The sequence below is a fragment of the Actinoplanes sp. NPDC049598 genome (assembly GCF_040675435.1).
GTDB lineage: Bacteria > Actinomycetota > Actinomycetes > Mycobacteriales > Micromonosporaceae > Actinoplanes.
Window position 1 is genome coordinate 289,803 of the sequence record NZ_JBFAOX010000001.1, and the last position, 55,555, is coordinate 345,357.

General features: G+C 72.5%; 56 protein-coding genes, 1 tRNA gene and 1 riboswitch (2 of these 58 only partly in view). Of the genes, 33 read left to right on the top strand and 24 right to left on the bottom strand.

Going from position 1 to position 55,555, the window contains the following annotated elements; all coding sequences use genetic code 11:
- The 3 genes in view from AB0J66_RS01465 to AB0J66_RS01475 are tightly spaced (at most 41 nt apart) and all read right to left on the bottom strand, a layout consistent with a single transcriptional unit that may run on beyond the window.
- Positions 1-2,925: the 5' portion of a hypothetical protein gene (locus AB0J66_RS01465; protein ID WP_364654712.1), read on the bottom strand. 447 nt of this gene lie to the left of the window's left edge; the window shows 2,925 of its 3,372 coding nt (coding positions 1-2,925); it begins with the start codon at positions 2,923-2,925; the stop codon falls past the left edge of the window.
- A 41-nt stretch (positions 2,926-2,966) separates the two neighbouring features.
- On the bottom strand, positions 2,967-3,446 hold the full coding sequence (locus tag AB0J66_RS01470; protein WP_364654713.1) for a hypothetical protein: 480 nt from the start codon (positions 3,444-3,446) through the stop codon (positions 2,967-2,969).
- Positions 3,443-4,099, bottom strand: a complete 657-nt coding sequence (locus AB0J66_RS01475; protein ID WP_364654714.1) for a GntR family transcriptional regulator — start codon at positions 4,097-4,099, stop codon at positions 3,443-3,445. Before AB0J66_RS01475 ends, AB0J66_RS01470 begins: the two co-directional genes overlap by 4 nt.
- Positions 4,100-4,222: 123 nt before the next feature.
- Here AB0J66_RS01475 and AB0J66_RS01480 point away from each other — a divergent pair, with 123 nt between their 5' ends.
- From AB0J66_RS01480 to AB0J66_RS01535, 12 genes are all read left to right on the top strand, one after another.
- Positions 4,223-5,263 carry a sugar ABC transporter substrate-binding protein gene (locus tag AB0J66_RS01480; RefSeq protein ID WP_364654716.1) on the top strand — a complete coding sequence of 347 codons (1,041 nt, stop codon included), beginning with the start codon at positions 4,223-4,225 and terminating at the stop codon, positions 5,261-5,263.
- 9 nt (positions 5,264-5,272) lie between these two features.
- Complete coding sequence (locus AB0J66_RS01485; RefSeq protein WP_364654718.1) at positions 5,273-6,358, top strand: mandelate racemase/muconate lactonizing enzyme family protein; 1,086 nt, start codon at positions 5,273-5,275, stop codon at positions 6,356-6,358.
- Positions 6,355-7,407, top strand: coding sequence for an ABC transporter permease (locus AB0J66_RS01490; protein WP_364654719.1), 1,053 nt, complete (start codon positions 6,355-6,357; stop codon positions 7,405-7,407). Before AB0J66_RS01485 ends, AB0J66_RS01490 begins: the two co-directional genes overlap by 4 nt.
- Positions 7,404-8,414, top strand: coding sequence for an ABC transporter permease (locus tag AB0J66_RS01495; RefSeq protein WP_364654721.1), 1,011 nt, complete (start codon positions 7,404-7,406; stop codon positions 8,412-8,414). Before AB0J66_RS01490 ends, AB0J66_RS01495 begins: the two co-directional genes overlap by 4 nt.
- Entirely contained in the window at positions 8,414-9,937 is a 1,524-nt protein-coding gene (locus AB0J66_RS01500; RefSeq protein WP_364654723.1) for a sugar ABC transporter ATP-binding protein, read from the top strand. The genes AB0J66_RS01495 and AB0J66_RS01500 overlap by 1 nt, the downstream gene beginning before the upstream one ends.
- Entirely contained in the window at positions 9,934-10,872 is a 939-nt protein-coding gene (locus AB0J66_RS01505; protein ID WP_364654724.1) for an aldo/keto reductase, read from the top strand. Before AB0J66_RS01500 ends, AB0J66_RS01505 begins: the two co-directional genes overlap by 4 nt.
- On the top strand, positions 10,869-11,690 hold the full coding sequence (locus AB0J66_RS01510; RefSeq protein ID WP_364654726.1) for an amidohydrolase family protein: 822 nt from the start codon (positions 10,869-10,871) through the stop codon (positions 11,688-11,690). Before AB0J66_RS01505 ends, AB0J66_RS01510 begins: the two co-directional genes overlap by 4 nt.
- Positions 11,687-12,958, top strand: a complete 1,272-nt coding sequence (locus tag AB0J66_RS01515) for an enolase C-terminal domain-like protein (RefSeq protein WP_364654727.1) — start codon at positions 11,687-11,689, stop codon at positions 12,956-12,958. Before AB0J66_RS01510 ends, AB0J66_RS01515 begins: the two co-directional genes overlap by 4 nt.
- The gene (locus tag AB0J66_RS01520) at positions 12,949-14,424 is read left to right on the top strand and encodes an aldehyde ferredoxin oxidoreductase N-terminal domain-containing protein (RefSeq protein WP_364654728.1); all 1,476 of its coding nucleotides are present in this window, start codon (positions 12,949-12,951) and stop codon (positions 14,422-14,424) included. Before AB0J66_RS01515 ends, AB0J66_RS01520 begins: the two co-directional genes overlap by 10 nt.
- A 217-nt stretch (positions 14,425-14,641) precedes the next feature.
- A tRNA-Thr gene (locus tag AB0J66_RS01525) sits at positions 14,642-14,715 on the top strand.
- Positions 14,716-14,717: 2 nt separating this feature from the next.
- Positions 14,718-14,969 (top strand): hypothetical protein, encoded by a 252-nt coding sequence (locus AB0J66_RS01530; RefSeq protein WP_364654730.1) that lies wholly within the window; start codon positions 14,718-14,720, stop codon positions 14,967-14,969.
- A gap of 213 nt (positions 14,970-15,182) precedes the next feature.
- Entirely contained in the window at positions 15,183-15,923 is a 741-nt protein-coding gene (locus AB0J66_RS01535) for a hypothetical protein (protein WP_364654731.1), read from the top strand.
- 638 nt (positions 15,924-16,561) lie between these two features.
- On the opposite strand, the gene AB0J66_RS01540 is transcribed toward AB0J66_RS01535, so the two are convergent.
- Positions 16,562-17,230: an NUDIX domain-containing protein gene (locus tag AB0J66_RS01540; RefSeq protein ID WP_364654733.1), complete on the bottom strand. Its 669-nt coding sequence runs from the start codon at positions 17,228-17,230 to the stop codon at positions 16,562-16,564.
- Positions 17,231-17,457: 227 nt separating this feature from the next.
- On the opposite strand from AB0J66_RS01540, the gene AB0J66_RS01545 reads away from it, so the two are divergent.
- Entirely contained in the window at positions 17,458-18,201 is a 744-nt protein-coding gene (locus tag AB0J66_RS01545) for an SDR family oxidoreductase (RefSeq protein ID WP_364654734.1), read from the top strand.
- On the opposite strand, the gene AB0J66_RS01550 is transcribed toward AB0J66_RS01545, so the two are convergent.
- Positions 18,191-18,592: a VOC family protein gene (locus AB0J66_RS01550; RefSeq protein ID WP_364654735.1), complete on the bottom strand. Its 402-nt coding sequence runs from the start codon at positions 18,590-18,592 to the stop codon at positions 18,191-18,193. The two genes, AB0J66_RS01545 and AB0J66_RS01550, sit on opposite strands and share 11 nt — an antisense overlap.
- Positions 18,592-18,882, bottom strand: a complete 291-nt coding sequence (locus tag AB0J66_RS01555) for a metalloregulator ArsR/SmtB family transcription factor (RefSeq protein ID WP_364654736.1) — start codon at positions 18,880-18,882, stop codon at positions 18,592-18,594. The genes AB0J66_RS01550 and AB0J66_RS01555 overlap by 1 nt, the downstream gene beginning before the upstream one ends.
- Before the next feature lie 76 nt (positions 18,883-18,958).
- Here AB0J66_RS01555 and AB0J66_RS01560 point away from each other — a divergent pair, with 76 nt between their 5' ends.
- Both AB0J66_RS01560 and AB0J66_RS01565 read left to right on the top strand, forming a co-directional pair.
- The gene (locus tag AB0J66_RS01560) at positions 18,959-19,090 is read left to right on the top strand and encodes a hypothetical protein (RefSeq protein ID WP_364654738.1); all 132 of its coding nucleotides are present in this window, start codon (positions 18,959-18,961) and stop codon (positions 19,088-19,090) included.
- A gap of 174 nt (positions 19,091-19,264) precedes the next feature.
- Positions 19,265-20,899: a discoidin domain-containing protein gene (locus tag AB0J66_RS01565; RefSeq protein WP_364654739.1), complete on the top strand. Its 1,635-nt coding sequence runs from the start codon at positions 19,265-19,267 to the stop codon at positions 20,897-20,899.
- Here the strand turns inward: AB0J66_RS01565 and AB0J66_RS01570 are convergent.
- The 4 genes from AB0J66_RS01570 to AB0J66_RS01585 are packed head-to-tail and all read right to left on the bottom strand — an operon-like array spanning position 20,887 to position 23,189.
- Positions 20,887-21,213, bottom strand: coding sequence for a metalloregulator ArsR/SmtB family transcription factor (locus AB0J66_RS01570; RefSeq protein WP_364654740.1), 327 nt, complete (start codon positions 21,211-21,213; stop codon positions 20,887-20,889). The genes AB0J66_RS01565 and AB0J66_RS01570 overlap by 13 nt on opposite strands.
- Positions 21,206-21,619: an SRPBCC domain-containing protein gene (locus AB0J66_RS01575; protein ID WP_364654741.1), complete on the bottom strand. Its 414-nt coding sequence runs from the start codon at positions 21,617-21,619 to the stop codon at positions 21,206-21,208. Before AB0J66_RS01575 ends, AB0J66_RS01570 begins: the two co-directional genes overlap by 8 nt.
- 33 nt (positions 21,620-21,652) lie before the next feature.
- Positions 21,653-22,687 carry a hypothetical protein gene (locus AB0J66_RS01580; RefSeq protein WP_364654742.1) on the bottom strand — a complete coding sequence of 345 codons (1,035 nt, stop codon included), beginning with the start codon at positions 22,685-22,687 and terminating at the stop codon, positions 21,653-21,655.
- Positions 22,659-23,189 carry a SigE family RNA polymerase sigma factor gene (locus tag AB0J66_RS01585; RefSeq protein ID WP_364654744.1) on the bottom strand — a complete coding sequence of 177 codons (531 nt, stop codon included), beginning with the start codon at positions 23,187-23,189 and terminating at the stop codon, positions 22,659-22,661. Before AB0J66_RS01585 ends, AB0J66_RS01580 begins: the two co-directional genes overlap by 29 nt.
- Before the next feature lie 58 nt (positions 23,190-23,247).
- Between AB0J66_RS01585 and AB0J66_RS01590 the strand changes: the two genes are divergently transcribed.
- The 3 genes from AB0J66_RS01590 (at position 23,248) to AB0J66_RS01600 (ending at position 25,691) form a co-directional block, all read left to right on the top strand.
- Positions 23,248-23,850, top strand: a complete 603-nt coding sequence (locus AB0J66_RS01590; protein ID WP_364654745.1) for a class I SAM-dependent methyltransferase — start codon at positions 23,248-23,250, stop codon at positions 23,848-23,850.
- Positions 23,847-24,188, top strand: coding sequence for an antibiotic biosynthesis monooxygenase family protein (locus tag AB0J66_RS01595; RefSeq protein ID WP_364654746.1), 342 nt, complete (start codon positions 23,847-23,849; stop codon positions 24,186-24,188). Before AB0J66_RS01590 ends, AB0J66_RS01595 begins: the two co-directional genes overlap by 4 nt.
- Before the next feature lie 63 nt (positions 24,189-24,251).
- Positions 24,252-25,691, top strand: coding sequence for an alpha/beta fold hydrolase (locus AB0J66_RS01600; RefSeq protein WP_364654748.1), 1,440 nt, complete (start codon positions 24,252-24,254; stop codon positions 25,689-25,691).
- Positions 25,692-25,696: 5 nt separating this feature from the next.
- Here the strand turns inward: AB0J66_RS01600 and AB0J66_RS01605 are convergent, their stop codons facing one another.
- Positions 25,697-26,962, bottom strand: a complete 1,266-nt coding sequence (locus tag AB0J66_RS01605) for a caspase family protein (protein WP_364654750.1) — start codon at positions 26,960-26,962, stop codon at positions 25,697-25,699.
- Positions 26,959-27,312, bottom strand: a complete 354-nt coding sequence (locus AB0J66_RS01610; RefSeq protein ID WP_364654752.1) for a hypothetical protein — start codon at positions 27,310-27,312, stop codon at positions 26,959-26,961. Before AB0J66_RS01610 ends, AB0J66_RS01605 begins: the two co-directional genes overlap by 4 nt.
- Before the next feature lie 135 nt (positions 27,313-27,447).
- Between AB0J66_RS01610 and def the strand changes: the two genes are divergently transcribed.
- The 7 genes from def (at position 27,448) to AB0J66_RS01645 (ending at position 34,876) form a co-directional block, all read left to right on the top strand.
- A complete protein-coding gene (def, locus tag AB0J66_RS01615) occupies positions 27,448-27,984 on the top strand; it encodes a peptide deformylase (RefSeq protein ID WP_364654754.1) in 537 nt (178 codons plus the stop codon).
- Positions 27,985-28,077: 93 nt separating this feature from the next.
- Positions 28,078-28,584, top strand: coding sequence for a sigma-70 family RNA polymerase sigma factor (locus AB0J66_RS01620; protein ID WP_364654756.1), 507 nt, complete (start codon positions 28,078-28,080; stop codon positions 28,582-28,584).
- Positions 28,581-29,378 carry an ATP-binding cassette domain-containing protein gene (locus AB0J66_RS01625; protein WP_364654757.1) on the top strand — a complete coding sequence of 266 codons (798 nt, stop codon included), beginning with the start codon at positions 28,581-28,583 and terminating at the stop codon, positions 29,376-29,378. The genes AB0J66_RS01620 and AB0J66_RS01625 overlap by 4 nt, the downstream gene beginning before the upstream one ends.
- Positions 29,375-30,211: a PfkB family carbohydrate kinase gene (locus AB0J66_RS01630; RefSeq protein ID WP_364654759.1), complete on the top strand. Its 837-nt coding sequence runs from the start codon at positions 29,375-29,377 to the stop codon at positions 30,209-30,211. The genes AB0J66_RS01625 and AB0J66_RS01630 overlap by 4 nt, the downstream gene beginning before the upstream one ends.
- 81 nt (positions 30,212-30,292) lie before the next feature.
- Positions 30,293-31,633: an NAD(P)/FAD-dependent oxidoreductase gene (locus AB0J66_RS01635; RefSeq protein ID WP_364654760.1), complete on the top strand. Its 1,341-nt coding sequence runs from the start codon at positions 30,293-30,295 to the stop codon at positions 31,631-31,633.
- Between the two features lies 1 nt (position 31,634).
- Positions 31,635-34,337 (top strand): BREX system ATP-binding domain-containing protein, encoded by a 2,703-nt coding sequence (locus AB0J66_RS01640; protein WP_364654762.1) that lies wholly within the window; start codon positions 31,635-31,637, stop codon positions 34,335-34,337.
- Between the two features lie 92 nt (positions 34,338-34,429).
- Positions 34,430-34,876: a glyoxalase gene (locus AB0J66_RS01645; protein ID WP_364654764.1), complete on the top strand. Its 447-nt coding sequence runs from the start codon at positions 34,430-34,432 to the stop codon at positions 34,874-34,876.
- A gap of 4 nt (positions 34,877-34,880) precedes the next feature.
- Here the strand turns inward: AB0J66_RS01645 and AB0J66_RS01650 are convergent, their stop codons facing one another.
- From AB0J66_RS01650 to AB0J66_RS01660, 3 genes are all read right to left on the bottom strand, one after another.
- On the bottom strand, positions 34,881-35,660 hold the full coding sequence (locus AB0J66_RS01650) for a DUF3152 domain-containing protein (protein WP_364654766.1): 780 nt from the start codon (positions 35,658-35,660) through the stop codon (positions 34,881-34,883).
- Positions 35,661-35,812: 152 nt separating this feature from the next.
- A complete protein-coding gene (locus tag AB0J66_RS01655; protein WP_364654767.1) occupies positions 35,813-37,390 on the bottom strand; it encodes a tannase/feruloyl esterase family alpha/beta hydrolase in 1,578 nt (525 codons plus the stop codon).
- An 89-nt stretch (positions 37,391-37,479) separates the two neighbouring features.
- Positions 37,480-40,194 carry an AAA family ATPase gene (locus AB0J66_RS01660; protein ID WP_364654768.1) on the bottom strand — a complete coding sequence of 905 codons (2,715 nt, stop codon included), beginning with the start codon at positions 40,192-40,194 and terminating at the stop codon, positions 37,480-37,482.
- A 105-nt stretch (positions 40,195-40,299) separates the two neighbouring features.
- Here AB0J66_RS01660 and AB0J66_RS01665 point away from each other — a divergent pair, with 105 nt between their 5' ends.
- Positions 40,300-41,028, top strand: coding sequence for an SDR family NAD(P)-dependent oxidoreductase (locus AB0J66_RS01665; RefSeq protein WP_364654769.1), 729 nt, complete (start codon positions 40,300-40,302; stop codon positions 41,026-41,028).
- On the opposite strand, the gene AB0J66_RS01670 is transcribed toward AB0J66_RS01665, so the two are convergent.
- Both AB0J66_RS01670 and AB0J66_RS01675 read right to left on the bottom strand, forming a co-directional pair.
- Positions 41,012-41,203, bottom strand: a complete 192-nt coding sequence (locus AB0J66_RS01670) for a hypothetical protein (protein ID WP_364654771.1) — start codon at positions 41,201-41,203, stop codon at positions 41,012-41,014. The two genes, AB0J66_RS01665 and AB0J66_RS01670, sit on opposite strands and share 17 nt — an antisense overlap.
- Before the next feature lie 36 nt (positions 41,204-41,239).
- Positions 41,240-41,830: a response regulator transcription factor gene (locus tag AB0J66_RS01675; protein WP_364654773.1), complete on the bottom strand. Its 591-nt coding sequence runs from the start codon at positions 41,828-41,830 to the stop codon at positions 41,240-41,242.
- Positions 41,831-42,056: 226 nt separating this feature from the next.
- Here AB0J66_RS01675 and AB0J66_RS01680 point away from each other — a divergent pair, with 226 nt between their 5' ends.
- Together AB0J66_RS01680 and AB0J66_RS01685 are read left to right on the top strand one after the other, a co-directional pair.
- Positions 42,057-42,323, top strand: a complete 267-nt coding sequence (locus AB0J66_RS01680) for a hypothetical protein (RefSeq protein ID WP_364654774.1) — start codon at positions 42,057-42,059, stop codon at positions 42,321-42,323.
- Positions 42,320-42,517: a hypothetical protein gene (locus AB0J66_RS01685; protein ID WP_364654776.1), complete on the top strand. Its 198-nt coding sequence runs from the start codon at positions 42,320-42,322 to the stop codon at positions 42,515-42,517. The genes AB0J66_RS01680 and AB0J66_RS01685 overlap by 4 nt, the downstream gene beginning before the upstream one ends.
- Here the strand turns inward: AB0J66_RS01685 and AB0J66_RS01690 are convergent.
- Positions 42,505-42,804 carry a hypothetical protein gene (locus AB0J66_RS01690; RefSeq protein ID WP_364654778.1) on the bottom strand — a complete coding sequence of 100 codons (300 nt, stop codon included), beginning with the start codon at positions 42,802-42,804 and terminating at the stop codon, positions 42,505-42,507. The two genes, AB0J66_RS01685 and AB0J66_RS01690, sit on opposite strands and share 13 nt — an antisense overlap.
- A gap of 104 nt (positions 42,805-42,908) precedes the next feature.
- Here AB0J66_RS01690 and AB0J66_RS01695 point away from each other — a divergent pair, with 104 nt between their 5' ends.
- The 3 genes from AB0J66_RS01695 to AB0J66_RS01705 all read left to right on the top strand — a co-directional run bounded on the left by AB0J66_RS01695 (position 42,909) and on the right by AB0J66_RS01705 (position 45,683).
- Positions 42,909-44,057 carry a VCBS repeat-containing protein gene (locus tag AB0J66_RS01695; protein WP_364654779.1) on the top strand — a complete coding sequence of 383 codons (1,149 nt, stop codon included), beginning with the start codon at positions 42,909-42,911 and terminating at the stop codon, positions 44,055-44,057.
- Positions 44,058-44,120: 63 nt separating this feature from the next.
- Positions 44,121-44,196: riboswitch (S-adenosyl-L-homocysteine riboswitch) on the top strand.
- A 9-nt stretch (positions 44,197-44,205) separates the two neighbouring features.
- Positions 44,206-45,255: an adenosine deaminase gene (locus tag AB0J66_RS01700; protein WP_364654781.1), complete on the top strand. Its 1,050-nt coding sequence runs from the start codon at positions 44,206-44,208 to the stop codon at positions 45,253-45,255.
- A gap of 23 nt (positions 45,256-45,278) precedes the next feature.
- On the top strand, positions 45,279-45,683 hold the full coding sequence (locus AB0J66_RS01705; RefSeq protein ID WP_364654783.1) for a GNAT family N-acetyltransferase: 405 nt from the start codon (positions 45,279-45,281) through the stop codon (positions 45,681-45,683).
- A 36-nt stretch (positions 45,684-45,719) separates the two neighbouring features.
- On the opposite strand, the gene AB0J66_RS01710 is transcribed toward AB0J66_RS01705, so the two are convergent.
- The 3 genes from AB0J66_RS01710 to AB0J66_RS01720 form a co-directional block, all read right to left on the bottom strand.
- Positions 45,720-48,116: a M64 family metallopeptidase gene (locus AB0J66_RS01710; protein ID WP_364654785.1), complete on the bottom strand. Its 2,397-nt coding sequence runs from the start codon at positions 48,114-48,116 to the stop codon at positions 45,720-45,722.
- Between the two features lie 92 nt (positions 48,117-48,208).
- A complete protein-coding gene (locus AB0J66_RS01715; protein ID WP_364654787.1) occupies positions 48,209-49,564 on the bottom strand; it encodes a tryptophan 7-halogenase in 1,356 nt (451 codons plus the stop codon).
- Positions 49,565-49,579: 15 nt separating this feature from the next.
- A complete protein-coding gene (locus AB0J66_RS01720; RefSeq protein WP_364654788.1) occupies positions 49,580-51,553 on the bottom strand; it encodes an ATP-binding protein in 1,974 nt (657 codons plus the stop codon).
- A 69-nt stretch (positions 51,554-51,622) separates the two neighbouring features.
- Between AB0J66_RS01720 and AB0J66_RS01725 the strand changes: the two genes are divergently transcribed.
- Both AB0J66_RS01725 and AB0J66_RS01730 read left to right on the top strand, forming a co-directional pair.
- Positions 51,623-52,531, top strand: coding sequence for an endonuclease/exonuclease/phosphatase family protein (locus tag AB0J66_RS01725; RefSeq protein ID WP_364654790.1), 909 nt, complete (start codon positions 51,623-51,625; stop codon positions 52,529-52,531).
- A 190-nt stretch (positions 52,532-52,721) separates the two neighbouring features.
- Complete coding sequence (locus AB0J66_RS01730) at positions 52,722-53,297, top strand: Ltp family lipoprotein (RefSeq protein WP_364654791.1); 576 nt, start codon at positions 52,722-52,724, stop codon at positions 53,295-53,297.
- Between the two features lies 1 nt (position 53,298).
- Here AB0J66_RS01730 and AB0J66_RS01735 read toward each other — a convergent pair whose 3' ends face one another.
- The 3 genes in view from AB0J66_RS01735 to AB0J66_RS01745 are tightly spaced (at most 32 nt apart) and all read right to left on the bottom strand, a layout consistent with a single transcriptional unit that may run on beyond the window.
- The gene (locus tag AB0J66_RS01735) at positions 53,299-53,820 is read right to left on the bottom strand and encodes a DUF4262 domain-containing protein (RefSeq protein WP_364654792.1); all 522 of its coding nucleotides are present in this window, start codon (positions 53,818-53,820) and stop codon (positions 53,299-53,301) included.
- A 32-nt stretch (positions 53,821-53,852) separates the two neighbouring features.
- Positions 53,853-54,479, bottom strand: coding sequence for a DUF4190 domain-containing protein (locus AB0J66_RS01740; protein ID WP_364654794.1), 627 nt, complete (start codon positions 54,477-54,479; stop codon positions 53,853-53,855).
- A 9-nt stretch (positions 54,480-54,488) separates the two neighbouring features.
- On the bottom strand, positions 54,489-55,555 hold the 3' portion of the coding sequence (locus AB0J66_RS01745; RefSeq protein WP_364654796.1) for an iron ABC transporter permease. It continues 1,021 nt past the right edge of the window; only the last 1,067 of its 2,088 coding nucleotides appear in the window; its start codon lies off the right edge, out of view — the gene reads right to left on this strand; the stop codon is at positions 54,489-54,491.

Sequence of the window (55,555 nt, forward strand, 5' to 3'; positions counted from 1 at the left end):
GTACGCGTGGCGCAGGCCGCCCGCCTCGACGACCCAGCCGAGCGTGGCATGCAGGATGTCTTCGAAGCCCGGTGAGCCGCGGAACCGCAGCTTCTCGTACCAGGTCCGCGGCATCGCGCGATATCCGGTGAGCCGTGACTCGGCGGCCCGTTCCGCGCGCCGCCGCAGGAGTTCCAGGGTCTCCTGCGGCCGGGCCGCCGACAGACCGGCCAGGAACGCCTGTATCTCGTACGAGTCGATCGCCGCCAGATCGGTCACTTCGCCGGCGATCCGGGCCAGCTCCTCGCCGCTGACGTCGTCGTACGAGAGGTATCCGTCATCGCCGAAGGCGGATAGCACCTCCTTGGCCATCGTGCGGGATGAGTCGAGCGGAACCGACAGCACCAGCGCGGCGGCGGCCGTCCGGTCATGCTCGGCGATCCGGCGTGCCCCCTGAAGCGCCAGTATCCGGGTCGTCTCGTCCGGGGTGCTCAGCAGCCGGGTCAGCGTTCGCAGCTCGCGCGGGTCGACGGGTCCTTCCCGCCATCGACCGAGGCCGTCGGCGGTCAGCCGGGTCAGGGTGAGGTTGTCGCGGCTCAGCAGGGTGTCCACCGCCACCCAGCCCGCGTCCGGGTCGCTGGTCAGCAGCTCCGGCACCGTGGCCGGAGCCAGGACCGCGAGCGGGCTGTCCGGCCGGCCGGCCACCGAAGCCAGCAGCGCCCGCGCCAGGGTGGGCCGGCCGCGCATCAGGGCGCGAGTGAAGTTGTCCGGCTGGGCCTGACGACCGGCCACCCCGGTCTCCTGCTCGGCCTCTACAGCGGCGGCGAGCAGACTCAGCAGCTCATTCTCCGGGTACGCGGCGACGGCCCGCTCCGCCAGCGAGGCCAGCCGCCGCGGCCAGACCCGCTTTGCTCTGCGGTGGTCCACGTCGTCCAGCAGCCGACCCCAACCGTCGTGCAGGGCGCGGGCCACCTCGTCCTCGAGGGAGCCGGGAAGCGCGGCGAGGGCCGCCTTGGCCGCTGCTCGTGTCGCTCCGTGGGCGTACCGGGCATGCCAGAACACGCTTTGGCGGATGGCCACCGCGACGATGGGATCGACTCTGTGCTTCTCGAGCAGGCCGCGCAGCCGGTCGAGGGTCCGCACGAACTCCGGCGTCCACACGTCCGGCTGGTCGGTTGATCCGCTGGGATAGTTCAGGGCCTCCGAGAGGGCTTCCGCGGCCCGTGCGGCCTGCCATCGTTCCGGTGACGCCAGCCCTCGCATCACCAGATCGATGACCCGGCGGCGGATCGGTGACACGACGGCCGGGTCCACTCGATAGGTCCGCACGACGAGGGTGAGACCGTTCCACTCCGTGTCCGTGCCCTCGGCGGCCAGCATCGGGGCCAGCACCTCCAGGGGCGAGACGGGCGGCCCGGTGGTCGTCCAGCGAGCGGCCGTGTCGACAAAGCGCTCGTTGATCACCAGGGATTTTCCGGGTCTGAAGGCCGCGATCGTCCGCAGCACCTCGACCGGGTGATCCGGCTCCCGCCGGTCCGCTCTGGGCAGGCGTCGGGCCAGCTCCCACAACAGGTCCACCGCCGCCGGCAGATGATCGGGGTTGTCGGCCACCTTGGCCAGCACGGGCGGCAGCAGGGTCGCGGCGCCCGGCCCGGCGACCTGGCAGATCCGCAGAAGCGAGGCCGGGTCATGGAAGACGACCTCGCGCAGGCGCCGGAGAGTCCGAGCCCGGAAGTCCGGCCCGGCCGTCTCGAAGCGGGCGACCAGCGCCGCCCACACCCCGTTCACCAGCGAGGGCAGCGGTGGGCTGGTCGCGTGTCGCACGTGCCAGTCCACCCGGCTCGCGTTGAGCACGAGGTGCAGCAGCGGATCGCCTTCGACGGCCCCGACGACCCGTTCGAGATAGCCGGATCGGGTCCCGGATCGGATGTCGGCGATGGCGCCGGCCAGGATCGTGTCGCCGAGCAGGTCGGGCACGATGCGCAGGGCCGTACCGCGGCGCAGGACGACCCCGGTGTCCTCCAAGTCCCGCAGCTCGTTGAGGACCTGATCGAACGGGAGACCCGTGACAGCCTCGGCCGCGCTCTGGAATTCCGGCTCGTCGACCCGGAAGGGCTGCAGGGCGGCGAACACCTGGAGCACGTCCCGCCGCCGGCCAGGCGCGGCGATCGCCGTGGCGAAGGCGTTCATGATCTCGTCGCGCAGGGTCTCGTCAGTGGCCACCCGCGAGGGATCGAGCGCACCCTGGCGTACGAGGCCACCGCCGACGACGATGACCAGCGGACAGTCCCGCCCGATCACCGCCAGTCGGCCTCGGGTGTGCTCGTGGTCGTGTTCGGCGCCAAGGACCTCGGCCGCGAGCGTGGTCGCGTCCGGAATTGTCAGGTCCTCGAGCTCCCACTGAGGCAGCTCGGTCCGGTGCACTCCGGCCTGCCGCAGCTCGTTCAGCAGGTTGGGCAGCCCGTAGGGACGGATGGCGAGCAGGATCCTCGCGGTCGGCCGATCGCGGCGGACGGCACTGACCATGGCCGCCACGCTCGGTGACTCATGTGCGTCATCCAAAATCAGCAACAGGGGCTCGGCAGCCGGGAGCACCTCGATGTCCTCCGGCTGCACGGCGGCGGTCCGGTCCAGGAAGAGCACGGTGAATCCGTGGCTCGCCGTCGCGCTTTCGGCGAACGCACGCAGGAGTCGCGACTTGCCGATGCCACCCCGTCCGACAAGCAGGGCAACACTCCGCTCGTCGGTGGTCAGCCACTCCACCAAATCGCCGAGTTCCCGCTGCCGGCCGACCAGGGCCCAGTCGTGTGAGTAGAGGCCGGTGCCGGTCTGCGGAGCGAAGAAACGATCCGTCTCCAGCCAGATGCTCCGTCGGCCACCTCCGGTCGTGATGGTCCCGTAGTTGTCGCCGCCGATTGCTACCGCCCCGGCGCCGGACGCCTCCACGTGAAGGGCCTTCGGGGCGGCGGCCCGACGTCGCCTGAAGATCATCGTTCGGGCCGAGGTTCCGGACCGGTGACGCGCGTGGTGATCGGCCCGGCGGTGTCGCCGCCGACAGCGACGGATCCGGATCCGCTCGCTGTGATGCCTGGTCCGCCGGCCGGAGGCGGCGTCCCGGCGTCGGCGCCGGACACCTCCGTGCGGATTGCGCCGCCCGCATCGCCACCCACGCCGACAGAACCGGGTCCGGAGGCGGACACCGCTGGGCCGACATGACCCTGTGCTCTGGTCTGCCAGGCCAGGAGCAGCCCGGCGAGACTCATCAGGCTGGAGAGGCAGACGCCCACGATCGAGATCCACTTCTCGGCTCGGTCGAGTCCCTCACCGGTCAGCACCCTGATCAGTACGACCACACCGGCGACTCCGGCGACGACGAGAAGGGCCGCGAGAGCGGTCTTCCAGCTGACCTTCATGGTTCCCATCATGGCAATGCTGTCGATGACGCGTGGGGCGCCGCGCGGCGTCACTCCTGGAAGGCGACCAGGTGGCGTTCGCGGGCGCGGGTCAGGTGCAGGCGCATGGCGGCCTCGGCGGCGTCGGGGTCGGTGGCGTTGATGGCGGTGGCTATCTGCTGGTGCTCGTCGTTGGTGACGGCGGTCTGGGCGTACGGGAAGTAGCGGCGGTGCAGGTGCAGGTGGGCGTGGAGGCGGGCGATGCTCTCGCGGAGCAGGGGGCTGCCGGAGGCGGCGGCGATCAGGTCGTGCAGGTGGGCGTCGAGGGCGGTGAAGGCCGCGTGCCACTGGCGGTCGTCGCCGCCCTCTATGGTGCGGACCGACTCGGTGAGCAGCTCCGAGCGCTGGGCCGTGGTGGCGCGGGAGGCGGCCCAGCGGGCGGCGGCGCACTCCAGCAGCAGGCGCATGTCGAACATGTCGTTGAACTCGGCCCGGGTCAGCAGCGGGCTGACCGTGTAGCCGGCGAGCGGGCGTTTGCGGACCAGCCCCTCGGACTCCAGGCGGGCCAGGGCCTCGCGGACGGGCGTGGGGGAGACCTCGAGGTCGCGGGCCAGCCCGTCGATGTTGACCCGGTCGCCGGGTTTCATGACGTGTTCGAGCACGGCCGAGCGGAGCGTGTCGTAGACGTCGTCGCCCAGGGTGGAGCGCTTGAGCCTTGGCAGCGTCATGGAACCACTCTCCCCTGAGGCGTTTCCGCTTCATTTCACACCGATGTCTTGACGGCGCTTGATGTGACCCGGTACACATCCAGGAAAGATCCTATAGGATCGACGAACTGGAGAGGAAGCCGGATGAAGCTCGCACGGCGTCTCGGCACCGGGGTCGCTCTGGCCGCGATCATCGTGTCCGCCGGATGCACGAAGAAGAGCGACAACGAGCAAGCGACCACGGGCAAGGGCCCCGGCCAGGTGAAGATCGCCCTGGTGCCGGGCGGCGCCCACCCCTACTTTCAGCCCTGGAAGACCACCGCGGCCGAGGCCAAGAGCGAGTTCAAGCTGGCCGACGTCACCTTCAACGAGACCTCGGGCTGGGACCAGACCAAGCAGAACGATGTGGTCAAGTCCCTAGCCGCCCAGGGCTACAACGCGTTCGGCATCTTCGGGGTGGCCCCGGAGAACATCAACTCCACCTTCGAGGATCTCAAGCGTCAGGGCTTCGCGGTCGGCTCGCTCGCCTCGTGCCCGGCCGGCGACGTCGACCAGGCCGACTTCTGCCTCTCCACCGACGTCCAGGAGGCCGCCTACAAGGCCGCGAAGGCCGCCATCGACGCCATGGGCGGCAAGGGCAACCTGGTCCACCTGACCGGCAACAAGGTCGACTCGAACACGCAGCGCCGCATCGCCGGCGTCGAGAAGGCGGTCGGCGAGGCCGGCGGCCAGGTCAAGATCCTGCAGGTCGTGACCGACATCGACACCGATCTGCAGACCGCGCAGAAGGCGGTGGCCGACCTGCTCGCGGCCAAGGGCTCGCAGATCAACGCGATCGTCAACACCGCGTACAACCCGGCGGTGGCCGCGGCCGAGGGCGTCAAACAGGCCAAGCTGCCGATCAAGGTGATCGCCATCGACGACGACAAGACGATCCTGGACGGCATCAAGGACGGCTCGGTCGCCGGCACCGTTCTGCAGAACCCGGTCGGCCAGGCCCTCGTAGGGTCCTACGCGCTGATGAAGCTCTCCGGCGGCTGCACGATGAAGGAGCCCGGCGTGATCGTCGACTCCGGCTCCTTCGTGGTCACCAAGGACCAGGCCGAGACGTATGAGAACGACCGGCAGGCCAAGACGGACGAGCTCCGCAAGGCGTTCGACGACCAGTACCTGGTCTGCAACTAAGGAGCTCCCGTGCCCGTCATCACCCACGCCGAGGCGTACCTGATCGACGTACCCGTCGAGACGCTGCGCACCGACGCCCTCCAGACGTTCCTGGCGCAGGAGACGGTGTTCGTCGAGATCCGCACGGACGACGGCGGCGAAGGCACCGGCTACACGTACACGATCGGCACCGGGGGCACCGCCGTGCTCGCCCTGCTGCGCGACTACCTGTTGCCCCGGCTCCCCGGGCAGGACCCGCGGCGGGTGGAAGCGGTGTGGCGGGATCTGTTCCTGCACACCAAGGCGACCACGGTCGGCGCCATCACGTCCCTGGCGCTGGCCGCGGTCGACACGGCGCTGTGGGATCTGCGGGGCAAGACGGCCGGGCTGCCGCTCTGGGTCCTGGCCGGCGGGGCCAAGGACCGGATCCCGTTGTACGACACCGAGGGCGGCTGGCTCCAGCTCACCACCGAGGAGCTGGTCGCCGGCGCGCTCAAAAGTAGGGAGGCCGGCTGGCCGGGTATCAAGATGAAGGTCGGCCGGTCACCGTTCTCGGACGCGGAACGAGTCCGAAATGTCCGAGAGGCAGTCGGCCCGGACTTCGACATCATGCTCGACGCGAATCAATCGCTGACCACGCCGGACGCGATCCGGCGGGCGAAGCTTCTCGAGCCCTACGACCCGTACTGGTTCGAGGAGCCGCTGCCGGCCGAGGACGTCGCGGGCCACGAGGCGCTCTCGGCGAACACGTCGATCCCGATTGCCGTGGGCGAGTCGATGTACGCCCCGGGGCAGTTCGCCGAGTACATCCGGCGCGGCGCGGCCGGCGTGGTCCAGGTCGACGTGGCCCGCATCGGCGGCATCACCCCGTGGCTGAAGGTGGCCCACCTGGCCGAGGCGGCCAACGTCGCGGTCTGCCCGCACTTCCTGATGGAGCTGCACGTGAGCCTGTGCTGCGCGGTGCCCAACAGCCGGTACCTCGAGCACATCCCGCAGCTGCGGGCCATCACCCACGAGGAGATCGCCGTCGAGAACGGGCAGGCGCTCGCTCCCACGGCGCCCGGGCTCGGCATCGCCTGGGACCGCGACGCGATCGACGACCGGAGGAAGTCGTGACGACGCTGGCGCCCCCGCCGACCCGGGAGGCGGCGGCCAAGGTCCGCACGATGCCGATCTGGGCCAACCCCCGCCTCGGCCTGGTCGTGCTCTTGGTGGCGCTGATCATCTTGTTCACGTCGATGCGCCCGGCCTTCCTGGACACCCAGCTGACGCTCGTGCCGCTGCAGGCCGACATCAGCGTCTACGCCGTGGTCGGTCTGGCCCAGCTCATGGTCCTGTCGCTCGGCCACATGAACGTGGCCGTCGGCCGGATGGCGGCCACCAGCGCCTTCGCCATGGGCCTGGTCCACGACAAGCTCGGCTTCGGCCTCGTCCTCAGCCTGGCCGCCGGGCTGCTGGTCGGCGCCGCGCTCGGCGCGCTGGCCGGACTGATCATCTCCCGGACCGGCGTCAACTCGTTCGTGGTCACCCTGGCCATGGACTTCGCGCTGGTCGGTCTCATCACGATCCTCTACACCAGCGTCACCGACGGCGTCGCCTTCCCGTCGATGCCGGCCGGCATGGAGGCGCTGCGCTTCGACACGTTCGCCGACTACTGCCTGGGCGACGTCTGCGGCCCGCGGATCCCCTTGGTGGTCCCGTTCGCCGTCGCGGCTGCGCTGCTCGTCGGCCTGCACTTCCGCTGGGGCCGCAACGGCCGGGAGATGCTGATGACCGGCTCCAACCTCCGCGCCGCCCAGCTCTCCGGCATCCCCACCGGCACCCGGATCGTCCAGGCCCACGCGCTCAGCGGCCTGGTCGCCGGGCTCGCCGGCTTCCTGCTGGCAGCCAACAACGGCGCCTTCTCGGCCGGCATCGGCGACGGCTTCCTACTTCCGTCTTTCCTGGCCCCGGTGCTCGGCGGCACGCTGCTGGCCGGCGGCGCCGTCAGCGTGCTCGGCACGGTCCTCGGGGCCACCCTGACCCAGGTCATCTACAAGGGCCTGAACCTGTTGCAGTTCCAGCTCGACCGGCTCCAGCTCTACATCGGACTGGTGCTGCTGGCCGCGCTGTCGCTCGACCGTCTCCGCCACGTTCTCGCCGAGCGCCGAGGGGCAAAGCCATGATCAAACGCCTGGCCCGTACGCCCGAGGTCACGCTGGCCGCCCTGGCCGTGCTCGGCTTCGTCGCGCTCGCCATCGCCACCGGGGGCAATCTGCTGTCGGCGGGGACGCTCAGCGCGTTCTTCCGGTTCCTGGCCGTGCCGATCGTCATCGGGCTGTCCCAGATGGTCGTGCTGGCGGTCGGCCAGATGAACCTGTCGGTCGGCGCGCTCACCGGGCTGTGCGCGATGGTGTCGGCCTGGCTGATGCTCGAGGCCGGCCTGCCCGCGCTGCTGGCGGTGCCCGCGGCGCTGCTGCTCGGCCTCGTCGTCGGCCTGGCCAACGGCGCCCTGGTCGTGCTGACCCGGATCAACGGCTTCATCGTCACGCTGGCCACGATGACCATCATTCAGGGCCTGCGGTACGGGGTGAACGGCCCCGACACGTACCAGGGCTACTCCGAGGGCCTGCGGGCGTACGGCCGGGCCTCGGTCCTGGGTCTGCCCCTGGTCTTCCTGACCGCGCTGGCGGTGGCCGTGCTCGTCGGGCTCCACTTCGCCCGCACGGTCAGCGGCCGCCGGCTGCTCGCCAGCGGTGGGAGCCCGTTCGCGGCCCGGCTCTCCGGCATCTCCAACGACCGCTCGCTGATCGTCGCCCACGGCCTGTCCGGGCTGCTGGCCGGTGTCGCCGCCGTGCTGACGGTGGCCGCGTCGGGGTCGGTCAACGCGACGATCGGCGACGACCTGCTGCTGCCCAGCTTCGCCGCCCCGATCATCGGCGGGGTGGCCCTGGCCGGTGGCATGGTGAGTGTGACCGGCACCGTGCTGGCCGCGTTCCTGGTCAGGCTCGTCGACGTCATGCAGGCCCAGTTCGGCATCAACCCGCGCTGGGTCGACCTCATCATCGGCGCCGTCGTGCTGGGCGCGGTGCTGCTCGGCACCGTCCGCGAGAAGCTCACCACGGGCCGGGCGGCCGCAGCTCGGCCCCCGTCGCCGCCGCCCTCGCCGCGGCTCTCGGAAAGGCCGGCCTGATGCTCCACGCGGACAAATTGGTCAAGACGTTTCCCGGCGTCCGCGCTCTGGACGGGGCGACGCTCAGGCTCGAACCTGGAACGATCCATGCGCTGCTCGGCGAGAACGGCGCCGGCAAGAGCACCCTCGTCAAGCTGCTCACCGGCGTCTACCGGCCGGACGGCGGGCGGATCGTGCTCGACGGGTCGGAACAGCACTTCGGCAACCCGATGGACGCCCAGCGGGCCGGAATCGGCGTGGTGCACCAGGAACGCAACCTGATCCCCTTGTTCTCGGTGGCCGAGAACATCTCGCTGCACCACCTGCCGAGCACCGGCGGATGGGTGGATCGGGCTCAGATGCGTACCGAGGCCCGCCGGGTCCTGCAGTTGCTGGAAGTCGACCTCGACGTGGACGCGCCGATCTCGCGGCTGTCGGTGGCGCAGGCGCAGCTGGTGGAGATCGCCAAGGCGCTCAGCCTGGACAGCAAGGTCCTGCTGCTGGACGAGCCGACCGCGTCGCTGACCGGCGACGAGGCCGACCGGCTCTACACGGTCGTCCGGCGGCTGCGGGACTCGGGACATGCCGTCGTGCTGGTCAGCCACAAGCTCGAGGAGGTCTTCGCGGTCGCCGACACCGTGACCGTGCTGCGCGACGGCCGCAGCGTGACCGAGGCGGCGCACCTGCGTGATTTCACCCAGAGCGAGGTCGTCGATCTCATGGTCGGCCGGGCGTACGAGTCGGTCTCGTTGCCGCCCCGGACGCTCGATCCGGACGCGCCGCCCGCCTTGCGGCTGGCCGGTGTGTCCACTGCGCTGGGCCACTCGGACATCTCGCTCGCGGTGCGGCCGGGGGAGATCCTCGGGCTGTACGGGCTCGTCGGGGCCGGCCGCAGCGAGCTGGCCAAGGCGATTCTCGGGCTGGAACGGGTCACCGGCGGCACGGTCGAGGTGCACGGCCGACCGGCGCGGATCGGGTCGGTCGGCGAGGCCCTGCGCCGCTACCGGCTCGGCTACGTCACCGAGGACCGCAAGGACGAAGGCTTGTTCCTGGAGCAGCCGATCGCGCGGAACATCGCGGTCACCGTGTGGCGGCGGCTCGCCAAAGCCGGTCTGGTGAGCGATCGGAGCGAGCGGCGCCTCACCGACGCGTACGTCTCGAAGCTCGGCATCCGGATCGCCTCGCCGCAGCAGCCGGCCGGGCAGCTCTCCGGTGGCAACCAGCAGAAGGTCAGTCTGGCCAAGTGGCTGGCGGCCGACTGCGACATCCTCATCGTGGACGAGCCGACCGTCGGCATCGACGTGCGCACCAAGGCCGCGTTCCACGAGCTCATCGCGGGCCTGGCCGCGGACGGGCTGGCCCTGCTGCTCATCTCCTCCGACCTGCCCGAGACGGTGGCCCTGGCCGACCGGATCGCCGTGATGAGCGATCTGCGGATCGTCGGGGAACTGGCCAACGACCACGACTACGCGCGGATGAGCCGGCAGATCATCCGGCTGATCCATGCGGAGACGCATCTCGAAGGAGGCGTGAGCGCGGCATGAACCCGATCGAACGGGCCCGCGTCGGGGACACCTGGGTGACCCGGCTCGGGCTGGGGTTGGCCCCCATCGGCGGGCTCTACTCCCCGGTGAGCGAGGAGCAGGCGTACGCGACGGTGGAGCGCGGCTGGGAGCTGGGGATCCGCTACTTCGACGTGGCCCCCCTCTACGGCAACGGGCTGACCGAGACGCGGGCCGGGCGGGTGCTGTCGGGCAAACAGCGCTCGGACTTCGTCCTGTCGACCAAGGTCGGGCGGTTGCTGCGGCCGGGGGACGGCGAGGAGCAGGGCATCTGGGCCGAGGCCACCGACGTCTCACCGGTGTTCGACTTCAGCGCCGGGGGCGTCCGCAAGTCGTACGACGAGAGCCTGACCCGTCTCGGCCTGGACCGAGCCGACATCCTGCACCTGCACGACCCGGACGAGCACTGGGCCGAGGCCTCGGGGCAGGCGCTGCCCGAGCTCGTCCGGATGCGGGCCGAGGGGCGGATCGGCGCGGTGTCGGCCGGCATGAACCAGGCCGCGATGCTCGCCGACTTCGTCCGGACCGGGTCGATGGACGCGGTGCTGCTGGCCGGGCGGTACACCCTGCTGGACCGCAGCGGGGCCGACGAGCTGCTGCCGCTCTGCCTCGCCCACGGCGTCTCGGTCATCGCGGCCGGCGTCTTCAACTCGGGGCTGCTGGCCTCGCCCTCGCCCTCGGCCACCTTCAACTACGCGCCGGTCACCGAGGACGTGCTCGCGCGGGCGCTGGAGATGCAGGAGATCTGCGCGGGCTACCGCGTGCCGCTGCGGGCGGCGGCCCTGCAGTTCCCGTTCCGGCATCCGGCCATCACGTGCGTGCTGGTCGGGGTCCGGTCGCCGGAGGAGGTCGAGGACGCGGTCAAGATGGCGACCCGGCCGATCCCGGAGGAGCTGTGGAAGGAGCTGGACGCGTGATCGTCGACGCGCACCACCACCTCTGGACGGCCGACTACGCGTGGCTGCAGGACCCGTCGCTGGCCCGGATCCGGCGCGACTACACGGTGGCCGACCTGCGGGCCGCCCTGGCCACCGCGGGCGTCGACCGGACCGTGCTGGTCGAGGGCGGCCGGGGCGACGACGCCGAGACCACTTCGTTCCTGGCGACCGCCGCGGAAACCCCGGAAATCGCCGGGGTGGTCGGGTGGGCCTCGCTCGCCTCGCCGGAGCTCGCCTCCACCATCGCCGGGCACCGGGACGGGCCCGGCGGGCATCTTCTGGTCGGCATCCGCGATCAGGTTCAGGGCCGCGGGCCTGCACACCTCGACGGGCTGCACGCCGGCCTGGCCACGGTCGCCGCGGCCGGGCTGGTCAACGAGCTGGTGGTCAGCGCCGACCAGCTGCCGTCGGTCGCCCGGGCCGCCGCGGCCTTCCCCTCCGCGGTCTTCGTCCTCGACCACCTGGGCAAGCCGCCCATCGCGGCCGGCTCGCTGGCCTCCTGGCGGTCGCTGATCGCGCCGGTGGCCGCCCGGCCCAACGTCGTCGCCAAGCTGTCCGGTCTGGTCACCGAGGCCGCCTGGGCGACCTGGACGACCGGGGATCTGAAGCCGTACGTGGAGACGGCGGTCTCGCTGTTCGGCCCCGACCGGCTGATGTTCGGCTCGGACTGGCCGGTCTGCGAGCTCGCGGCCACGTACGCCGAGGTGAAGGACGCCTTGGTGGAAACACTCGGCGGGGTTCCGGAGGACGTCTTCGGGGGCACCGCCGTACGCACCTATCAGTTGGAGCTACATTGAAGATCGTCGCCATCGAGACGTACGACGTGCGTTTCCCGACCTCGCGCGAGTTGGACGGCTCGGACGCGATGAACCCCGACCCCGACTACTCGGCCGCGTACGTGGTGCTGCGGACCGACTCCGGGGCCGAAGGATACGGGTTCACCTTCACCATCGGGCGGGGCAACGAGGTGGTCCGGGCGGCGATCGACGCCCTCGCCCCGTTCGTCGTCGGGCAGGACGCGGGCGACCTCGGTGAGTTCTCGCGCCGGCTCACACACGACTCGCAGATCCGGTGGCTCGGGCCGGAGAAGGGCGTCACCAGCCTGGCCACGGCCGCGCTGGTCAACGCGGCCTGGGATCTGGCGGCGCGGGCGGCCGGTCTTCCGCTGTGGCGCTATCTCGCCTCGCTGACGCCGGCGCAGATCGTCGAGATGGTCGACTGGCGGTACCTCAGCGACGCGCTGACACCGGGCGAGGCCCTGTCCATCCTGGAGGCCGGGCGCGCCGGGCGGGACGAGCGGATCGCGTACCTGGAACGGCACGGCTACCCCGCCTACACGACGTCGCCGGGCTGGCTCGGTTACGACGACGAGAAGCTGGCCCGGCTGGCCCGGGAGGCCGTCGCCGACGGCTACCGGCAGATCAAGCTCAAGGTGGGTGCGTCCCTCGACGACGACGTACGCCGGATGAGGCTCGCCCGCTCCGTGGTGGGCGACGGCATCCGGATCGCGGTGGACGCGAACCAGCGGTGGGACGTGGGCTCGGCGATCTCCTGGCTGGACGCGCTCAAGCCGTACAAGCCGTGGTGGATCGAGGAACCGACCAGCCCCGACGACATCCTCGGCCACGCGGCGATCCGGCGCGGCGCCGGCGTCCCCGTGGCGACCGGCGAGCACGTGCAGAACCGCATAATCTTCAAGCAGCTGCTCCAGGCCGACGCGGTCGACTTCGTCCAGATCGACGCCTGCCGGGTCGCGGGCGTCAACGAGAACCTCGCGATCCTGTTGCTGGCGGCCAAATTCGGCAAGCCGGTCTGCCCACATGCCGGCGGGGTGGGACTGTGCGAGGTCGTGCAGCACCTGTCGATGTTCGACTACGTGGCCGTGTCGGGCAGCCTCGACAACCGCGTCATCGAGTACGTCGACCACCTCCACGAGCACTTCGAGACCCCGGTCGTCATCCGCGACGGCGCCTACCAGGCCCCGTCGGCGCCCGGCTTCTCCGCCCGCATGCTGCCTTCGTCGGTCGCCCGCTTCTCCTTCCCGGACGGACCTGAGTGGGTCTGATCTCCGTCTCGCTCTCCGGCGGAACGCCCCCGGTCGTTCCGCCGGTGGAGGGCGACCATGACGGGCCGGTCGCTGCGTTGCGGCATCTGCTCGGGTCGCTGGACGATCCGCCGGTGGCTCTCGTCGCTGGGACGGTCGGCGGGTCCGGGGCGGTCGGCACCGCGCGGTGCGCGGCGGTGGGCATCTCGCCGCTGTCGGGCGGGGTCGCCGAGACCCGGGCCGAGGGGCCTTTCGCGGCGGGGCTGCGGGCCGCGGGGGTCACCGGGATCGTTCTGTACGGGCGCGCGCCGGCGCCGTCGGTGGTCGTCATCCACGATGGGGCGGCCCGGATTGAACCGGCGGGTGACGTGTGGGGCTTGGAGACGGGCCCCGCGACCTCCCGTCTGCTCGAGCGATACGGAACGTCGGCGGCCGTGGCGGTGATCGGGCCGGCGGGGGAGCGCGGCGTCCCGTACGCCTCGGTTGTCACCTGCCGTCACCACCCGCTGCCGCGACTGGGCTTCGGCGCCGTCCTCGGCGCCCGCAACGTCAAAGCGGTCGTCTGTGTCGGTTCGTCAACGCCACGGGTTTCCTCGCCCGCGGCGGTGGCCGCCATCGGCGCCGCCTATGCGCGTGACGCCGCCACCAACCCGCTGTCGGCCTGGCAGCACGGCCTCCCCGGCTTCGGGGTCTGGTCCGGCGAGCCCGGCTACGCCCCGGTCGACGACTTCACCGACACCACCCGCGGCTTCACCGCCCCGCCACCACCCGGCCCGGCCACCGTCGCCGCCTGCCCCGGCTGCCCCACCGACTGCATCAAGGTCCACGCCGGCGCCGGCCTGCACCAGGAGGCCCTCGCGGCCCTCGGCGGCGACTGGTCCAAGCTACGTGGCCACGAGCAGCAGGGCACCGACCCGGTCTCCGCCACCGGAACCCAGACCGTCAACGGCGTCGCCGTCCCGCCCTTCGACCCCCGCGTCCAGCCCAACCTGGGCCTGGCCTACGCCGTCGCCCCGATCGGCCCCCGCTACGACATCATCGAACACGACCTCGACTTCGACCCCACCGACGGCCTGCCCCTGGCCTACCCCGAAATGCAGCGCCTCGGCGTCACCGTCCCCCGCCCCCGAGGCGAACTCGACGTCTGGCGAACCGCCCAGCTCATGCGCCTCTGGAGCGGCCTGGACGCCCTCAGCGTCTGCCTCTTCGCCGCCACCCCCACCCGCCCGCTGACCCTCACCACGGTCGAGAACCTGGTCGAAGCCGTCACCGGCCACCGCCCCGACGTCCTCGCCCTGGGCGCCACCCGCCTGCGCCTGCAACACGAGGTCAACCAGCGCCTGGGGGTACGCCCCGGCCACCTGCCCGACCTCTTCTTCACCGCCCCAATCCAATCCGGCAAATACGCGGGCGCCGTCCTGGACCGCCCGTCCTTTGAGGCCGCCGCTTCCGCGCTGCGCAAGGAGCTCCAGATCCCCGAACACTGACCCGGTCCGCCCTTGCGGGCCTGCCGCCCTTGCGGGCCTGCCGCCCTTGCGGGCCTGCCGCCCTTGCGGGGCCCGTGCGACCCGCACTGCCTGGGGCTGCCTCCCACGGGCGGCCAACGCGGGTGTTTTGTCCGGTAGGCGGCTTTGACGTGGCGGCTTCGGCGTCGGGTTGTAAATGGGAGGCGTCGCGCGTGGACGGTGTTCTATGGTCGGCGGACGGTGTGTAGCTCAGCCAGGGAGAGCACCGGGCCAGTGACCCGGGAGACGCGGGGGCGGTTCCTGCCACGCCGACGATGAAGAACACATTTGCGGTCCGACACGCGGCCACCGCGTTCGTGGCGATCAGGCTGCGCACGCCGCTGGCCGGCATGCCCACGTGGGTGATCCGGCGCGGCTTCGCGACCGGCCACCCCGCAGCCCCCGGCACCTCCATGGTGTTCGCCCACCACGGCCGCGGCCGCCCCACCCGCATGCCCCGCCCGGTGCCGTCCCGCCGCTACCCCCGCAGCGGCACAACCGGCATCCCCCGCTGGGCCGCCGGCTGACGCGCCCTGCCCCGGCCGGGCTGCTCGGGTGACACCCACCGCCCCGCGCCGGGCCGCCCGGGTGACACCCACCGCCCCGCGCCGGGTTGCCGGGTGACACCAACCGCTCCAGGCTGGGCCGCCGGGGGAACGCCCGGCGTTGCATGCTGGGTCGCGGGGTGACGGCCGTCTCCCGGGGCTCGGGCGGGTAGGTTCGCGCGGGATGCTGGTGCGATGACGCCGTTCGCCCTGCTCTTCGTGTCGTTTCTGGTCACCTTTGTCGCGACCCGGACGATCACGCGGATGATCCGGGCCGGCGTCGGGCCGTTCCGCAACAACGTTGCCGGGGGCGTCCACATCCACCATGCCGTTCCCGGCATCATTCTGACCCTGACCGGCGCCTACCTCTCGGTGGCGGTCGCCGGGCGGCACCCGTGGGCCGACATTGCGGGCGTGCTGATCGGGGCCGGCTCTTCGTTGATCCTCGACGAATTCGCCCTGATCCTGCATTTGCAGGACGTGTACTGGTCACCCGAGGGTCAGCTCTCCGTGCGCCTGGTCGCCCTCACGCTGAGCGTCCTCGGCCTCGTGCTGCTGGGCCTGAACCCGCTCACCTCCGACACCGGCCTCGGCGCCGGCCACCTCGCGGTCGCCCTGGCCGCCCTCCTGCACATCGGCACCCTGCTCATCTGCGTCCGCAAGGGCAAATACTCGACGGCTGTCCTGGGCGTCTTCCTCCCTCCCATCGCCTGGATCGGCGCCGTCCGCCTGGCCCGCCCCACCTCGTCCTGGGCCCGTAAGCGCTACGACCCCAACCGCCTGTCCCGCGCCCAGTCCCGAGCCGACGGCCTGGACGCCCGCTTCGGCCACTGGGGCCTGACCATCGCCGACCTGGTCGCCGGCCGCCCTTCGGCCCCCAACCCGCCCCCGCCCACAGCCGCCCAGCCAGCCGACCCACCCACGCCCAGCCCGTAGGCGACCGAGATCGCCCCGGCGGTTCCGCACCCACTCCGCTCCGGGCTGGGCGACATCCGACAGCCGGGTCCGGCCCATTGGCTGGTCGACCTGAATTCGGTCCGGTGGCGGGGTCGCTTCGGTCCCCTGTGGTCGCGGGGCAGCCGGCGGACAAGATCGCGGCCTGCCTGCCTGCCTGCCGCCTGCCGCTCAGGCCTGCCGCCCGGACCTGTCGTCCGCTCGCTGGCCGTGCGCTGCAGGCTGCCGCTGCCCGCCTGCCGCGTGCCGTCTCGCGCCCGCCCTGCCGTTGCCCGTCTGCTCGCCGTGGGGTGCCCGCCTCCCGTCCGGGTCTCCGGTTCGGCGCGGGTGTGTTGTGGGCGGTGAGGCAGCGGGTGTGGCGAAGTGGTGGGCCGTCGGCGCGGGTCGAGAAGAGTAAGGCGGCGGAGGGGCGAATGCGGTGGCGCGGCGGAGGGGGCGAGGGCAGTAGGGCGGCGGGGTGGGGCAAGAGCGGTGGGGCATTGGTTAGTCGGGAGAGGTGGGGCGGCGGATGGGTTGAGTGGGTCGGACGGCAGGGCGGGTGGGTCGAGGGCGGTTGGCGGCAAAGTCCGGCGAGGCTGGTGGACCGGTGTTCGGAGGGCTCGGGGGAGGCCGGGCGGGGATTACGGTGTCAGCAGGGCTGAGAGGGGCTCCCTGACGTCGGCGGGGTGCAGGTTCAAAGGGGCGAACTGGGCTGGGGTGGCCCAGAGGAGCTCGAAAGAGTTGTCGGCGTTGGCTACGGCGGCCTCCTCGCCGGAAAGGCGGGGTGTGCCGGTGGGGGCGGTCATCAGGAAGTAGTAGGCGGGGCGGCCGTTGTGGCGGCCGGTCCAGAGCTGGCGGTGGGGGGTTGCCGTCAGGGTGGTTTCCTCGTGGAGTTCGCGGGTGGCGGCTTCGGCGGGGGTCTCGCCGGGTTCGATGTGGCCGCCGGGGAGGACCGCGTAGTGGTGGCCCGGGCAGGGGTGGCCGGTGCGGCCGGCGTCTTCGCACATGGGGCAGTCGTCTTGGAGACGGAGGAAGCGTTTGATCAGCAGGACGCGGCTGCCGTCGACGACTACCGCGGCTGCGCGCGGGACTCGGCCGGTGGTGAGGCGCAGGGTGATCCGGTGGTCCTCGATCTTCGTGATCTCCACCATGACGGCGTCGTCCACCGAGCCTGCGGGATGTCGGGCATCGGGGCGCGGGATGACGCCCTCCAGGCCGTCGGCGACCCGCACGAAGACGCCGGTGGGGGTCACTCGGGTGATGCGGCCCGGGACGATCGCGCCGGGGCGGATGTGGTCGGTGTCCGTCATGGAGCAAGCTTCTCGTGAGCGATGCCGAGGGCGCCAGATACTTAAGTAGGGTGACCAGACGACACACGCGAAAGGCGCGCTGCGGCCGCGAGCAGCGGCCTGGGTCGCGCTGAGCCCTGGGGGCGGTCACGGCCGGGGAATGCCGCAGAAGCGCGGGGCCGAGACGGCGTACTTCTGGTCCGATCTCCGCCAGACGAAGCGCCGGGTGGTGGGTCAGGGTGGGCGGCATGGAGAACGCACTCGACGGGAAAGTGGCGCTCGTGACCGGTGGCGGGCGGGGGATCGGCGCGGCGGTGGCCGTGAGGCTGGCCGAAGCGGGAGCCGATGTGGCCGTGACATATCAGCGGGATCGGGGTAGCGCCGACGGGGTGGTGGAGCGCGTCAAGGCCGTGGGCCGGCGGGCGGTGGCGGTCCGGGCTGACAGCGCGGACGTCGAGGCGGTGGTGGCGGCGGTGGAACGGACGGCGGGGGAGCTGGGGCGGCTCGACATCCTGGTCAACAACGCCGGGGCGTTTCGGATCGGGCCGTTGGCGGAGCTCGGCGCGGACGACCTGGAGCAGACGGTTGCGGTCAACATCCGGGCGCCGTTTCTGGCCTGTCAGGCGGCGGCGCGGCATCTGCCGGCGGGTGGGCGGATCATCAACATCGGGAGCAACGTGGCGGAGCGGGTGGTCTTTCCGGGCTTTTCGCTGTACGCGATGAGCAAGACCGCGCTGATCGGGCTGACCAAGGCGCTGGGCCGGGAGCTCGGCGGCCGGGCGATCACCGTCAACCTGGTGAACCCCGGCCCCACCGACACCGATCTGAACCCGGCCGACGGGCCCAACGCCAGCGTTGTCAACGCTTTTACGGCGGTCGGCCACTACGCGCGGCCGGCCGACGTGGCCGCGGCCGTGGTGTTCCTCGCCGGCCCGGAAGCCCGCTACATCACCGGAGCGACGGTCAATGTGGACGGTGGTTTCACTGCTTGACCTTTCCGGGCTTGTGCAGGATCTGGATGAGGTTGCCGCAGGTGTCGTCGAGGACGGCCATCGTCATGTCGCCCATCTGCAGGGGCTCCTGGGTGAAGCGCACGCCGAGGCCGGTCAGGCGCTTGTGCTCGGCGTGCACGTCCTCGACGTAGAACGAGGTGAGCGGGACGCCGTCGTCGGCCAGGGCCGCTTTGAACGGCTTGGCCGCGGGGTGCTCGTCGGGTTCGAGGAGCAGCTCGACGCCGTCCGGGTCGTCGGGCGACACCACGGTGAGCCAGCGGTGCTGCCCCAGCGGGATCTCGGTCTTCTTCACGAAGCCGAGCTTCTCGGTGTAGAAGCTCAGCGCCTTGTCCTGGTCGTCGACGTAGACGCTGGTGACGTAGATGCGCATCAGATCTCCCTGTTCCCGCCGGGCCGCCACCGGTCGGTGAGGTGGTCCAGCGGTGTCGTGTCGATGTGGTGGAATTTGTAGCGACCCTGGCGCCGGCTCGTGACCAGCCCGGCTTGCGCCAGCACCTCGAGGTGCTGCGAGACCGCCTGCCGGGACAGCCCGAGCTGGTGCTTCATGGTCAGCCGGGAGCAGATCTCGAACAGCGTCTGGCCGTCCCGCTCCGCCAGCTCGTCCAGAATGCGGCGGCGGTTCGGGTCGGCCAGCGCCTTCCAGACGTCGCCCTCGGTCACCCACCCACCATAGGCAAGTGACAGCTTGCCTATCAACCCCAGACCCCTGCGGCCGTACGCTGCGGTGGTCGCTCACATGGTGCTGATGGACCTGCCCACGCTGGAGCCGCTGATCGCGGACGTACGGGCGTCGCTCACCGACCGGGCCCCGTTCGTCTTCTCGATCCTGCATCCGAGCTTCTTCGCGCCACGCGCTCAGGTTGGCTGAGGGGCGCGTTGGTGCACTGCGGGTGGGCGGGGCCAGGACTGGCGTGCCATTCCTTCTGCGCCCGGCACCAAATTTTTCAGCAATGTGTCCAACTATTGCGGTTGTGTGACATGAAACGCCATGATGACCGTCGATCCGTTCCCCATCCCCGTCCCCGGATCGGCTGGAGTCCCCATGCCCCTCACTCGTCGTGCCCTCTTGTCGGCGGCCGCCGCCGGATCGGCGGCCACCCTGCTCACCGACCTCGCCCCGGCCCGCGCCGCCTCCCCGCCCGGTGACGTCGTCGGCAAGATCAGCGTCGGCTACCAGGGCTGGTTCTCCTGCCCGGGTGACGGGGCGCCGATCGGCGGGTGGTGGCACTGGAGCCGCGACCGCTTCCAATCGCCGTCGCCCAGCAACACGACCATCGTGTCCTGGCCCGACCTGCGCGACTACACCCGCACCTACCCGACGGTCTATCCGAACCTCGGCAACGGCAGCCCGGCGGCGCTCTTCTCGTCCTACGACCAGCAGACCGTGGACACCCACTTCGCGTGGATGCGCACCTACGGCATCGACACCGCCGCCCTGCAGCGCTTCAACCCGGTCGGTGACGAGGGCCCGACCCGCGACGCCATGGCCCGCAAGGTCCGTACGGCGGCCGAGGCGACCGGGCGCAAGTTCTACATCATGTACGACGTCACGGGCTGGACGAACATGCAGTCGGAGCTCAAGACGGACTGGACGACCAAGATGTCCGCGCACACCGCCTCGTCCGCGTACGCCCGGCAGAACGGCAAGCCGGTCGTCTGCGTCTGGGGGTTCGGCTTCAACGACGACGGCCGCCCGTTCGCGCCGGCCGCCTGCCTGGACGTCGTCAACTGGCTGAAGGCGCAGGGCTGCTACGTCATCGGCGGCGTGCCCACCTACTGGCGCGAGGGCAAGAACGACAGCCGTACGGGATTCCTGGACGTCTACCACGCCTTCAACATGCTCTCGCCGTGGATGGTCGGCCGCACCGGCACGCTCGACGGGCTCGACTGGTTCCTGGCCAACGTGAACACCGCCGACCAGGCCGACTGCAATGCCCACGGCATCGACTACCAGCCGTGCGTGCTGCCGGGCGACCTGTCCTCCGGGCACCGGCGGCACGGCGACTTCTACTGGCGCAGCATCTACAACATGGTCCGGCTGGGCGCGCAGGGCCTCTACGTGTCGATGTTCGACGAGTACAACGAGGGCAACCAGATCGCCAAGACCGCGGAGACGGCCGCGTCGGTGCCGGCCGGGTCGGGCATCCGCGCGCTGGACGAGGACGGCACGTTCTGCTCGTCGGACTACTACCTGCGCATCACCACGGACGGCGGCCGGATGCTCAAAGGGCTTCTACCCCTGACCGCCGTACGGCCGACCCAGCCGACCGTCTCGTCCACGCCGCCGCCGGTGACGGACCTCGCGCGGGGCCGGGCCACCTCGGCCAGTGGCTGGACCCAGGTGTACGCGCCGGGCAACGCGGTCGACGGCGACGCGAACACCTACTGGGAGAGTCCCAACAACGCGTTCCCCCAGTGGTTCCAGGTCGATCTGGGCGCGGCGACCACGGTCGGCCGGTTCGTGCTCAAGCTCCCGCCGTCGTGGGGCGCGCGCACCCAGACCTTCACCATCTCGGACGGCGCCACGACCCTGGTCCCGAGCACGGCCCGTCTCTTCGACCCCACGGTCACCGTCACGTGCCCGCCCACCTCGGCCCGCTATGTGCGGGTCACCTTCACCGGGAACACCGGCTGGCCCGCGGGCCAGCTCGCGGCGCTGGAGGTCTACTCCTCCTGATCGTCCATGGCGGCCCGCTTGAGCCGGTCGAGCGCACCGGACCAGTAGGACTCGTACCGGGCGACCCACGGCGCCATCGCCCTCGACATCGCGTCCGCGTCGATGGCGTACAGCTGATGGCGGCCCTGCCGGGTGGCGGTGACCAGACCCGTCGCCCGCAGGGCCATCAGGTGTTTCGAGATGCCCGACGGGACCAGGTCGGGGAAGTGGGCGGCGAGCTCGCCGACGGTCAGCGTGCCCTTCTCGGCCAGCAGGTCGAGGATGCGCCGCCGGGTCGGGTCGGCCATCGCCCGGAACAGGTCCTCCTCAGGCACCGCCGACCGCCGCGGCCAGGCGCTGGAGCACCTGGTGCTTGTCGGCGCCCCGTTCGTACGCCTCCAGCGTGCCCTGCCAGTCGGCCTTGCCGATGCCGGCGAAGCCGTCGTGCGTCAGCGTGACCCGCGTGCCGGCGGCGATCGGCTCGAGGGTGACGACCAGCCGGCCGGGGTGCTCCCACCCTTCCTCAAGCCAGGAGAGGACGAGCCGGCCCTCGGGGACGAACTCGAGCACCACCCCGCTGATTGAGGTGTCGCCGCCGGGCATCCGGTAGGCGCCGCCGACCCGCAGGTCGATCTCGATCTCGTCGGAGATCCACTCGCGCAGACCCTCCGGTGTGGACAAGCGACGCCAAACCACGCTCGGCGACCGCGGAATTTCGATGAATCGTGCGACCTCAGGCATGTTGCATTACTCTACGGTAAGACGTCTTGGCCGTCAAAGAACTTCGATCCAGGTGCTCTGGTCGGCGACATCAGCGAAGCGCAGACCGGCCAGGATCCGGCGGATCTCGGGGACGGACGGGCCGGTGCCGATGCCCTGCAGCTCGGCCTCGTGGCCACGGTCCAGGATCATCGTGCAGTAGTGCGAGACGCAGCGGATCCTCTCCCGCGACGTGTCCTGCGGGACCGCGACGATCTTCAAGATGGCGTACGGCACGGTCTCGTCGACCGGGCCCTGCTTCTGCGCGCGTGTGAGGTCGCCCTTCTGCAGGGCGATCCGGGAGATCTGGTCGCTCAGGCCGGGAGCGGCCTGGCCGGCGCTGACGACCCGCCAGCCCGGGGGCAGAAAGCCGAAGCTGTACGGGGCCCGGACCGGCCGTTCCGGGGCGGGCGCGATCGAGTCGATGATCTTGGCGGCGTCGCTGAGATCCGGGCTCCCCTTGCCTTCGGACGGCACGAGCGTCGCCCAGGAATCGGCGGCGTACGGCCAGGCGACCTTCTTCCCGTCGATCAGCGCCTGACGCTCGGCCAGCTTGAGCGGGACCGACGTGCGGCCCTGGCCGGGGTTCGTGAAGGCGCCGGGATCGAACACCCCGGTCCGGTAGACGGTGATGGTGGCGACGGCGCGCGGATACGTCTTGTCGTCGATCCGGACGACCAGACCGTCGCGGTAGACCGGCAGCCGCTGATAGCCGGTCGTCACCTGGTCGACCGGGCCGACCCGGTACGCGCCGGCGCGGCTCTCGCCCACCGTCGAGGCGAACCCGTGCGGCTGCGCGATGGCCGGCGCCGCCGTCGTGGTGCCGACGGCCGGGCGCAGGTCCGGCGCCGCCGGCGCCGCCGGAGCCGTCGTGAGCCCGGCGACGACCACGGCGGCCGCCACCACGGCGCCACCCGCGCCGGTCAGCCCGGCCGTCCGGCGCCGCGCCCGCCGCCGCCGGGCCCGGGCGATGATGTCGTCGGCCCCCACCCGCGGCGCCGGCGCCCCGTCCTGAACGGCCTCAAGCACGTCCTCGATGCGATACGACACGTTCGCCTCCCTCCACGTCGATCTCCTCGGCCAGGGCCGCCCGCAACGTGTCCAGCCCCCGTTTCGTCTGGCTCTTGACCGTCCCCACGGCACAGCCGAGCACCTCGGCCGTCTCCTCGACGCTGAGCCCTTCCAGGAAACGCAGCACCAGCGCCGCCCGCTGCCGCGGCGGCACCTGCCGCAGGGCGGCCCGCAAGCGCAATCGCTCGTCCACCCCGGCCCCGGGGTCGGGGGCCACCCCCTCGGGGAACGCGTCCGAGGCGGACCGTTCCCGCCGCCACGGCCGCCGTTTCTCCCCGATCGCCGCCCGCACCACCATGGTCCGCGCGTAGCTCTCCGGCGCCGCCACCCGGTCCCACCGCAGGTAGAGCCGCGACAGCGCCCCCGACACGGCGTCCTCCGCCGCCTGCCAGTCCCCGCAGGTCACGTAGGCGAGCGCCCGCAGCGGCTGAAACCAGCCGCGAACGAACTCCCGAAACTCCTCTTCCGCCCCGGCATCCACAAGCCGCCGCCCCTCTCGTCGGAGTTAAGAGGGCGCGAGCCGTCCCTAAGGTTGCATCATGCGTTACTGGGAAACCGCCGGCGCCACGAAGACCTTCACCCACCCGGTCGACCTGTCCCGGCTACCGGGTTCGGGCCGGATCATCGACTACGGCTGCGGCTACGGCCGGCTGACGGCCCGGGCCGGCGCCGAGGGCTACGACCCGTCGGCCGCCCTGATCGAACGGGCCCGTCTCGCCCACCCCGGCGTGCCGTTCCACGTGCTCACCGATCCGCCGCGCCTGCCCCTCGCGGACGCGACCGTGGACGCCGTGCTTCTGGTCGCGGTGCTCACCTGCGTACCGGCCGAGGCCGACCAGCGTGACCTGATCGCCGAGCTGGCCCGGGTGCTGCGCCCCGGCGTCCTCTATGTCAGCGACCTGCCGCTGCAGACCGACGGGCGCAACGTCGCCCGCTACCGGCGCGACGCCGGCGTCCTCGGCCCGTACGGCACCTTTCGCACCAGCGACGGCGCCGTCGTGCGCCACCACCCTTCGGGATATCTGGAAGCCCTGGTCCTCTCGCACTTCGCCACGGCCGAGAGCTGGGCGGTCGAGGTGGAGACGATGAACGCCCACCCGGCCACCGCCCGGCAGATCCTGGCCCGCAAGGAGGAGCAATGACCATCTTCGTGCGAGCCCGCTTCACCGCCCGGGACGGCCGCGGGGCCGAGTTCGAGCAGATCGTGGCCGCCCTGACCGCGCGGGCCGCCGAGGAGAGCGGCACGCTGACCTACCGCTGGTTCGGCCCGGTCGACAGCGAATACCTGGTCCTCGAGCAGTACGCGGACACGCCGGCCGCGCTCGCCCACAACGCGCAGTCGGCCGACCTGCTGGCCCGGGTGGACGAGGTCGCCCTGATGGTGTCGGCCGAGCTCTACGGCCCGCTCGGCCCCGAGCTGCAGGGGTGGGTGGCCACCCACCCCCAGGTGACCGCCTACCCGGACTTCCCGCCTGACTAGGTGGGCGGCACGGCGATACCGTCGCTTGTGGTCTCGAGGCGGCGGGTTCTGGTGGTGGCGCTGGTGGCGGCGCTCTTCGGTGCGGGCGGGCTGGCGCTGCTGGCCACGGCCGGGGGCGACTCGACGCCGCGGCGGGTGGTGGCCGGCGGGGTCCCGCTGTACGAGGTTCATCCGGTGGGGCTCAGACCGGGGGAGCGGCGGCCGGGGGTGGTCGTCGCGCACGGGTATGCGGGCTCGGCCAAGCTGATGGCGCAGTTCGGGGACACATTGGCGGCTCGGGGCTACGTGGTGGTGCTGCTCGACTTCGCGGGGCACGGGGCCAATTCGGAGCCGCGTCAGGGGTCCGAGGCGCTGCAAGGTGAGCTCGGCGTCGCGGTGGCGCATCTTCGCGGGCTGCGGGATGTCGACGCGGACCGGGTGGCTCTGGTGGGGCATTCGATGGGGGCCGGGGCGGTCACGGAGTATGCGGGGGCGCACCCGGACATCGCGGCGACGGTGGCGATCTCGTTGCCGGCTGTGCCGGTGGGGCGGCCGGCGCGGTTGCTTCTGCTGGTGGGGCAGGCGGAGTTTCCGGGGTTTCGGGAGACGGCGGCCGAGACAGCCGGCCGGGTGGCGGGTAGCGAGACCGTGGCGGTTCCCGGGGTGGAGCACATTTCGATCCTTTACTCGCCGCGTACGCATCGGGAGATGGTCGCTTGGCTCGACCAGAGCTTCGGGGGGCCGCTCACTCAGAGGGCGGTGCCGTGGCCGCTGCACCGTCTCGCCGGCGCTGGGCTTCTGTTCCTCGGATTTCTGCTGGGTCTCTACCCGGTGGCTCGCCTGCTGCTGGGGCGTCGAGACCGGCCTTCCCGGGTTCGATTTCAGCCGGGGCAGCTTGTGCCGATCGCTGCCGCCGCGCTGGTGGCTGCGTTGGTGGCGGCAGTCGTGCCGACGGCCTGGTTCCCGCTCGACTCCGGGGACTACGCCGTGGCATTTACCTTCGCCTTCGGTGCGCTGCTGCTGGCGTACCAGCTGGTCGTGGGACCGCGCCTCTTCGCCGGCGCCTCACTAACCGACCAGCCGGGGGAGAGGGCGACGCCGGTGGGTCGGAGGGTGGCGGCGGCGGTTGCGCTCGTGGCCTATGCGGCGGTGACGATCGTGGTGCCGTTGCAGTTGGGGTTCACCCATGTCGTGCCGGTGGGGGCGCGGTGGTGGCTGCTTCCGGTCGTGTGGGCCGGATTCGCGCTGCTGTCCTACGCGGGGGAGCGGATCAGCGGGGGCAGCACACTCGGGCTTCTGGCCGTTTCGGCGGTGACTGTGGTGGCGCTGACCGGGGCGGCGACGCTGGGGCTGACCAATGGGTTCCTGTTGCTTGTCGTGCCGCTGCTCGCGGTGCTTCTGGTGCTGCAGGCCGGGTGGAGCGCGGCGCTCAACCGGCTGGGGGCGCCGGTTTGGCTGATCGCGGTGGTCGGGTCGCTGGTCGTGGCGTGGCCCATCGCGGCGACGCTACCGGTCACGGCCTGAGCGCGTCAGCAACGGGCGGTACCGGCGGCGCGGACCACCTCGACTGCGTCCAGGGTGGTGGACCGGGTGGTCACGGCCAGGGCGTTCATGGCGGTGCTGTTGTCGCGGGCGGCCTCGGCGGCGGACAACGGGACGGCCATCAGCTCCACCTTGTAGTGCTGGCCGTTCGCGCCGGAGAAGTATTGACGGCCGTGCCAGGACGTCAGCTTCGTGGGCTCGCCCCAGTCTGTAACGAACTGGACGTAGCGCCTCGGGTCGTGGTTCGTCAGGTTGCGCATGGCGAGGATCAGGGTCTCGCCGGGAGCGAGGTTGGAGCTGCCAGTGAAGTCGGCGCAGCGCAGGACGTCGCTGCCGTCCACCGGGGATGAAATCGTGCCGGTTGACCGGGAGACGGCCCGGGAATCGCCGCGGAAGCTGGTCAGGGCCAGGGTCACGCCGATCGCCAGGGTCAGCCCGAGAATCGTCGCGGCCAGGGCGAACCGGCGATCCGGTGGCGGCTCGGGGAGTTCCTCGACCGGTGGCGGCTCGGGGGGTTTCTCGACCGGCGGCGTGCTCGTCTCGATGACGACCAGGGCGCCCTCACCGGCGCTGAGCCGCAAGGGGTGCTGGCCCGAGGGGCCCTCCGCCAGGCGGGCGCGGACGTGGTTGTACAGATCGTCCACGGTCACGGGGCCGTCGCGGCCGGCGAGGCCGGAGATGACGGCCTCGGTGAAGTAGGACGGCTTGGCGGCGGAGGGGCTGGCATCCTCGAAGCTGTACTCGTGGTCGCCGGAGGCGGTGATGACGGCGACCCCGCGGGCCGGGCCCGGGTCGTGGACGAGGGTGGCGAACGCGGGCTCGGCCGAGCGGGCGCGCATGCCATGCAGGAAGGCGCCGCTGAAGCAGCAATCGACCAGGACGAGTGTGGCCCGGGACCGGCTGTGGCGCAGGCAGTCGCGGACCCACTCGGCGGAGACGGCGGTCGAGCGCAGCCGCGAACGGTCGGTGTCGGCGAAGGCGAAGTGCAGGCATCCGCGGCTGTCCAGCACGCCGTGGCACGAGAAGTAGAGCAGGTTCAGGGCGTCGCTCGCGTGGGCGGTGCCGAAGAAGTCTTCGATCGCCAGTCGCACCGGGTGGCACGTGCTGTCGACGACCGGGGTGACCGTGTAGTCGCCGCCCTCCAGGACGCGGGACAGCTGCTCGGCGTCGTGCGCCGGGGAGCGCAGCGGGGCCAGGCCGGGATCGGTGAACGTGCCGCAGGCGAGCAGCAGCGCGCGACGGCGGCCGGTCATGGCTCGGGGTCGGTGTGGCGCAGGTAGTGGGCGACCAGGGCGTCACGCTGGGCCCGGGTGACCGGCCCCCGGAAGCGGCGCCCATCGATGTCGATCTCGACCTCGGCCGGCTGACGGCTGAGCCACGATGCGAGAACGGTCATCAGGGTCTCGACCACGGTCGGAGCCAGGGTCACGACCAGGGCGCCGATGGCCAGGGCCTCGCCCGACCTGGTGCCGGGCGGGGCGGCGCCGGCGGAAGCGGGGCGCACGTCGTCGACGCCGGTGCGCAGGAGGGCCTCGCGCAGGTTCTGGCTCAGGATCTGGCGGTCGTGGTGCGGGGACAGCACGGTCAGCGAGATGGGTTCCAAGGGACACCGACTTGGTACGCAGGGATCCGGCCCCAGGAACGGTACGTATCGGACGACTGCCCAAGGAACGGGCGAAGGGCTGCAATCGGCGGCCGAGTGTCCTACCCCGAAAGTGATCCGGAGTAGGTTTTGGGCATGACCGTTGTGTCCATTCGTAAGGTCGGGGATCCGGTGCTGCGCCGGGCCGCCGAGCCTGTCACCAGTTTCGACGCCGAGCTCGGCCGGCTCGTGCGCGACCTCAACGAGACCCTGGCCCAGTCCCGGGGGGCCGGGCTGGCCGCGCCGCAGATCGGGGTCGGGCTGCGCGTCTTCGCCGTCAACCCTGACCTGCCCGGCAACGAGGCGCGGCTCGACCACCTGGTCAACCCGGTGCTGGAGTTCCCCGACGAACAGGAGCAGGACGGGCCCGAGGGCTGCCTGTCGATCCCGGGCATCTACCTCGACACCAAGCGCCGGCTCAACGTGGCGGCCAAGGGCTACACCAAGCTCGGCGACCCCGTGCAGATCGTCGGGGCCGGGCTGCTGGCCCGCTGCATCCAGCACGAGACCGACCACCTCGACGGGGTCCTGTTCATCGACCGGCAGGACGAGGCCGGGCGGGAGCGGCTGCTGGCCACGCTGCGCGAGGCCGCCTGGTTCGGCGAGGCCCAGGTGAAGGTCAGCCCGCACTGACCAGTGGTCCGGCCAGGGTGCCGCACGGGTTCGGGCGGGACCCGGGCGCGACGACGGTGGACACCACGCAATCGAGAGCATTGGGGGCTCGACGTGGCATCCACCCTGAACGATGTGCACCACGAGTACGGCCGGGCGCTGCTCGGCTATTTGAACGGCTTCGCCACGGCCAGCGGGCAGAGCGCCGAGGACCTTCTGCAGGAGACGATGATCCGGGTGTGGCGGCACCTGGACGACCTGCCGGCCGAGCCCGGGCACGCCCGGCGCTGGCTGTTCATCGTGGCCCGCAACGTTGCGATCGACGCCGTCCGGCGCCGCCGGGTCCGCCCGGCCGGGGTCGAGCTGGTCGACGTGTTCCCGGCCGCGCCGGCCGACGACATCACCGACACGGTGGTGGCGATGGAGTCGCTGCGGTCGGCGATCCGCTCGCTCAGCACCATGCACCAGCGGATCCTGGCCGAGCTGTACTTCGAGGGGCGCTCGACGCGGGAGACGGCTCAGCGTCTCGGGGTGCCGGTCGGCACGGTGAAGTCCCGCGCCTTCTACGCCCTGCAGTCGCTGCGGCGCTCGATGGCGGGGGTGAGTACCGTTCAAGCGTGAATCTTGTTGAGCTGCGCGAGGTGCGCTTCCGCCGTGAGGGCAAAGAGATCCTGCACGGGATCGACCTGACGGTGCGTGAGGGGGAGCACTGGGCGCTGCTCGGGCCGAACGGGGCGGGGAAGAGCACGATTCTCGGGTTCTGTGGCGCGCTGACCCACCCGACGTCGGGCACGGTCCACCTGCTCGGGCACCGGCTCGGCCGGGTCGACCTGCAGGAGCTGCGCCGGCGGATCGGGCACGTGAACCCGCGGCATCCGCTGCGATCGCCCCTGACCGTGCGCGACGTCGTGCTCACCGGAATCACCGGCTCGATGGAGCTGCCGGGGCGCTGGCGGCCCGATGACGAGGAGCTGAGCCGGGCCGACCACCTGATCGCCGACCTCGGGCTGGCCGCGGTGGCCGGGGAGCGCTGGCCGACGCTGTCGCAGGGGGAGCGGGGCCGGGCGCTGATCGCCCGGGCCCTGGTCAGCCGGCCGCGGCTGCTGCTGCTCGACGAGCCGTCGACCGGGCTCGACGTGGCGGCGCGGGAGCAGCTGCTGGAGACGCTGGACGGGCTGTTCGCGGCGCAGCCGGGTCTCGCCTCGGTGGTGGTCACCCACCACCTCGAGGAGCTGCCGACGACGACCAGTCACGCGCTGCTGCTGCGGGGCGGCAGCGTGGTGTCGGCGGGCGAGGCCGTGGCCACCATCACGTCCGAGAATGTCTCGGCGGCCTTCGGCCATCCGATCGGCGTGACGTACGAGGACGGGCGGTGGGCGGCGCGGGCCCGGCCCCGGGTGGCGCAGCCGACATGAGGATCGCGGTCTTCGGCCGGGCCAACGTCGACCTCACCGTCCGGGTGCCCCATCGAGCTTCGGAGGGCCGCACGGCGTTCGGGTCGCCGCTGGTGGTGACGGCCGGGGGCAAGGCGTTCAACCAGGCGTGCGCGGTGGCCCGGCTCGGCGGGCGGGCCGCGCTGATCGCCAACGCCGGCGACGACGAGTGGGGCCGGCTGCTGGCCCGCACCCTGACCGAGTTCGGGGTGGACGCCACCGGCTTCCGGTTGCTGCCCGGGGTGACGACCGGCGCCGCCATCATCGAGGTGACACCCGACGGCGAGTCGTACGTGACGTTCGCACGCTCCCCGTCGACGGAGCCACGGCCGCCGGACGCCGCCGGGGTGCGGGCGGACGTCGTGGTCGCCCAGCTCGACGTGCCGGCAGCAGCGGTGACGGCGCTGCCCCGGCCGCGGTTGCTGATCGGCAACCTCATCCCCGACCCGGGCCTGGACCGCGCCTTCCTGGCCGGCTTGGACTTCTACGTGGTCAACGAGCACGAGGCGGCGGCGGTGCTCGGGACGTCGGAGGTCGACGCGCCCGCCGCCGTGGACGGGCTGCTGGGGCTCGGGATCCCGGGCGTCGTGGTCACCGCCGGGCCGCGCGGCGCCGCGTACGGCCACCGGACCGGAACCACCGGTACGGTGAGCGCCCCCACGGTCGACGCGGTCGACTCCAGCGGCGCCGGCGACGCCTTCCTGGCCGCCCTGGCTGTGGAGCTGAGCCGCGGCCACCCGCTCCCGGACGCCGTGGCCGCCGCGGTGCTCGTAGGAAGCCGAGCCGTCCAGCAGCGGGGCTCCCTGCTGCGCTGACCGCGGCCGGGGACCCTGGTTCAGGGGACCAGGGTCACCCACGGGGCCCTCGGACGGGGGCCGATGTACGAAGATCGGAGCATGCGGAGTTTCGACGTGGTGGTGGTCGGGGCGGGACCCGGCGGCGAGGTGGCGGCCGGGAAGCTGGCCGAGGCCGGGCTCAGCGTGGCGATCGTGGAGGGTGACAAGGTCGGCGGCGAGTGCTCCTTCTACGCCTGCATCCCGTCCAAGGCGCTGCTGCGCCCGGGCGAGCTGGTGGCCGAGGCCCACTGGACGGCGGGGGTGGTCACCGGGCCGCTCGACGTGCCGGCGGTGCTCGACCACCGGGACGATCTGATCGGGCACCTCGACGACGGTTACCAGGTGCCGTGGCTCACCGAGCGGGGCATCACCCTGATCCGGGGGTGGGGCCGGCTGGCGGGCGAGAAACGGGTCGCGGTCGGCGACGAGATCCTCGAGGCCCGGCGGGCGGTCATCCTGGCCGGCGGCACCCGGGCGGCCCGGCCGGACATCGACGGGCTGGCCGAGGCGAGGCCGTGGACCAACCGGGAGGCGACGACGGCCGGGGCGATCCCGGAGTCGCTGGTCGTCCTCGGGGGCGGGGTGGTCGGGGCCGAGCTGACCCAGGCCTACTCGTCGCTCGGCGCGCGGGTCACGCTGATCGTCGGCGACCGGGGCCTGCTGCCCCGCGAGGAGGACTTCGCCGGCGAGCAGGTGGGGGCCTATCTCAAGGAGCAGGGCGTGGACGTACGGGCCGGGGTGACGGCCACCTCCGTACGCCGCGACGAGCGCGAGGTGACGGTCAGCCTCAGCGACGGCACCCGGGTGACGGCCGCGGAGATCCTCGTCGCCACCGGACGGGTCCCGCAGGCGGCCGAGCTGGGCCTCGACCGGCCCGGCTTCGTCGAGGTGGACGAGCGGATGCGGGTGCCGGGCTCCGACTGGCTCTACGTGATCGGCGACCTGAACGGCCGGGCCCTGTTCACGCACATGGCCAAGTACCAGGCGGGCATCGCGGCCGGTGAGATCCTCGGCCGCAGCATCGTCACCGAGCACCTGGCCGACGGGCCGAACGCGCCGCGCGTCATCTTCACCGAGCCGCAGGTGGCGGCCGTCGGCTACACCTCGACCTCGGCGGCCGCGGCCGGTTTGAAGACGCGGGTGGTCGACGTGGAGACCGACGGCAACGCGGGTGGCCGGTTCTCCGGCGGGGGCGGCGGCACCAGCCGGTTCGTCATCGACACCGAGCGCGACGTGCTGGTCGGGGTGACCATCACCGGCACCGCGGTGGCCGACTTCCTGCAGGCGGCCACGATCGCGATCGTCGGCGAGGTGCCGCTGCGGCGGCTGCGGCACGCGATCCCGGCCTTCCCGACCCGCAGCGAGATCTGGCTCAACCTGTTCAACGCCCTGGGCCTCTGACATGGAGACGCTTCTGCGCGGGCGGCGCCGCGAACAGGAGGAGCTCGACCGGCTGCTGCGCGACGTGCGGGCCGGGCAGAGCCGGGTGCTGGTGCTGCGCGGCGAGGCCGGCACCGGGAAGACGGCCCTGCTGGAATACCTGGCCGAGACCGCGGCCGGCGAGCGCGTGGCCCGTGCGGCCGGGGTCGAATCGGAGACCGAGATCGCCTACTCGGGGCTCCAGCAGCTGTGTGCGCCCCTGCTGCCGTACCTCGACCGGCTGCCCGAGCCGCAGCGGCAGGCCCTGGCCACCGGTTTCGGGCTGGCCGGGGGTGACCCGCCGGACACGCTGATCGTCGGGCTGGCCGTGCTCGGGCTGTTCGCCGAGGCCGGGGCCGAGCAGCCGCTGGTCTGCGTGGTCGACGACGCGCAGTGGCTGGACCGGATGTCCGAGGTGATCCTGACCTTCGTGGCCCGGCGGCTCGACGCCGAGTCGGTGGCGCTGGTCTTCGGCGCCCGCAGCCCGGGTCACGAGCAGATCCTGGGCGGGCTGCCCGAGCTGCTGGTCGAGGGCCTGTCCGACGCCGACGCCCGGGCCCTGCTCGACTCGGTGCTGCCGGACCGGGTCGACGCCCGGGTCCGGGACCGGATCGTGGCCGAGACCCGGGGCAACCCCCTGGCCCTGCTGGAGCTGCCCCGCGACCTGAGCCCGGCCGAGCTGGCGTTCGGCTTCGGCGGCTCCGGCCCGGCCCCACTCGCCGGGCGGGTGGAGGACGAGTTCGGCCGGCGCATCGCCGCCCTGCCGGGCGAGACCCGCACGGTCCTGCTGACCGCCGCGGTCGAGCCGGTCGGCGACGTGCCGCTGCTGTGGCGGGCCCTGGACCGGCTCGGGGTCGGCATGCACGCGGCCGGACCGGCCGAGACGGCCGGCCTCGTCGAGATCGGCACCCGGGTCCGGTTCCGGCACCCACTGGTGCGCTCGGCCGCCTGGCGCTCGGCGCCCCGGGCCGAGCTGCGCCGGGTGCACGCGGCCCTGGCCGACGTGACCGACCCGGCCCAGGAGCCCGACCGCCGGGCCTGGCACCGCGCGCACGCCGCGGTCGGCCCGGACGAGGCGGTCGCGGCCGAACTGGAGCAGTCGGCCGGGCGGGCGCTGGCCCGCGGCGGCCGGTCGGCCGCTGCGGCCTTCCTGGAGCGCGCGGCCCAGCTGACCCCCGACCCCAAGCCGCGCGCGGCCCGGGCCCTGGCCGCCGCCTGGGCCCAGTTCGCGGCCGGCGCCCCCGCGCTCGTGCCGGAGCTGCTGGCCGCGGCCGAACTGGGGCCGCTCGAGCCGTTGCAGCAGGCCGACGTGGAGGTGTTGCGCTCGCAGTTGGCGTTCGCGCTCAATCCGGGCCGCTCGGCGGTCGAGCCGCTGCTGGGCGCCGCCCGCCGGCTCACCGGGCTCGACCAGGACGCGGCGAGCCGGACCTACTTCGCGGCCATGGGCGCGGCCGTGCACGCCGGGCGGCTCGGCGAGGACGACCTGCGCCGGGTCGCCGCCGAGGCCCGGACGGTGCCGACCGAACGCAGCGCCGTCGGGCAGCTCCTCGACGGCCTGACCGCCTGGGCGGTGGAGGGTCCGGCGCCCGCCATACCGCTGCTGGCGCGGGCGGTCGACGCGTTCGTGGCCGACGCCGACCTCGACTCGCTCTGGATGGTCGTGCCGGCGGTGCACGAGGCCCGTGACATTGAGGCGTTCCACCGGCTCACCGAGCGCGCGGTCCAGCGGGTCCGGGACGGCGGCCGGATCTCGGGGCGGCCGGCGGCGCTGACCTTCCGGGCCGGGGCGCTGCTGCACGCGGGCCGCTTCGCCGACGCGTCCGTCCTGGTCGACGAGGCCCGGGCCTTCCAGCAGGCGACCGGGATGTACGCGCCGCCGGGGGCCGAGTTGTCGCTGATGGTCTATCGCGAGACGGAGCCCGAGGCGCGGGCGCTGCTCGACGCGATGGCCGGCGCCGCCGCCGAGCGCGGCGAGGGCCGGGTGCTCGCCCACGTCGACTACCACCGCGCCCTCCTGCACAACCAGTACGGCCGCCATCAGGCCGCGGTGACGGCCGCCCAGAGCGCGCTCCAGCAGCCCGATCTCGGCATCCACCGCTGGGTGCTCACCGAGCTGGTCGAGGCGGCCGCCCGCGCGGGTGACACCGGCACGGCGGCCGCGGCCCGCGAGCGCATGGCCGAGCTGACCGCGGCCAACCCCACGGCCTGGGCCCGGGGTGAGCTGGCCCTGGCGTCCGCTCTGATCGAGGGCAAGGAGGACCACTTCCGCGAGGCCCTGGAGCTGCTTCCGGCGTCGAGGCTCGGCCTCGAGGTGGCGCGGGTCCGCCTGCTGTACGGGGAGTGGCTGCGCCGCGAGAACCGGCGCACCGACGCCCGGGCCCAGCTGCGCGCCGCCCACGACGCGTTCACCACCATGGGCGCGGCCGCGCTGGCCGAGCGGGCCGGGCGGGAGCTGTCGGCGACCGGCGAGACCGTCCGGGCCCGGGTCGCGGGCGCCGCCCCGGGCACGCTGACCAGTCAGGAGTCGCAGATCGCGCGGCTGGCGGTGGCCGGGCGGACCAACCCGGAGATCGGGGCCGTGCTCTTCTTGAGTCCCCGTACCGTCGAATGGCACCTCCGCAAGATCTTCACCAAGCTCGGCATCACCTCGCGGCGTGAGCTGGCCAAGGCGCTGGACCACCGGTAGCCCGCGGGGGACACCCAGGGTGTCACCCTGGGGCGATCGGACCGCCCGGCGCGGGATCGTGGGAGCCGATTCCACACCAAGGGGAGCCCACGATGGTGGAGTACCAGCTCGAGCTGATCGTTCTTCCGGTTTCCGACGTCGACCGGTCCAAGGAGTTCTTCAAGCGGATCGGCTTCCGCGAGGATCTGGACTACATCGACGGGGCGGAGTTCCGGGTCGTGCACTTCACCCCGCCCGGGTCGGGCTGCTCGATCGTCGTGGGCACCGGCATCGGCACCGCCGTGCCGGGCTCGGTGGAGAACGTCCACCTGGTCGTCCGGGACATCGAGGAGGCCCGGGCCGACCTGGTCGGCCGGGGTGTCGAGGTCAGCGAGATCTTCCACGACGAGGACGGGGTGTTCCACCACGGCGGCACCGACAAGCGTGCGCCGGGGCTCTACCCGGGCCGGGCGTCGTACGGATCGTTCGCGTCCTTCAGCGACCCGGACGGCAACGGCTTCCTGCTGCAGGAGGTCACCGAGCGCTACCCGGGACGCTGATCCGTCAGGACAAGCGGCCCTGGTCGCGCTGCGGCGGCTGGTCGTCGTACTGGCCGGAGGGGCCGTGGTAGACCGGGCCGCCGCCGTTGGGGTAGGGCCAGGCGTTGGGCTTGCAGCCGTGCATGCCCAGGGTCTGCTGCTGCATGACGGGGGCGAGCCGGCCGACACCGGGGCAGAGCTCGTGGCCGTGGCCGAGCCGGTGGCCGACCTCGTGGTTGACCATGTACTGCCGGTAGACGCCGAGGTCGGCCGCGTAACCGGGGACGGCCTTGACCCAGCGGGCCACGTTGAGCACCACGGCGTCGCCGTTGCGGCAGGACGTGTAGCCGTCGGCGATGTCGGCGCAGAGCCGGTCGCGGGTGTCCGGTGTGGCCAGGAAGATCGTGAAGTCGTACGGATCGGCCGGGCCGACTCGGCGCAGGCGCAGGTCCCCGCCGCCGATCCAGCTGCGCCGGTCGGAGAGGATCGCGGTGACCGCCTCGGCGAAGGCCGGGGTCGACAGGTTCTTGATGTCGCGCTCGACCGCGACCCGGTAGCGCAGCAACCGCCCGCCGGTGCCGGCGATCGGCGTCTGCTGGCCCGGGGCCAGGAGCCACTTCACGGTGCCGTGGGCCGGGTAGGTGACCAGCTTGGGCGGGGTCTTGGCCGGCGCCTCGGTGGCGGGGGACGTGGCGACGGGCGGCTGCAGCCAGGTGTCCGCGGTCGCCTGGACGGCGGGCTCGCTCGACGTGCCGCACGCCGCGAGCGCTGCGCACAGCGTCCCCGCGATCACCCACCGGTACATCTTTGTCCCCTTTCCGCCGCGTCAGCCTGCCCTATGTGACGTATCGGAGGGGTGACCGAGGTTGCAGAGCATGAGACTCGACACAGGATCGATCATGATGCGGCCCCGATCCGGAAACGGATCGGGGCCGACGGGCGTACGGCTCGAAGGGGTCAGACGCAGCGGTGTCCGGCCGCGCCCTGGTAGCGGGACACGAGCGGGTAGCGGCAGATGTCGCTGGTCCGCACGACCTGGCCGGTGCTGTCGGTCAGCGTGGCCGGCAGGGTGGCCGGAGCCTGGCCCTTCTCGACCCAGCGGGTCAGCGCGGCCAGCGCGTCGGCGTCGTCCACCTGCGGGCCGTTGCCGGTGCCGGCCCCGCAGTGGTCGACGCCCGGCAGCAGGAACAGGCGGTAGAAGTTGTCGACGTTCTTGTTGCCGCCGAAGAGCCGGTTGACCCGCTGGCGGTACTCGATGGTGCCCCGGGTCGGCACGAGCTGGTCGGACTGGCCGTGCCAGCTCAGCAGCTTGCCGCCGGCCCGGGCGAACTTCGACAGGTCGGGGTCGCCGGTGCCGATGACGTTCTTGAACTGCTTCTCCGAGGAGGCGAGCAGCTGGTAGAACGTCTTGTAGTCGAGCTTCGAGGCGTCGTAGGACGGGTTCCTCGTCACGAAGTACTTGGCCCAGATGCTCGCCACGAAGAACGGCGTGCCCGGGGTGGCCAGGCTGTCGAGGTTGGCGCCCTTGTTCGGGCCGACGTAGCCCTTCGGGCCGGCCCAGATCTTGTTGACCGCGTCCGCCGTGGCCTTGTTGACAGTGATCGTCCGGCCGTCGCACACGATCTTCGTGCCGACCAGCTTGCGGGCGTCCCACTTGCAGTCGACCGGGTTGTCGATCACGCCGTCCCGGACGCCGTCCTTGGTGTCACAGGCCTTGACCGCGGCGCCGGTGAACGCGTTCAGCTCGCACTGGGTGGGGGCGACGCCCAACTCGTTGTAGACGGCCTGCGACCAGAGCGTGCCGATCGCGAACCGGTCCCAGTCGAGGGCCGGCGCCTTGGCCAGGATGCCGTCGAAGTCGGCCGGGTAGTCCTGGGCCTCCTCGTAGCCCTGGCGGCCGCCGGTCGAGCAGCCGTTCCAGTACGAGTAGCCGGCCGCCTTGTGGTAGAAGCCGGCCGTGACCGACTTGCCGACCACGGCCATGTCGTGCAGCGACCGGGAGGCGAAGTTCTGCAGCAGCGGCGTGTTCAGGTTGCCGTCGGACGTGAGCGCCCAGCCGCTGACGTCGACCGGGTCGGCGCCGACCCCGGCGTCGGTCGAGGCGGCCGCGTACCCGGCCTTCACGCCCACGACCAGCGGGTGCAGCGGCTCGCCGGCCAGGTAGGCGCTGCCACCGGTGGCCTGGAAACGGCCGTTCCACAGCTTGCGGTCCTGCGGCAGCGAGACCTTGATGGCGACGTGGTCGTTCGCGCCGGGGTGGGTCACCGTCACGGTGATGTCACACCAGGCCGGTACGCCGCTGATCGGCGCATAGTTCTGAATGCTCTCCGGCGGCGGCGGGAACGTGATGGTGCCGCCCGCGTGGGCGGCGGCCGTCACCTTCTCCACTGTGGTGCCCGCGGGCGCGGAGACGGGAACGGCGGCACAGCCGGCGGCGGCCGGGGTCTTGCCGGTGGCGTCGGCGGCCATCGGGATCAGCAGCGCGGCCGCCACCGGCACGGCCGCCGCCATCAGGACGATCAAGCGTCGTTTCATGCCGATCACCCTCACCCGGGCCGCGGCCCCCGCGCCCCAGGAGTCACCACTGGACCGCACCCTGGGCCGGGACCCGTCTATAACCCGGGTCACACCCGTGCATCCAGGGCGGCGGCCAGCTCCCGCCGCGAGCCGATACCGAGCTTGGTGAAGACCTTGCGCAGATGCCACTCGACCGTACGCGGGCTCAGGAACAGGGTGGCCGCGATCTCGGCGTTGGTCCGGCCGGCCACCGCGAGCCGGGCGATCTGGCCCTCCTGGGCGGTCAGGTCGACCGGCGCCCCCACGGCCCGGGTGCGGACCGTCTCGCCGGTGGCGGTCAGCTCGCGGCCGGCCCGCTCGGCGAACGCCTCGGCGCCCATGGTGGAGAACGCCTCGTACGCGGCCCGCAGCTCGACCCGGGCCTCGGCCCGCCGGTTGTCGCGGCGCAGCCACTCGCCGTACAGCAGCCGGGCCCGCATCTGCGGGACCGTCATCGCGGCCGCGCCGTAACCCTCGACGGCCGCGCGGAAAAGCTCGTCGGACGGCTCCACCAGCGCGTCGGCCAGCGCCTGCGCGGCCCGGGCCCAGCCGTTGCCGACCGCCGCGGTCCGGGTGGCGAGCCGGTCCCGGGCCTCGGCCGCGACGGCGGGCTCGCCGGCCCGCACGGCCGCCTCGACCAGCTCGCCCAGGGTCCACTGATAGATCGCCGGGTCGGGGTACGCGGCGCCCTCGCGCGCCGCGGTCAGGGCGGTCCCGTACTGGCCGAGCCCGTTGCGCAGGACGGCCTCGGCGTACGCGGTGAGGCCGAGCAGGCGTCCCTGGCCGCGGGCCCGGGCGTCCGCCCGCGTGCGCTCGATCAGCTCGGTGGCCTCCCGCTCGCGGCCCCGGTGGGCGGCCAGGGTGAGCGCGGCCGACGGCGTCGTGCGGACGGTGGTGGCCGACGAGAGCGCCTCGCACTCGTCGAGCAGGCTCGAGGCGTCCGCGAAGCGGCCCATCATCACCAGGTTGCCGGCCCGGAAGGTCAGGGCCGTGGGCAGCATCGACAGCGCGCCGATCCGCCGGGCGAAGCGGATCGCCTGCTCGGCCCGCTCCCGGGCCAGGTCGATCCGGAAGATCTCGTGGGCGGCCGGCGCGGCCAGCCACAGCAGGCCGAGGTCCTCACGCTCGTTCATCGCTCGCAGCGCCTGCTCCAGCAGTGGGGTCGCGGCCGCGTGCCCGGTAACGGCCCAGGTGGCCAGCGCGGCCAGGAACTGCCCGGCGAACCCGGGCACCGGTGGCAGGTTGCGCGCGGACTCGGCGGCCAGGCGCAGGTCGCCGGCCCCGCCGAGCCGGCCCGAGTACATGGCGGCGCCGATCGCCATCAGGTACGTCTCGGCGGCGGCCGGGGCGTCCAGCGACTCCAGCTTGCGGGCGGCGGCGAGCAGCGGGTGCACACTGCCCGCGTCCGGGTTGAGCAGGAAGGCGGCCCGGGCCCGGAGCCGCTCCACGCCGGCCTGCTGCAGCGGGGTCAGCGGGGCCAGCTCCGCCGTGGCCAGCAGGGCCGGCACCAGGTCGGGGGAGCCGGCGTCGGCCCGCGAGCGGGCGGCCCGCAGCAGCAGATCGGCCCGGCGGCCGGGGTCGAGGGTGAGCTCGGCCGCCCGTTCCAGGAACGCTGCGCCGGCCGAGCGGCCGCCCCGGGCCAGCGCCCGTTCGGCCGAGCGCTCGAGCTCGGCCGCCACCTCGTCGTCGAAGCCGAGAGTGGCGTGCGCGCGGTGCCAGGCCCGGCGGTCCGGGTCCTGCTCGGGGTCGGTGACCTCGGCCAGGACGCGGTGCACCTCGCGCAGCTCGGCCGCGTGCCCGGAGCGCCAGGCGGCCGAGCGGACCAGCGGGTGCCGGAACCGCAGGCGGGCGCCGATCTCGATCAGGTCGGCCGACTCGGCCGCGGTGGCCGCCGCGGGTTCGACGCCGAGCCGCTCCAGGGCCCGCCACAGCAGCGGCACGTTGCCGACCGGCTCCAGCGCAGCCGCCAGCAGCAGGCGCCGGCTGTCGTCGGGCAGGGCCGCGATGCGCCGCTGGAAGCCCTCCTCCACCCGCCCGGCGACCGGGGCGGTGCTGGTGTGGACGCCGAAGCCGAAGGCCAGTTCGGCCGGGCTCAGGCCGCGCGGCAGCTCCAGCAGGGCCAGCGGGTTGCCGCGGGTCTCGGCCACGATCCGGTCGCGCACCCGGTCGTCGACCGGGCCGGGCAGCACCGAGTCGAGCAGCGCCCGCGCGTCCGCGTCGGCCAGGCCCTCGACGGCCAGGCCGGGCAGGCCGCGCAGGGTCGGGTCGTCGGCCGGGGTGCGCACGGCGAAGACCAGGGCGACCGACTCCGCGTCCAGGCGCCGGGCCACGAAGCCCAGGATCGTGGCCGACATCCGGTCGAGCCACTGCGCGTCGTCGACCACGCACACCACGGGCTGCTCGGCGGCGGCCTCGGAGAGCAGGTTCAGCACGGCCAGGCCCAGCACCAGCGGCTCGGGCGGGCGGCCCGCGCTGAGGCCGAAGGCGGTGGCCAGAGCCGTACGCTGCGGCTCGGGCACGGCATCGAGGTGGCTCAGCAGCGGCGCGCAGAGCTGTTGCAGCGACGCGTAGGCGATCTCGCTCTCCAGCTCGACCCCGGCCGCGCGGGCCACCCGGCAGCCCGGGGCGTGCCCGGCCAGGTGATCCAGCAGCGCGGTCTTGCCGGCGCCGGCCTCCCCGCGCAGGACCAGGACGCGGCTGCGCCCCGAGCGGACATCACGGACGATCCGGTCGAGCGTCTCCTGCTCCCGCCGCCGCCCGCGCAGCATGAACTCACCCGGCACGATCTCCCCCTCGACCTGCGGGAGCGTACACGGGATCCTGGTCCTGCCGGTCCCAGGATCGGCGGGGTGGTTTCTCCGGCCCGCGTTCCGGACGACAGTCGACTCATGGACATCGCGAATCGCACTGTTTTCATCGTCGGCGGCAGCACCGGGATCGGGGCCGGGCTCGCCCGGCGCTTCGAGGCCGCCGGCAGCACCGTGGTCGTGGGCGCCCGCAGGAACGCGGCCGTGGAGATCGACGTCACCGACGACGCCTCGGTCCGGCGAGCCCGGGACCAGGTGCTGGCGAGCCACCCCGGGCTGGACGTGGTCGTCGTCTCGGCTGGGATCATGGCGACCGAGGACCTGCGCGACCCCGCGCACTTCGACACCGCGCGCACGACCATCGAGACCAACCTGGTCGGCACGATCCGGGTCGTCGACGCCTTCACACCCCACCTGATCGGCCGGGGCGCCGGCGCGTTCGTCACCGTCACCTCGGGGATCGGGTTCCTGCCGTTCCCGCTCATGCCCACCTACGCCGCGTCCAAGGCGGGCGTGCACGCGTACTCGGAGGCGCTGCGGGCCCAGCTCGACGGCACCGGCGTCGAGGTGGCGGAGCTGGTGCCGCCGGCCGTGGCGACCGTGCCCGAGGCCAAGAGGATGAACCCGAACGCGCTGGACCTCGAGCCGTTCCTGGACGAGGTGATGGGTCAGCTCGGCGAAAGCCCGACCCCGCACGAGATCCTGGTCGAGGGCGTGCTCATGCACCGCTGGGCCGAGCGCGACGGAACCTACGACGACCTGGTCAAGCAGCGGTCGGCGGCGCTCCGGACGCTCAGCGGCCGTTCTTGAACGCGAACGGTCCGTACTCCCACTCCACGATGGCCCGGAACGCCTGCCGGACCGAGGTGTCGTCGTCGAGATCGACGTGGAAGCGGTGGTGAGCCTCGCAGTCGTAGCGGGTCTGGAAGTCGGCCTCGCCGAGCGCGGTCAAAGCCTGCCAGAGATACCTCGTCCATCGATTCACACCTGCTAAGAACGCGATCCGGCGCGCCGCGTTCACTCATGTCGGGTCCGTCACGTAGCCCAGCTCGATCGCCCGCCGGGTCAGCTCGGCCTTGTTGCCGGCGAGCAGCTTGGCCCGGATCCGCTTGACGTACGTGTCGACGGTCGACTCGCTCAGGCCCATGCGCTGCCCGGCCTGGCCGTGCGTCAGGCCCTGAGCCACCCAGCGCAGCGTCTCGGCCTCGCGCTCGGTGAGCCGGGGCGCGCGGGCCACGGGCAGCGCCGCCAGCAACTCGCCCGCGACGTAGGCGGCGCCGCGCCGGACGGCCTCCACCGCCGGCAACAAGTCGGTGGCCGCCCCGCGCCGGGTGATCAGCGCGACCGCCCCGCCGGGCAGCGCGGCCAGCAGATCGGGCGGGTGCGGCGGGCGGACCAGCGCCACCACCCGCAGCTCCTGCCACGGCACGGCGGGCGGCTGGTCGTGCAGGTCGAGCACGACCAGCGGCCGCGGCCGGGGCAGCCCGGCCAGATCGGGCAGCTCCAACGCGACGTCGAGGCCGGGCGCCTCACTCAGCAGGCGGGTCAGGCCGGCCCGCACGATCGGATCGGCCGCGACGACGGCGACGGTTTCCCGGTGGTTCTCGCTCACAACGGCTTCTCGCTCACAACGGCGAAAATCTAGCGCGGCCACGGGCGTACCGGCCGCTCCTGAGAGATTGTCCCCGCCCGGTGAACCGAGGGCCCCCGCCGGCCGTTCTGAAGGAAGCGCCACTGTCGCCTTTTCGACGGGTCCCTAGGCAATTTGCCGGAGGTGCGACGTGGCATCGGGGGTCCACTCTGAATACCCGGCCACATATTCACCGGAGTTGATCGAGATGCGTAGTCAGTTGCTCGCCGCCCGCGCCGCCGCTCTGTTCGCCAGCGACCTTCCGGCCGGGACGAAGCCCACCCCCAGCGCTGTGGAGGCCGCCATCGCCCGTACGGTCCGTGCCCGTGGTGGCACGCGCGGCTGTGTGGCCGAGCTGGCCGCGGCCTACGGCGACTATCCCGAGAACGCGGCCACCCGGATGCGCTGGGCGCGCGGCGTCGTCGTCACCGTCTACGAGCCGTCCGAGCAGGCTGGGCTAACGTTGGCCGCGTGATGACCGACCTGGCCCAGCGGATCGCCGACCGCCTGCACGAGACCCTCGACCAGCGGGTCGCCACCGACTTCCACATCCCGCACGTGGAGCGCGGCCTGGCCGCCGGCGGCCCGGACGAGCCGATCATCGCGATCACCGTCGAGGAGGTCGCCCGCATCGCGGCCCGGGTCGCCCGCGAGGCTCAGCCCTCCTGAAGGTTTTCGTAGACCTCGAGCACCCGGGTCGTCGGCGGGGTCGTCCGCTCCCGCAGGGCGAGCCGCTCCGGGTCGGCCATGAACGCCTCGTAACCGGCCCGGCCGGCGAACCGGATCACGTGCACCTCGGCCGCCCCGTCGGGCTGGAAGAAGCGCCGCTCCAGCACCCCGCCGTGCCGGCCGAGCAGCGCCAGCACCGCATCCTCGTACGCCCGGCCCTCCTCGGCATGCCCGGGCGCCATGTCGACGACGGCGATCAGCAACAGGTCTTCGTTCACGGGCGCCATTCTAGGTTGGGCCGCCGCGACCGCGGGTCTAGGTTTGGCCGCCGCGACCGCGGGGAACCGCTCGGCCGTCCGTCCATCGTGGACGGCGGAACGGGGGAATGGCGATGAGGCGTGCCTTGATGGCGGCCGGGGTGGGGCTTTCGGTGGCCCTGGTGCCGGGAGTGGCATCGGCCGCGACGAGCGGGACGTTCCTGCCCGCGCGGTATCTGAGCACGGGAACGACACAGGACAACGCGGTGGCGATCGCCGACGTGACCGGGGACGGGCGGCCGGACATCGTCGTCGGGGCCGGGCCGGAGAACAACACCCAGCTCAGCGCCGTCCTGGTCTACGCCCAGCGGGCCGACCGCAGCTACGGCGCCCCGGCCCGGGTGGGCGGGCACGGCACCTGGTCGGACGTCAAGCTGGCCACGGGCGATCTCGACGGCGACGGCCGTACGGACGTGGCCCTGGCCGGCGGGAACGGCGTGGACGTCTTCTACCAGCGCGGCGGCAAGCTCGCGGCGCCGGTCTTCCTGGCCGGCACCGCGCAGGACGTGGCCATCGCCGACCTGAACGCCGACGGGCGCCGGGACGTCCTGACCAGCGCCGGCTACGGGGAGATCCGGGTCTACCAGCAGTCGGCGGCCAAGACGTTCCCCGCCGCGACCAGCATCACCGGGCCCGTGCCGGCCTGGGCCCGGGCCGACCAGGTGTTCGCGGCCGACTTCAACGCCGACGGCCGGCTCGACGTCGCGCAGGCGTGGGGCGGCGGCGCCTGGGTGCGGCTGCGGCAGGCCAACGGCGCCTACGGGACGGCCACCGCGTACCAGCCGCCGCTCGACAGCGACAACTACGCCCGTACGGGGGTCGGGGCCGCGGTCGGCGACGTGACCGGCGACGGCAAGGCGGACCTGGTCGTCAGCATCTCCGACAACCAGCCGACGGCCGAGATCGACGTCTTCGCCCAGCAGGCCGGCGGCCTCGGCACGACCCCGACGGCCTACCCGGCGTACGACATCCCGGCCGGCCTGGCCATCGGCGACCTCACCGGCGACGGCCGCAACGACGTGGTCGTGGCCCACTCGAGCTGGCTCACGGTCAGCGCCTACCGGCAGCAGTCCACCGGCCGCCTCGCCCCCTACACCACCAACACCGTCGACAACCCGGGCTGGCAGACCGACGCCCTCGCCCTCGGCGACGTCACCGGCGACGGCAAGCCCGACATCGTCAGCGTCGCCTACACCAAGATCGCCATCCTGCAGCAGCGCTGACCCGTTTCGTGGCGGCACCGGCGGGGCGTACGCCGGTGCCGCACGCGTGTTAGCGTGCCGACAGGGGCCGAGAGGCGCTGCGACGGATAACCATCCGCCACGCTCGGCCCCTCGACAGTCTCAAGGGCGCCTCCCGTTGGGAGGCGCCATGACATCGCACCTGACCGGCTTCATCGCCGGCTTGCCCAAGGTGGAACTGCACGTCCACCACGTGGGTTCCGCCACCCCGCAGACCGTGGCGCGGCTGGCCGAGCGCCACGCCGGGACCACGGCGGTGCCGGCCGATCCGGCGTTGCTGGCCGAGTACTTCACGTTCACCGACTTCGCCCACTTCGTCGAGGTGTACCTGTCGGTCGTGGACCTGGTCCGCGACGCCGACGACCTGGCCACGCTCACCTACGACATCGGCGCCGGGCTCGCCGCCCAATCCGTGCGGTACGCCGAGCTGACCCTGACCCCGTACTCGTCGATCGCGCGCGGCATCCCGGCCGGAGCGTACTGCGAAGCGGTGGAGGACGCCCGGCGGCGGGCCGCCCGCGACCACGGCATCCAGCTGCGCTGGTGCTTCGACATCCCCGGCGAGCCCACGATGACCGGCGCCGACATCACCCTCGAGGTGGCCCTCAAGCACCGTCCGGAAGGGCTGGTCAGCTTCGGCCTGGGCGGCCCGGAGGCCGGAATCTCCCGGGCCCGCTACGCCGGTCACTTCGCCGCCGCCCGGGCCGCCGGGCTGCGCAGCGTGCCGCACGCGGGGGAGTCGACGGGGCCCGAAAGCGTCTGGGAGGCGGTACGCCACCTCGGCGCGGAACGGATCGGCCACGGCATCGCCGCCGCCCGCGACCCCGAGCTCATGGCCCATCTCCGCGAGCACGACATCGCGCTCGAGGTGTGCCCGACTTCCAACGTCTGCACCCGCTCGGTGCCCTCGCTCGCCGAACACCCCCTGCCACAACTGGTGGCCGCGGGGGTGCCGGTGACCGTCAACTCCGACGACCCGCCGATGTTCTCCACCACGCTGAATCGCGAGTACCAGGTGGCGGCGGATCTGCTCGACCTGGACGAGCAGGGCGTCGCGGATCTGGCGCGCCGGGGCGTGCGGTACTCCTTCCTCGACGATCCGGCCCGGGCCGCCCTGCTGGCCGAGATCGACGGCTACGTTCGGGCGTACAAGAGCGCGACGCCGTCGCAACGGGGGTAGGCCACGGCCTTTATCGTCATCCGGTGACGACCGAGCTGATCTCCCGATTCCCTGTCGACGATCGCGAGCTGAGCGCCCTGCACGCGCTCGCCTTCGGCAGCGACCCGGCCCCGGTGCAGCCGTGGGCCGAGCGCCTGGCCCGCCACGCCCTCACCTGGATCGGCGCCTTCGACGGCGGCACGCTGATCGGCTTCGTCCAGGTCTGCTGGGACGGCGGCCGCCACGCCTTCCTGCTGGACACCGCCGTCCACCCGGGCCACCAGCATCGGGGCCTGGGCGCCGCCCTGGTCGGGGCGGCCACCACTGAGGCCCGCGCCGCCGGCTGCGACTGGCTGCACGTCGACTACGAGCCCCACCTGGAGCGGTTCTACGTCGACAAGTGCGGCTTCCGCCCGACCTCGGCCGGCCTCGTCCGGCTGCGGCCGTAGGGCGTACGGCGGCCGCGCAGGACGCCCGGGCCGGGCCTACGTGGTCAGCACCTCCCGCAGGGCGTCCGGCAGGGCCGTGTCGCCCAGGTTGAGCGATGCCACCGGGGCCGTACGCGCGCCGGCGTTCTGGGTGAACTCCTCGGCCGGGGTGGGGGCGGGCACGTCGACCACCGTGATGGTCACGTCGGAGGCGCGGGCGCCGCGCAGGGACGACGTGGGGACGCGGACGGCGAACTCGTACGTGTCCAGGTCGTAGATGTGGTGTTCCGGTGGGCCGTAGCCGGGCTCGGAGAAGGAGCGGGACACCATCGCGTCCGGGGCCGAGCCGATCGCCACCAGCGAGCCGTTGACCATGACCTCGTGGGCGAGGCCGTTGGCGACCACGGCGGGCTCGACGAACGGGCCCTCGATCTCGTGCGCGTTCAGGATGGTCATCTCGCCGCCCTGCACGCGGACCTCCATGCGGACGTACGAATCCACGCGAGCCTCCGCTTCGGTAGAGACGCGCAGGAACGGGTTGGTCTGCGCGAGCATCGCACCGTTGCAGACCGGGCAGAACGCCGGGCTGTTGGTCCGCATGCGGCAGTTGATCACGGGTCGGTAGACGCCGGTGGCGAAGTTGCTGCGGCCGCCCTCGAACAGGCCGACGCCCTGGTTGTCGTTCCAGCCGGCCGGTTTGGGCCCGGCCGTCCAGTCGTCGCCGCCGGTCGGCAGCGGGGTGGAGGCGGCCACGAAGCCGCGCCATTTGAGGGTGGCCCGGTTGGTGTTGATGGTGGCGTTGGGCTCGCCCGGTTCGCCGCCGGTGTAGCGGTCGTTGCGGCCGTGGTACTCGTCGGCGAGGCCGCCCAGCGCGTGGCCGAACTCGTGCGCGACCGTGGGCCAGCTGATGCCCAGCGGCATGGTCGCGCGCCCGCCCCCGCCGCAGCCACCCTGCCCGGGGTTGTTGAGCAGCAGCACGGTGACCCGGCGCTCGGGCGCGATCGCCCCCATCAGATCGGACAGCCGACGGGCGGTCTGCGGGCCGTCCTCCAGCCAGCAGTGGGCCCAGTCGCCGCTGTAGATGGCGCCGAAGAACGTGTCCCGGTTGACCTGTTCCTTGACGCTGCCGTCGGGCAGGTACGTCTTGGTGCTGACGCCCGAGGCGGTGGACATCACGTTGATCCGGATCAGGTTGAAGGCGCGCTTGTTGGCCGAGAAGTAGTCGTTGCCGAACATCCCGTTGGTGAACAGGCGGTCGACGGCGTCGTTGAACGCGTACTGGTCGTTGATGGAGAAGCCGTCGCCGACCACGGCGATGGTCACCTTGGCCCCGTCGCGCCCGTTGTCGATGAGCCGGGTGACCGTGGTGTTGTTCGGCCCCCAGTAGGTCGTCCAGACGCGGCTGTCGAACCCGACGATGAACAGGTCGAGATTCTCCGCCGCCCGCGAGACCGCGGCCACCCGCTGTTTGACGTGGTCGAACACGGCCCGGCCGGGCAGCGGGAACCAGTCCCGCGACCAGCCGGCCGGGTTCCAGAACGCCGACCAGATGCGGTTGTCGAAGCCCACGATGAACAGGTCGAGGTTGTTGTCGGCCCGGGAGACCGCCGCCACCTGCTGGGTGGTGTGGTCGAAGACGGCTCCGCCGGGGATCGGGAACCAGTCGCGCGACCAGCCGCCGGTGTTCCAGAACGTGGACCAGACCCGGTTGTCGAAGCCGACGATGAAGAGATCCAGGTTGTTCGGCGCGCGCGAGACCGCGGCCACCTGCTGCAGGTTGTGGTCGAAGACGGCCCCGCCGGGCAGCGGGAACCAGTCCCGCGACCAGCCGCCGGTGTTCCAGAACGTGGACCAGACCCGGTTGTCGAAGCCGACGATGAACAGGTCCAGATTGTTCTGCGCCCGCGACACGGCCGCCACCTGCTGCTTCGTGTGGTCGAAAACCGCGCCGCCGGGCAGCGGGAACCAGTCGCGCGACCAGCCGCCGGTGTTCCAGAAGGTCGACCAGACGCGGTTGTCGAAGCCGACGATGAACAGGTCCAGGTTGTTCGGCGCCCGCGACACCGCGGCCACCTGCTGCAGGTTGTGATCGAAGACCGCCCCGCCGGGCAGCGGGAACCAGTCCCGCGACCAGCCGCCCTGGGCGTTCCAGAACGTCGACCACACCCGGTTGTCGAAACCCACGATGAACAGGTCGAGGTTGCCCGGGGCGCGGGAGACCGCGGCCACCTGCTGCTTCGTGTGGTCGAAGACCGCGGCGCCGGGCAGCGGGAACCACTCCGGCGCCCAGCCGCTGCGGTCGTTCCAGAACGTCGACCACACGCGGTTGTCGAGCCCCACGATGAACAGATCGAGGTTGCCCGGCGCCCGCGACACCGCGGTCACATGCTGTCTCGCCGGGTCGAAGATCGCCCGACCCGGGGTGGGAAAGAAGTCGTAACTCCAGCCGGCCATGGTTCCTCCCTGCCGTTAGCGCGTCACATGCCGGTCAGCATCCGGCTTCGGAGAAGGGGCGGCGGCGTCGTGGCAGATACGAGACAGCGAAATCACCCGATGAGACCGAGCAACCCGGCCCGATCGGGGCCTGGCAATGGGTATCGCGGCGCGGAGACGCCGAGGGCCAGCACCCGGTCGCGCACGCCGGGCCGGGCGAACACCTCGTCCGGGGTCTGCAGGAAGCAGGAGACGGACAGGTACGCCCGCGCCAGGTCCGGGTCGCGCAACGCCGCCGCGTACAAGGCCTTGGCCCCGATCCAGCGCGGATCGTCCGGCCGGTACGGCTCGCCCGAGATGTCACCGTCGATCTCGGCCAGGCGGTGCTTGTCGAATCCGTTGGTGGCCCGGTAGAGCGGCAGCACCGTGCGCGCCGTGGCCTCCTGGAACCGGCGGGCCAGCTTGTCGTGGTCGGCCGGGTCGGTGTCGCGCAGCACGTCACGCAGCACCCGGGCGTGGATCAGGGTGAAGGCGGCGCCGCGCCCCAGCGACGGGTTGGTGCAGGCCCAGGCGTCGCCCAGCGCCACCATGCCGGTCACGGCATCGGCCGGATAGTGCCGCAGCCGGTCCTCGATCCCGGCCATCACGTCGATCCCCGTGATCGGTTCGGCGTCGATCCAGGGCGCCGCCATCGGATAGTGGGCCAGCACGGCGGTCCACACGTCCGGATCACGCAGGCGGCGCAGCGCGTGGTCGCGGGCGCTGGTGATCAGCACGACGCTCCAGGTGCCGTCGTCGGCGGGCAGGGTGAGGACCGACATCGACGCGTACTGCTGCTGGATCATCGTCTGCAGCTCGGGCCGCGACCCCCGGAAGTGCCGCGAGTAGTACACGAAACCGGCGTCGTCCCGCTCCTCCTCGATCCGCCGGCCGCCCGCCGCGGCGAGCCACGCCGGCATCGCCGAGCGCCGTCCCGAGCAGTCGATCACCAGGTCGGCCTCGGCCGGGCCCCGGTCGGTGGTCACCCTGGTCACCCGGGTCGCGCTTTCCAGGCGTACGCCCGAAGCCCGCACCCCGCGGCGCACGGTGACCCCGCACCTCTCCGCGGCCCGGGCCAGGGCCGCCTCCACAACCGGCCGGCGGGCGGTGACCGTCTCGAACCGCTCGTCACCCTCACGCGCGCCGGCGCTCAGCGGCGGAGGCAGCGCGCTGAAGCGGGCGCCGCCGGCCGCCAGCACCTCCGCCGCGGCGTCCGGCAGCTCGGCCGACAAGTCGTCCCACCAGCGGGGCAGCAGGAAGTGCGGGAGCCGGAACTGGTTGACGCCGGGCCGCTGCCAGCTCGCCCACGGCGTCGCGTCCGGCGGGGCCGGATCCCGTTCCAGGACGGTCACGTCGTGCCCGTCGTCGCGCAGCATCATCGCGGTGCTCAGGCCGCCCAGGCCCGCACCCAGAATCGTCATTTTCGCCATGCCCGCAGCGTGCGGTCAGCCACTGCTCACTTTCCAGGCCGATCGCTGCCCAGTCTCGGCCCGCCACAGCCGCTCGGTCAGCACGCCGAGCGCCTTGGCCAGGTGACGGCGATAGGTGCTGAAGGGCAACCCCAGCGCCTCGGCGGCGGCTTCCTGCGAAGCCGCGGGCTTGACGTACGTACGGTAGAGAACCGCGCGCAGCCGGTCCCCCCGCGGCTCCTCCCGAAGGTCGTCCACCGCCGCCACCAGCGCGGCCCGGACCTCAGCCGCGTCGCCGCCGAGCGCCGTGCCGATCAGCGCGCTGCCCTCGGCCCGGTGCAGCGCCACCCGCACGGCCGCGGCGAACTGCTCCCGGCCGAGCGGCGCGGGCCGGGTCATGTCGTCCGGCGGCGGGCCGGCCCCGCCGTACTGCTCCCGCTCGTTCATCAGATCGAGCCAGGCCTCGAGCGGGAAACGCCGCCAGTCGTTGCCGTAGACCACGTGCGCCCGCCCGTCGCACGGAACGGACAACACCTCGCGGAAGCCGAGATAGTCGAAGAACGGCCCCCAGAACGCCGGCTCCACAGTGACCACGAACGACCACGCCAGCGGCCGCCCGCACCACTCGACGATCGACGACACCGAGCCGGCGAAGACCGCGTTCCGGTCGCTCTGCGAACCGTCCGCCCCCAGCAGGAACCGCGCGACGTCGACCTGCTCGCCCGGCCGCAGCGGCGCCACCCGGCCGACGTGGCCCAGGATCGCCCGCACCACCGGATCGTCCCCCTCCAGGGCCAGCCCCGAGGGGCCGAGCAGGTGGTACGCGAAGCCGTCGCCGCCCACCACCTTGCCCGCCCCCTCGGGCCGGGCCGCGAACCACTCGCGGGCCAGCGCCTCCGACTCCGGCCCGGCCTGCCGCCCGATCTGCCCGGCGATCACCGACAGCTCCTCCGGGCGAGCCGGCACGAGAGCGAGGGCGCCGTGGGCCCGTACAGCCCGGAACTGCGCACTGAACGGTCCTCGCCGATGCAGATAGGCCAGCTGCTGGGCCAGCAGTTGCCGGTGAACGCCGGTCGCCGCCCGCAGACCGGCGACGGCATAGTCGTGGATGACCCGGTGCAGCTGCCGGTAGCGGTCGGGGGAGCGCCGCTCGAACTCGGCGTCGAGCACCTCCCGGGTCAGGTCGTGCAGGATCAGTCCCTGCGGGCGGGCGCTGACGAACGGCCGGTCCCGCAGCCACTGCCATACCTGCGGCGCGACGTCGCCGACCGTACGCCGCAAGAGATCCTCGGTCGTCACCTGCGCCTTGGCGCACGTCGCCAGCGCCAGCAGATGCGCCTCGGACGGCGCGTCCCGCATCACCGACGCGGTCAGGGCCGAGATCAGGTCGGGCGCCTCGGCCAGGCTGCCCGGCACGTCCCGGTGGGCCAGCACCACATCGGCGAGCAACGCCAGCGCCAGCGGGTGTCCCCGCGCCAGCCCGATGATCTTGTCTCGGTCCGATTCCTCGATGCCGGCCCTTGCCAGCAGCGCGGCGCTCGCCGTCAGATCAAGAGCAGACAGCGGATGTACGCCGACGACGGCGCGCCACCCCGGGTCACAGCGCCACGCCGCCGCGGGTGGGTCGCGCCCGGCCAGCACCACGACCCCGTCCGCGGGCAGGGCCGGCACGAGATCGCGCCGCAGCCAGCCGTCCAGCTCGGCCAGGTGCTCATACCCGTCGACGAGCAGCACCTGCGGCTCGGCCCCGCCGACGGCACCCACGAAGTCCTCGGCCGTCGGCCGCACCTCCGGCCCGTCGACGAACACCACCCGCCGCCCGGCCCGCCGCGCCCGCTCCCGCAAGTGCAACAGCAGCGTCGTCTTCCCGATCCCGCCCGGCCCGTGCACGAACAGCACCCGCCGCGACGTCCGGCCCGCGAGCGCCTCGTCGAACGCCGCCACCTCCGCGGCCCGCCCCACAAAGCCTCGCCACCGCACGTCCTCGACCACATCGCCGAGCCGCGCCATCAGGCCAGTCTGTGCGCTACCGGCCATCAGCGCCGTCACCCACCTGACACCGGGCCCTATGCTTCCGCCATGGCGATTGCCGTCCGGCCGCTGCTCTCCACCCTGCTCATCCTGGTCACGGTGGTCGCCGCCACCGGCGTCCCGGCCCGGGCGGCGACCTCGGCGATGGAAGAACTGGCCGGTCCGCCCGCCGCCACGGACCTGCACGTGATGACGTTCAACCTCCGCTTCGCCGACACCGCGTCGCCGAACTCGTGGCGTGACCGGCGGCCGGTGATGCGCACCCTGCTGACGGTCGAACAGCCCGACCTCATCGGCACCCAGGAGGGACTGGCCGCCCAGCTGCGCGACATCAAGCACGATCTGGGCGGCGACTACGACTACATCGGAACGCCCCGCCAGGCCGGCCCCGGCGGCGAGTCCATGGCCATCTTCTACCGGCTGGACCGGCTGACCCCGCAGACGTACGGCCATTTCTGGCTCTCCGACACCCCGGAGATCCCCGGCTCGGAAACCTGGGGCGGCTTCGCGGTCCGCATGGTCACCTGGGCCCGGTTCCTCGACCGCGCCACCGGCAAACGCTTCTACGCCGTGAACACCCACCTGGACAACCTGAGTGAACACGCCCGCCGCCGCGCCGCAACCCTCATCCGCGCCCGGCTGGCCGCCCTCGACCCACCGCTGCCGATCATCCTGACCGGCGACTTCAACACCCCCGCCCAGCCGGCCGGCCCCGTCCACGACCTCCTGGTCACCCAGGCCGGCTACCGCGACACCTGGATCACTGCCTCAGTGCACAGCGCGCCCTACGGCACGTTCCACGCCTACCGCCCCCTCGTCCCGAACGGCCCCCGCATCGACTGGATCCTCACCACCCCGGGCGTCACCGTCTCGGCCGCCCTGATCAACCTCTACCGCACCGGCCCCCAGTACCCCAGCGACCACCTCCCCGTCCAGGTCCGCCTGCGCCTGCCTTGAGCCCTCGCGCGGGAGGAACGCCACGGTGCTGATCACCAGCGTTCGCCCCGGCGGTCTACAAACGCCGCAACCACGTTGAGCGCGGCTTCAACCCTCGCTGGCTCCGCTCCGCCGTACTCGGCAGCCCCCTTTCCGGTCCGTCAGATCGTGTCGACTGCGGTTGAGAAGCCGGTCATGAAGGAGAGCATCGATGTCGACACCCGAGTTCGTCCCCGCTCCCGCCGTCGGCCCGGCGAAGAAGATGAGCCGGGGCAAGAAAGCTGGCCTGATCGGTGGTGGCGTTCTCGCCGGGCTGGTCATCATCGGCGTCGCGGCCGGCGGAGGCGACGACACCCCCGCCCCGGCGCCCGTTGCGGTGGCCTCGCCGACGAGCAACGCCACTCGGGAAGCGCTCGCCAAGATCCAGGTGTGCATCGACATGACCGCCGGCACGCGCGCCTACGACCCGGCGCTCTGGGACACCGCCGTGTGCGGCGAGTACAAGGGCAGCCTCGGCGACGCGGGTCAGCCGACGACCGAGGCCACCACCGAGGCCACCACCGGGGCCACCACCGAGCCCGTCGCGGAGGCGGCCACCGAGCCTGTTGCGGAGCCGACCCCCGAGCCGGCCAGCGACCTGACCGCCGCCCAGGAGAACGCTGTGGAGAAGGCGGCCGACTACCTGGAGACCGGCTCGTTCTCGCGGTCGGGGCTGATCTCGCAGCTCAAGTTCGAGGGCTTCACCACTGCCCAGGCCACCTACGGGGCCAAGAAGGCCGGGCTGTAGGTCAGACGTCCTGGGTCCAGACGCCCTGGGGGTGGTCGCTGGGGGCGAGCCAGAGGTGGGGCTGGGCCAGGTCGCCGGTGTCCCAGGGGAAGGCGCCGTTGCGGTCGGGCCAGACCACCTCGAGGATCGGGAGGGGTGGCTGGCGGTAGAACCAGAGGGCCTGGCCGAAGAAGGCCTTGTACCAGGACTCGTCGACGGCTCGCAGGTGTAGGGGATAGCCGTTGACGACGTCGTCGTGGGATTGGCCGTCGGCCAGGTTGTCGCGTTTGCCGAGGGTGTTCAGGCAGGACTGCATGGTGCGCAGGTCCAGGCCGAACATGGCCAGCTCGGGGCCGCCGCTGCTGTGCCAGCGGCCGATCGTGTAGGACCAGCCGGGGCCGTGCTCGTCGGCGGGGACGCCGGTGACGCTCCAGCCGAACGTGCCGACGTTGTCGATGACGCCGCGGTCGGTCTCGTCGTAGTCGTCGCGATCGCCGTGGTCGTGGCAGATGACGCAGCGGCAGATCCGTGAGGCTTCGTACACGGTGACGAGGATATTCGACCGCCGTTGCCCGCTCAGCGCCGGAGGGAGCCCGTGGTGGTGCCGGTGATCTGGTGGGCGAAGCAGAGGACGCCGGGGTCGCCGGTTTCGCCGATCTCGTCCAGGCGGGCGGTGAACAGGATGTACTTCGCGCCGGCGGGGCGCTTCGTTCCCGCGTACGTCTGAAATCTCTGCTCGCAGCCGGCGTCGCCGGCCTTCTCCTTGTCGGTGGTGCCGGCGGGCAGGTCGAAGGTGGCGTAGAACTCGCTGCTGTGGGCCTGGGTGCAGGGCAGCGCGTCGAGGTAGTCGCCGGACTCGTGGGCGAGGTCCTTGACGCAGTCGCCCGGGCGCAGCTCGCGCAGGGACAGGGAGCGTTCGCCGCGCAGGACGCCCGCCTGGTCGCGGTCGGGTCCGTCGGCGGCGTCGCGGGCCACGGCGACGCCGATGGCGACGGCCAGGGCGGCGATCCAGAGGCCGCAGATCGACAGGGCGGCGATGGCGAAGACCTTGCCCCGCTTGTCGCCGTTGCGCCGGCTCTGGGTCAGCCCCACGATGCCCAGGGCGATGCTGACCAGGCCGGCGCAGCCGAAGAACGACAGGGTCAGGGCGGCGATGGAGAAGCCGTTGGTCTTGCCGTTCCATTGAGGCCGGTGATGATCCACCGGCGCACCTTAGCCGACCGGGCGGCTGCGCCACAGCAGGTAGACGAAGTACGGGGCGCCGATCAGGGCGGTCACGAGGCCCGCCGCGAGCTGGGAGGGGGCGATGACCGTACGCCCGATGGTGTCGGCCACGCTGACCAGCAGGGCGCCCAAGCCGACGGCGACCGGGACGGCGCGGGCGCTGCGCGAGCCGACCAGGGCGCGGGCCGCGTGCGGGGCGACCAGGCCGACGAAGCCGAGCGCGCCGACCGCCGTGGCCGCCGCCGCGGTCAGCACCGCGGCCACGGTGAGCAGGCCGAGCCGGGAGCGGTTGAGCGGCACGCCGAGCAGGCGGGGCACGTCCTCGTCGAGGGCGACCAGATCGAGCGTACGGCCGGCGGCCAGCGTGAGTGGCAGCGCCACCAGCAGGACCAGCAGGACGGGCATGACCTGGCCGATGCTGCGGCCGTAGGTGGAGCCGGCGAGCCAGGTCAGGGCGACGCTGACGTTCCAGGGGGAGACGACCACGACGACCAGGGTGGTGATGGCGGTGGCGGCCGCGCTGACGCCCACGCCGACCAGGACGATCCGGTCGGAGGCGAGCCCACGGGCGGCGGCGAGCCAGTAGACCAGGGCGAACGTGCCGAGGGCGAAGAGCGTGGCCACGCCCATCACCGGCCAGGCGCCGATGCCGGGCAGGAGCAGGACCACCGCGACCGCGCCGACGCTGGCCCCGGGGGTGACGCCGAGCAGGCTGGGCTCGGCCAGCGGGTTGCGGCAGACGGCCTGCACGATCGCGCCGGCCAGGGCGAGGGCCGCGCCGCCGAGCAGGGCGGCCAGCACGCGGGGCCAGCGCTGGTCGAGCACGAAGCCGACCTGCCGCCCGGCGTGGCCGCTGAGCCAGTTCATCACGTCGCCGAGCAGGACCATGCGGTCGCCGAGCAGCAGGGCGGCGATGAAGGCGGCGACGAGCAGGACCACCAGCACGACGGTGACGCCGATGACCCAGACCCCGGAGTGGACCGAGCCGTGCGCGCCGCGGGCCGGGACGGCCGCCGGGCCGCCGTCGCGCAGGCGCCGGGCCAGCCAGACCAGCA

Coding starts and splice junctions, on each gene's coding strand:
- AB0J66_RS01500 (WP_364654723.1), top strand. CDS start 8,414: ATGCTCCACGCGGACAAATTGGTCAAGACGTTTCCCGGCGTCCGCGCT.
- AB0J66_RS01595 (WP_364654746.1), top strand. CDS start 23,847: ATGACCATCTTCGTGCGAGCCCGCTTCACCGCCCGGGACGGCCGCGGG.
- def (WP_364654754.1), top strand. CDS start 27,448: ATGACCGTTGTGTCCATTCGTAAGGTCGGGGATCCGGTGCTGCGCCGG.
- AB0J66_RS01635 (WP_364654760.1), top strand. CDS start 30,293: ATGCGGAGTTTCGACGTGGTGGTGGTCGGGGCGGGACCCGGCGGCGAG.
- AB0J66_RS01650 (WP_364654766.1), bottom strand. CDS start 35,660: ATGTACCGGTGGGTGATCGCGGGGACGCTGTGCGCAGCGCTCGCGGCG.
- AB0J66_RS01565 (WP_364654739.1), top strand. CDS start 19,265: ATGCCCCTCACTCGTCGTGCCCTCTTGTCGGCGGCCGCCGCCGGATCG.
- AB0J66_RS01605 (WP_364654750.1), bottom strand. CDS start 26,962: ATGACCGGCCGCCGTCGCGCGCTGCTGCTCGCCTGCGGCACGTTCACC.
- AB0J66_RS01575 (WP_364654741.1), bottom strand. CDS start 21,619: ATGCCTGAGGTCGCACGATTCATCGAAATTCCGCGGTCGCCGAGCGTG.
- AB0J66_RS01550 (WP_364654735.1), bottom strand. CDS start 18,592: ATGCGCATCTACGTCACCAGCGTCTACGTCGACGACCAGGACAAGGCG.
- AB0J66_RS01640 (WP_364654762.1), top strand. CDS start 31,635: ATGGAGACGCTTCTGCGCGGGCGGCGCCGCGAACAGGAGGAGCTCGAC.
- AB0J66_RS01505 (WP_364654724.1), top strand. CDS start 9,934: ATGAACCCGATCGAACGGGCCCGCGTCGGGGACACCTGGGTGACCCGG.
- AB0J66_RS01590 (WP_364654745.1), top strand. CDS start 23,248: ATGCGTTACTGGGAAACCGCCGGCGCCACGAAGACCTTCACCCACCCG.
- AB0J66_RS01535 (WP_364654731.1), top strand. CDS start 15,183: ATGACGCCGTTCGCCCTGCTCTTCGTGTCGTTTCTGGTCACCTTTGTC.
- AB0J66_RS01695 (WP_364654779.1), top strand. CDS start 42,909: ATGAGGCGTGCCTTGATGGCGGCCGGGGTGGGGCTTTCGGTGGCCCTG.
- AB0J66_RS01665 (WP_364654769.1), top strand. CDS start 40,300: ATGGACATCGCGAATCGCACTGTTTTCATCGTCGGCGGCAGCACCGGG.
- AB0J66_RS01495 (WP_364654721.1), top strand. CDS start 7,404: ATGATCAAACGCCTGGCCCGTACGCCCGAGGTCACGCTGGCCGCCCTG.
- AB0J66_RS01720 (WP_364654788.1), bottom strand. CDS start 51,553: ATGGCGCGGCTCGGCGATGTGGTCGAGGACGTGCGGTGGCGAGGCTTT.
- AB0J66_RS01540 (WP_364654733.1), bottom strand. CDS start 17,230: ATGACGGACACCGACCACATCCGCCCCGGCGCGATCGTCCCGGGCCGC.
- AB0J66_RS01725 (WP_364654790.1), top strand. CDS start 51,623: ATGGCGATTGCCGTCCGGCCGCTGCTCTCCACCCTGCTCATCCTGGTC.
- AB0J66_RS01715 (WP_364654787.1), bottom strand. CDS start 49,564: ATGGCGAAAATGACGATTCTGGGTGCGGGCCTGGGCGGCCTGAGCACC.
- AB0J66_RS01560 (WP_364654738.1), top strand. CDS start 18,959: ATGGTGCTGATGGACCTGCCCACGCTGGAGCCGCTGATCGCGGACGTA.
- AB0J66_RS01690 (WP_364654778.1), bottom strand. CDS start 42,804: ATGGCGCCCGTGAACGAAGACCTGTTGCTGATCGCCGTCGTCGACATG.
- AB0J66_RS01710 (WP_364654785.1), bottom strand. CDS start 48,116: ATGGCCGGCTGGAGTTACGACTTCTTTCCCACCCCGGGTCGGGCGATC.
- AB0J66_RS01700 (WP_364654781.1), top strand. CDS start 44,206: ATGACATCGCACCTGACCGGCTTCATCGCCGGCTTGCCCAAGGTGGAA.
- AB0J66_RS01645 (WP_364654764.1), top strand. CDS start 34,430: ATGGTGGAGTACCAGCTCGAGCTGATCGTTCTTCCGGTTTCCGACGTC.
- AB0J66_RS01480 (WP_364654716.1), top strand. CDS start 4,223: ATGAAGCTCGCACGGCGTCTCGGCACCGGGGTCGCTCTGGCCGCGATC.
- AB0J66_RS01655 (WP_364654767.1), bottom strand. CDS start 37,390: ATGAAACGACGCTTGATCGTCCTGATGGCGGCGGCCGTGCCGGTGGCG.
- AB0J66_RS01680 (WP_364654774.1), top strand. CDS start 42,057: ATGCGTAGTCAGTTGCTCGCCGCCCGCGCCGCCGCTCTGTTCGCCAGC.
- AB0J66_RS01730 (WP_364654791.1), top strand. CDS start 52,722: ATGTCGACACCCGAGTTCGTCCCCGCTCCCGCCGTCGGCCCGGCGAAG.
- AB0J66_RS01630 (WP_364654759.1), top strand. CDS start 29,375: ATGAGGATCGCGGTCTTCGGCCGGGCCAACGTCGACCTCACCGTCCGG.
- AB0J66_RS01475 (WP_364654714.1), bottom strand. CDS start 4,099: ATGACGCTGCCAAGGCTCAAGCGCTCCACCCTGGGCGACGACGTCTAC.
- AB0J66_RS01545 (WP_364654734.1), top strand. CDS start 17,458: ATGGAGAACGCACTCGACGGGAAAGTGGCGCTCGTGACCGGTGGCGGG.
- AB0J66_RS01530 (WP_364654730.1), top strand. CDS start 14,718: ATGAAGAACACATTTGCGGTCCGACACGCGGCCACCGCGTTCGTGGCG.